Here is a 55422-nt window from a genome sequence, read left to right as displayed (position 1 = left end):
TCTCGGCTACGACCTGCTCTGATGACGGGGGCACCCGACGACGGCGCCGCGAGGTACTTCGTGTTGCAGCGTAAAGGCGTCTTGTTTCCCGCGATCGCCGCGGCGGCGTACCGGCTCGTTCATTCGCCGGTGTGGAGCGGCCGGAGCCCGGTTGATCCGGCGCCGCTGCTCGCGACGCTGGAGGACGCCGCGGTGCAAGTGGCGTTCTTCAGCGACCAGGAGCTCAACGCCGCGTTGGAACGTCTCGTCGCCGCGGGGCACCAGCTCGTGGCCGGTACTCAGGCGATCCAAGCCCGCAGCCGGCCGAGCTTCGGCGGCGCAGTCGAAGAACCCGCACGACAAGAGGACGACGCTGCGCGCCGTGCCCTGGATCGGGCGATCACGGCGTTCGTCGAGACAGCACGCGCCGACTTGGGCATCGGCGGACCGTGGTCGCCGATTCACCCGATGCCCGACCTGCTCCCCTGAATCTCAGGCGTGGATCGGCGACCGCGGGCAGTCATGATGCCGGAGGTCGATCGATGGGCGTGTCAACGAGGTTGACCGTCTTGGAGATTCGCACGGGTGCATCAGCTGGTCCTCGCCAGTGCCCCGCGATCGGAGTCAGGCGGCGAAGCTGCCTTCCCGGACCGTAAGGCTGGTTGCGGATGAATGGTGCGACCGGGAACCGGACGCTGACCGTGCGACCGCTGGGCTCTCCCGGCTTTGCCGGGCTGCGTACGCGTTTGCGGCTCACGGAGACGACGCGGACCGGCGTGGCGTTGTGGCCGGCGTGCTCCGCGCGGACGCGTTGTGTGCGGGGGAGATGTTCTTCGGTTGTCTCGGCGAGTGTGTTGGGAGTGCAGAAGATCCACGCCGCGTGCACGGTTTGCAGCCATTCCAGGGTTGTCTTCGCGGCGGCGGTCCGCTGGGGGTCGACCGCGCGCACACCGGCTCCGGGGTCCGGCACTTCCGGGCGTCCGGCGCCCCATGGCATGTAGACCTCGTTGTCCCAGGTCACTTCCGCGGCTTGGGATCGAGCCATGACGTCGGCCTCCCGCAGGTTCGCTCCCGCGGCGCGCGCGAGGCGACGGAGGCCGGTGAAGTCCGTGGCGCTCCAGAACGTGACCCACAGGCCGCCGGTCGAGCTGGAAAGCAGGTCGGTCTCGCCCCACGACACCGCCACGATGTCGATGCGCACGCCGTCGTCGCGGATGTACTCGGTCATCGGTTCGGCGAACACCATGAACCCGGTCTGCGCCGGGAGGTCGTGCGGCTGGATGCCCCACTCGTCCTTGAGGCTCGGTGCTGCCTGCCGGATGAGTGTTGTGATGTCGGCTGTCACGTAGAACAGCTGCGCGTGGCGTAGCCGTTGCCACTCGTCTGCGAGCAGGAGGGCGGCGCCGAGTTCGGGGCTGGTGTCGGGACGGATCGTTCCGCGGCCCGCCCGTAGTGCTGCTGTCGTGAGGAGGTGCGCCGGCTCCGACTGCAGGTAGTCGGTGAGGTGCTGCGCAACGTCGCCAGCTGCCGCGGGGGAGGTGGTTCCCAGACGGGTGAATCGGGTGGTCGGCTCATCGGGTGTCCTCCACAAACCTTGTGTATGAAGTACTCGCGATTTACGCTAAGCAACTGTGAGTACTAAGTCAACAAGGTTTATGTGAAGGGGGATCACCGTGAACGAGCCGAAGCACCGAACATCCAGGACGAGTTCCAGTTCGCCGATCAACGCGGAATGCCACGCTTTGAAGATCGCGGTGGACGTCGCCGGGGCCTGGCACAAAGGCAGCGGTCCTGCGCGGCTCGAGGTGCCGTTGGGAGTGGTGGCCACCATCGCGATGGCCGGGATCAACGCACCGCGCCGCCAGGAACTCGCGCAGGTACTGCGAGAGCAGTCGCCCGAGGAATTCGTGGCCACGGCCCGCTACACCTGGGCGATCACACTCCAGTCGCGACCGGACCTGGCGGCCTGGGTGTATCCGATCTTGAACTGGCTGGTCGAGGACACCGACCAACGACTGCGTGCCCGGATCAAGCGGATAGCGGACGCGGCCCTGGACGCTCGCCAGCTCGACCTGACCGCAACCGAACGCCGCGACGCCGCTGATCTGCTCGGTCCGGTCCTCGGCGCGCTACGAGCACCGGCCAACGCCAAGGTCAACGCGCAGATGTACACCCCCGGCGATGTCGCTCGGGCTCTGACCGCGCTCGCGCTGGATGACGTCCGGCCCGGGCAGTCGTTCTGCGACGACACTGTCGGCACCGGAGGTCTCTTCCGGGTGGCCGCCGAGACCATTCGCGGCCGCGGGTTGGATCCCGCAGGCATGATCTGGCTGGGCGCCGACGTCGACGAACTCGCCGTCGCCGCGGCCGCGGTCAACAGCATGATCTGGCAGCTCGGACCCCGGATCGTCCTGTATGCCGGAGACATCCTCACCCAGCCGAACTGGCCTGCCGTCGCCGAGCGGCAGCGCGCCTGCCTCCTCGACCAGGTCGATGGGCTGCGCTGCAGCCGATGCCTTGGATTTCCTCAAGCGGCTGTGAGCTGACACGCCCGAAGGACCGAAGACACCGGTCCGCTGCGGCGACCTGCTAATTTCGCTCGGTGGAGCCCGCCGAACACAAGGTCGAGGACGGTCCGCCGGCCGAGCCGAGCACGACCTACCGCTACGTCGACATGGTCGAAATCGGCACCTGGTTCGGCATCGGACACCGCGCCGTCGCCAACTGGCGCACCCGTTATGCCGACACCCACCCGTTCCCGCAGCCGGACGTCGTCATCGGCCGCACGCCAGGCTGGTCGCGCGACCGCAAGGAGGAGATCGAGCGCTGGGCGGCGGGCAGACCAGGCTCCGGAGTAGGCGGCGGCCGCCCGCGCAAGGAACGACCTACTCGCGAAGAACCCGGCGCTTGAAGCTCTCGTATGACCACTCAGCGACTTGCCCCGGGGCCGGTCGGGTCGCGCTGAGGAAACAAGATCCGCTGTCTGCTTTGTGTTGACGACGCAAGCGCGCTTGTCATGGAAGCCGGTTCCCTTGGAGAGGCGGCCGGAAGTCTCCGGCCCCAAGAATCGGCCCGAAGGGACTTTCTGTGTCGAGTGCGTACGAGGTCGATCGGCGAAGGCTGCTGCAGACCTTCGGTCTGACTGCGGCGGCGTCGGCCGCAGCGATGGCGGCAGCGGATCCGGTGCTGGGCGCTACGTTCGGCCACGACGAAGCGGTCGGCTTCCGCCCCGAGGAGTACACGCCGCCAACTGGGCTGGCGAAGGACAGCCCCGCCAAGACCGCCGCCCTCACCTGGATCACCCAGAATGCCCGCGAGGTCACCAACCTCGGCGACCGGATATGGGCTAACGCCGAACTTTCCTTGCGAGAGTGGAACTCGTCGCTGGCCGCCGCAGAGCTGCTGGCGAAGCACGGATTCTCGATTCGATGGGGCGCAGGTGGATTCCCGGCTGCCTTCGTGGCGACCACCGGCTCTGGAGGGCCGGTGCTGGGCTTCAACGCCGAATACGACGCCCTGCCGGGGTTGTCCCAGCGGGCCGGAGCGAGCGCGCACGATCCGCTGGTCTACAACTACGACGCCTATGGGCCCACCTACGGCCCCGGACACGGTGACGCGCACAACGCGCTCGGCGCGGGGTCGATCGGTGCGGCGATCGCTGTCAGCGAGGCGGTCCGCGCGGCCGGGCTGAAAGCCACGGTGAAGGTGTTCGGCTCGACCGGTGAGGAGCAGCTCGTCGGGAAGCCTTTCATGGTGAAGGCCGGAATCTTCGACGGTCTGGACGCCTATCTGGACTGGCATCCGTTCGGCGCGAACCTGGCGTTTTGGAACACCACGAGCGCGCTGGCGTCTGCGACGTTCACGTTCCTCGGCGCAGCCGGCCACGGCGCGACCCCGCTGGGGAACGAGAGCGGGCTGGACGGCGCACTTCTGCTGGCGACGATGTCGGAGTACCTGCGGGAAAAGAACGTCGCCCCCTCGGGGTCGCTTTCACTACGCAGTGATCAACGAGGGTGGTGCGCCCAACGTCACGCCTGACATGGCGTCGATCTGGTTCTTTGTCCGCGAGGGCACCCCGGCTCGAGTGCATGCCCTGTATGGCAAGATCGTCGAGAGTGCCAAAGCGGCAGCTCAAGCGAGTCAGACCAAGCTGGTGCATAGGTTTCACGCGGGAACCTGGAACTCGCTCGGCAACAAGGCCGGCGCCGAGGTCGTCTACGACAACATGGTGAAGATCGGCCCGCCCGTTTCACCGACGCGGACCAAGCGTTCGCCAAGGCTGTTCAACGCTCCCTCGGGAAGCCCGAAACCGGTGTCGCGACCACCATCGTGCCACTGGCCCCACCCCCGCCCGTTTTCGGCGGCGGGGTATCGACCGACAGTGCCGACGTGAGCTGGCACGTACCGACCCTCACCGCGCTTGCGGCGACCTTCCCCGCAGGCCTGCCGAACCACAACTGGGCGGTGACCGCCGCGGCCGCGACGAATATCGGCCACCAGGGCATGCTAGCCGCCGCCCGCTACCTCGCGGCGACGGCGATCGATCTGATTACGTCACCCGAACTACTCGAGGGGATCAAGGCCAAGTTCCGACAGCGGACTGCAGGGGTTACCTGGCAGAGCATGGTCCCGGACGGCACACAGCCACCGATGTACCAGCCGCCGGCGGACTTCCTCACGAAGACGGGCCAGCAATGGCCGCCGAAGGGCATCACCTGGCCAGTACCCCCTCTGGTGGCTGCCGAGCAACTCGGCTCGGTGGGTCCGGATCTGCCGCCGGTGACCTGATCCCCAGAACGGTGGGGGTGCTGCCGGTGCAGTATCCCACCGTTCAGTCCGCGCGGTAGTTGTCCCGGCCCCGGCATGGAGTGAATTCACGCCACTGGCGAGACAAGACGGGTTCGACTGTCGCGATAGCCGCGCCCGCCTCGACGCTGCCAGCGGTGCGTGCGGCACCACGCAAGAGTTGAACCGCTGTTTACAGGAGTACAACTGGTTCGAACGGGCGTCAGGTCGCCGTGGGCCAGGCTAAGGGCGGGTGGCGAGCCGAGGGAACAGCGCCTCCGCGGCCGCGCGGTCGATGTCGGGGAAGAGTTCGGCGCCCGGGCCGTCGTAGTCGGTGAGGCACCGGTCGAACAGCTCTCGGCCCTCCTTGAATGCAAACGGGAAGTCGCTGCCGTAGAGGACGTGGCCGGGTTTGGCGAAGGCGAACAGCGAGGGGAGTGCGGTCGGTGAGGCGGACAGAGCCGTGTCGAAGTAGAAACTACGCAGCCCGGCCATGATGCTTTCCGGGGTGGTGCCCGGGTTGACGAGTGCGGCACCAGCGAACCGCTGTGCGGCGAAAGGCAGGAAGCCGCCGGCGTGCGACAGGATGATCCGCAGGCCGGGGTGCCGGTCGAACACGCCGTGGGTCACGAGGTGAAGTGCCGTGCGGGTGGTGTCGAACGGGAAGTCCAGCAGGGGGCTGGGCAGGCCGTCCAGGCGCGGGATCGGCGGTTCGGCCGGGTGTACGAAGACCACGGTGTCGCGGGCGGCCAGTTCCGTCCACAGTGGTTCGTACGCCGGGTGTCCGAGGTAGTGGCCGTGGGCGTTGGACAGCAGGACGACGCCGTCGGCGTGCAGTTCGTCCAGGGCTCGCACGGCCTCGGCTACCGCGCCGTCGAAGTCCGGTAGCGGAAGCACGGCGAAGTGCCCGAAGCGGTCAGGAGCGTTCCTGGCCAGTTCCGCCTGGAAGTCGTTGATCTCGCGGGCCAGCGCACGGGCTGCGGCGTCGTCGCCGAAGTGGACGCCGGGCGCGCTGATGGACAGCACCCCGGTGGCGATCCCCGCTTCGTCCATCATCGCGAGCGCGTCGTCCGGGGTCCACTGAGGTGTGGGCCAGCCGCCCGCGGTCTGGCCGCTGGTCTCGAGCGCTTCCCGGTACCGAGCGGGAACCAGGTGCTGGTGGACGTCGATGCGGTCACTCATTTTATCTAGGCTCCTAATAGATAGGTAGCTAACTATTGCTTTGCTAGACTAGCTCGCATGACGACGGGGAGCAAGCGACCTGAGGCGACGGAGGTCGACGAGCTGGTGCAGGCGGCCGAGGCTGTGTTCTTCGCGATGCGGAGGGCTCGATCGGCGGGCGCGGACCGGGACGCCGGGTTGTCGCTGCCGCAGGTCACGATGCTCGAGCCGCTGGTGAGTGAGCCGGAGCTGCCGGTCGGCCGGCTCGCCGCGGCCGCTGACGTGTCCATCCCGACGGCGACCCGGATGCTTCAGCAGCTGGAAGGCGCCGGCGTGGTGGTGCGCCGACGGTCGCCCGAAGACGAGCGCAAGGTTCTGGTGACGTTGACGCCGGAGGGTCACGAGCGACTCGCCCGGCTCCTGGCCCGGCGGCGTGAACGCCAGGAGGAAGCGTTCGACGTGTTTTCCCCCGCGGAGCGTAAACAGCTCATCGGGCTGCTCCGCAGGCTCGTGCCGGTGATCGACCGCATCAGCTGAAGGCGTGGGCGAGTCGGACAGTCTCGCATGATTGTTGCTGCTTGCCGATTTTGCTGTGTACCCTCGTCCCGCCGTGGCGGTGCGGCGCTACGGACGGGCTCCGGCGGTGACAGGTCGAAGTCAAGCTGGATGGCGGGATGCGTTGCTGGCTGGACATTTTGTGCCCACGTTCTTCCCGGGCTGTGAGCTGAGGTGGAGATGGTCGCCGGCATCAGCGTCGAGACCGACACGTGCGATCCGGACGAGGCTGTCCGAAAGATCACCCCGATCTACTGCCCTCATCGACTTACCCTTGGTGAGGGTCTGAAGGCTTTCCGGGCGCGTCATGCCGTGGGTGGCACGAGTGAACTCGGTGTGCACTACCTGTCCTATGGAGCGGGCGTCACGGTGCTCGATCCGGTTCCGTTCGACGACTTCGTTCTCGTCTCGCGCCCGATTCGTGGACGGTTCGCTGTCGGGTCCGAAGACGGGGAACGGACGTTGTCGCCGGGCGACGCCGTGGCGCTGGACTCACACACCGCGTACCGCATGCGCTGGCAGGACGATTGCATGCTGCTGACTCTGCGCCTGGCACGCGAAGAATTCGAGACCAGTGCGGCAGAGATCAACGGTGCGCCCGGGCCTGCCGAGCTCCGCTTTCCCTTGGATTACCTCCCCTCGGCGACAGGGCTGGCGGCTCTTGACCAAGTGACCCGTTTCCTCACCCGCGATGCGCTGCCCAGCGGGCTCCTGGCCTCGGCTCCGCTGGTGCGCGGGCAGCTGATCCGAGTGGTGGCGGCGTGCGTCCTCGAGGCGTACGCGTCCGTCGCAGGCACCACCGAGCCGAGGACGGTCGGCGACGTCAGGCCGGGGGCTGTCCGCCGCGCGATCGCGTACATCGAGGACGCAGCGGCCGAGGACATCCGGATCGCCGACATCGCCGATGCCGCGCGGCTGAGCGCCCGCGCACTCCAGGAGGCGTTCCGCAGGCACGTGGGCACGACCCCCATGGCATACCTGAGGTCCGTCCGTCTCGCCCGGGCACACACCGACCTGAGGCAGGCGGCAGTGGGGGAAGGTGTCACCGTCGCATCCGTCGCGCACCGCTGGGGGTTTGGCAATCTGGGCAGGTTTGCAGCCGAGTACCGGCGGGAGTTCGGTCGGTCTCCGAGCGAGGTGTTGAGAACCTCTCGCTGACGACGATCGCCATGGCCGCGCTTTTCGGCCAGCGGCCGCGCCGGCCGGGTAGACCCCTGCTGACCACGTACCTAGCTTTGCTGTTCAGCTCTTAGAAAGCAGGTACCCATGTCAGTCTTCGTTCTCGTACACGGTTCCTGGCACGACGGTGCGCACTGGGCCACTGTCGTGGAGCGGCTCGAGGAACTCGGCCACACTGCTCACGCGCCCACCTTGGCGGGTCACGGGAAGGATGTCCCCAAGGACGTCAGTCACGACGATTGTGTCGCCTCTGTCGTGGACTACGTCGTTCAGTGCGAACTGACCGACGTGGTCCTGTTGGGACACAGCTTCGGCGGAACGGTGATCGCCCGCGTCGCCGAAGAGATTCCTGACCGCCTTCGCCGGCTCATCTTCTGGAACGCGTTCGTGCCGCGACCCGGTAAGGCCATGTTCGAAGACTTGCCCCCGCACTACCAGGAGATGTTTTCCACCCTCGCGGCGGCTTCGGCTGACAACACGGTCACGTTGCCGTTCGCGATCTGGCGGGAGGCGTTCATCCAGGACGCAGATCTCGAGCTGGCACGGCGCACCTACGAGTCGCTCTCCTCGGAGCCCCTCCGGCCGTTGACGGACCGGATGGACTTCTCGCGCTTCGACAAGCTTGAGATCGCGAAGTCGTACCTCAACGGCACTGAGGACACGGCTCTGCCGTTCGGTGAGTGGGGGTGGCATCCCCGGATGTCCGGCCGGCTCGGCCTACACCGCTTCGTGCAGATGCCCGGGAGCCATGAGGTCATCTTCAGCAACCCGCGAAGCCTTGCCGAGAAGATCGTCGAGGCCGGTCGTGACTGAACCGTGTCACAACGGCTGACCTCCGCGTCGGTGGGGTCGGCACGCCGCCCCACCGACGTCGGATTGTTCGTCGCGACCGGGAGTATGTCCGTCCGGGTATGGCGGAGACTCGGATCGGCATTGGACGGACATAGCTCCACCAGCGACGATAGGCGGAACATCGCCGCTGGTCATGGGGGGTGACGCGGCCGAACCGAGGAGGACGTCCTGTGGGAACACCACGTAGCACGTATGCGCCCAGTGACCCCCAGGCTCTGAAGTTCCGCAAGGCGTTGCGGCACTTCCCGAGCGGCGTTTCCGTCGTAACCGTCGTCGATGGGGACGGCGTTCACGGGATGACGGCGAGCTCGTTCGCCTCCGTGTCGCTGGACCCGGCATTGTGCGCGGTGAGCGTGAACAAGCCGGGGCGCATGCACGAGCTGCTGCGGGGGACCGACGGCCTCTTCGGACTGAGCATCATGGGCCAGGACCAAGGTGCGATCGCCGACTTCTACGCCCGGCAGCCGTGGAGCGTGGCGCTCGACGTCGGGATGGACTGGCAGCACGGTTGCCCCACCGTCGGCGGCGCCCTCGCGTGGTTCGTGTGCCGCAAGTGGGCTGCCTACGACGGTGGCGATCACACGATCTTCGTCGGTGAATCACTCGAGTACGGATCCACCGCCCGCGAGGACCTCCTGCCCCTTGTCTGGCACAAATCGCAGTACCACGACCTCGGTGAGCAGCTGGTCAGGCCGGGTTACCCGAACCGGAGCTGAGTCCACGGTTGACTTCGCCCGCTTCGGTGACGAGCTTGTCGATCAAGGCTTGTGCCGATGGGGTGGGTGTACGGGACGCGGGAAGTGTGATGCCGACGCTGTGGCCGATGGGTTCGAGCGACAGCGGCAGACGCACGATCCCGGGATCTTCCTCGGTGATCAGCCGCGGCAGAGCGACCACCATGTCGGTGTCGCGCAGCAGCTGGCGCACGGTGAGGAACGACGTCGCCTCGACCCGGTCGACCGGCATCGGGACGTCGTTGCTGTGGAAGAAGTCCTCCAGCTCCCGGCGCAACGCCGTTTCCGGGCCGGGCAGGATCCACGGGTAGCCGGCGAGCGTCGCTAGATCCACGACCTCCTCGCCGGCGAGCGGATGCGACTCTCGCACCACCAGCACCACCGACTCGTCGTAGAGCTTCCGCCGGAGAAAACCCTCGTCGGAAATCTGGGTCAGCCGCCCGACGATCAGGTCGAGGCGCCCCGCGCTGAGCTCGACCACCAGTGACTCGGGCGTGCCGTCGCGAACGGCCACGGTCAGGCGTGGTCGCTCGGCTTTCAGCGCGGCTATCGCCCGCGGCAGCAGCACGTTCGAGCCGAACAGGTGGGTGCCGACGACGACGGTGCCGCGTTCGGCGCCTGCGAGCTCGGCCACGTGGCGGGCGGCCTGGCGGGTCTGCGCGAGGATCGCGCGCGCGTGCTCGGTGAACGCCTCGCCGTAGACGGTCGGTGTGAGACCCCGCGGGCCGCGTTCGAACAGCTCGATCTCGAGGATCTCCTCCAGCTCGCGCAGGCCACGCGTGGCTACCGGCTGCGTTACGTGCAGCTCGGCGGCCGCGCCGACGATCGTGCCGCGCCGTGCGATCGCGTCGAGCAGCACGAGGTGCCGGAACTTCATCCGGCCGTCCAACAGCCGCGGCGGCTCGGTCGATGCCATTCGGCCTCCTGTACTCCGAACAGCAGCATAGCCATATGAACATATCAACTCAACGTATTGGCATTTGTCAGGCATAGCTACAGGTAGAGACGATAGGACAGACCCAGCCGGGGACCGGGAAGGCGGACATGAATGACATCGCGGTGCTCAAGAGCTTCGTCGGCGGGCAGTTCACCGCCGGCGCGGGCGACCTGTTCGACAACGTCAGCCCAGTCGACGGGACTGTCGTCGCCCGGGTCGAGGAAGCCGACCAAGCGGTGGTCGACCGGGCTGTCCGTGCCGGCCGCATGGCGCTCGACGGAGCCTGGGGTCGTACTTCGGACGCGGATCGTGTCGCCGTGCTGCGCCGGATCGCCGACCGCATCGACGAGCGGTTTGATGACCTGCTCGCCGCCGAGGTCGCCGACACCGGCAAGCCTCTCGATCTTGCCCGCCGCCTCGACGTGTCCCGTGCGGCGGCGAACTTCCGCGCCGCCGCCGACACCCTCGCCGGGGCCGGCCTCGATTCGTTCCTCTCCGAGGGCCCAGCCGGACGCGCGTTGAACTACGCGATCCGCAAGCCGCTCGGCGTCGTCGGGGTGATCGTGCCGTGGAACCTTCCGCTGCTACTCCTGACCTGGAAGGTCGCGCCCGCTCTCGCTGCCGGGAACGCGGTCGTGGTCAAGCCGTCCGAGGAGACGCCGTCGAGTGCGACGCTCCTCGCCGAGATCATCACCGAGGCCGGGGCGCCCGACGGCGTTTACAACGTCATCCACGGTTTTGGCCCTGGTTCCGCGGGGGAGTTCCTCACAGGTCATCCCGGAATCGACGCCGTCACCTTCACCGGGGAGTCCCGCACGGGTTCGGCGATCATGCAGGCGGTGGCGCCGCGTGTGCTGCCGGTGTCCTTCGAGCTCGGAGGCAAGAACGCGGCCGTGGTGTTCGACGACGCCGACCTCGGCGAAGCAGTGGACGGCCTCGCGCGTTCGACCTTCACGAACACCGGCCAAATCTGCCTGTGCACTGAGCGGATCTACGTGCAGCGCGGGGTGTTCGACGAGGTGGCCGCCGGACTGGCCGAACGTGCTGACGCCCTGCGATTCGGGAAGCCCGACGACCCGGCTACGACGACGGGACCGTTGATCTCCCGACAGCACCGGCAGAAGGTGCTTTCGCACTACGAGCTGGCGGAGCAAGAGGGTGCGAAGCTCATCGCGGGGGGCGGCATCCCCGACCTCGGACCCGAGCTCGAAGGCGGCGCATGGGTGCGCCCTGCGCTGTGGACCGGATTGGACAACTCACACCGGACGCTACGGGAAGAGATCTTCGGACCGGTCGCGGCGCTGGTGCCGTTCGACACGGAGGACGAGGCGATCCGGCTGGCCAACGACAGCGACTACGGCCTGGCCGGCGCCGTGTGGACGACGAACCTCGAACGCGGCCACCGGGTCGCAGGCGCACTGCGTGTCGGCGTGTCGTGGGTGAACACCTGGTACCTGCGCGACCTGCGCTCACCATTCGGCGGCATCGGGCTTTCGGGCATCGGTCGTGAGGGCGGAGTGCACTCGCTGCACTTCTATACAGAGCCCACCAACGTCTGCGTGGCGCTGTGAACGCGGGGATCGACATGGCGGTCGAGCGCCTGGCATGGGCGAGGGCGCGCCGGCTCGATAGCGCGACGTCGTACGACGGTGAGGCGACGACATGACCCTGATCGACGACTTCGCGGCACGGCTCGACGAAGCCGCGCGGAGCCGGACGCCCTGCGCGCAACTCTCGACTGACTGCGACGTCTCGCTCGAGGACGCTTATGCCGTGCAGCGAGCGCTGGTCGAGCTGCGGCTCGGACGAGGTGAGCGCGACTTCGGTGTGAAGCTGGGCTTCACCAGCAGGGCAAAGGCAGCTCAGATGGGTGTCGGCGACGTGATCATCGGACGGCTCACGTCGGGGATGGTGCTGGCCGACGGCGGCGAGCTCGACCTCGGCGCGTTCGTCCACCCCCGGGCCGAACCCGAGATCGCGTTCCGGCTCGGCCGCGACATCGCGGAGGGGGAAATCCCGGGAGCGGAGGCCGTCGAGGCCGTTGCACCGGCGATCGAGATCATCGATTCGCGCTACCGCGACTTCCGGTTCTCCCTTGCCGACGTCGTCGCCGACAACACGTCCGCGGCCGCTGTCGTTTTGGGGCCATGGCGTCCGCTCGACGTCGACCTGGGCAACCGAAGTGTGCTCCTGGAGGTCGACGGCCGGCTCGCGCAGACAGGCTCGACCGCCGCGATTCTCGGTGATCCGCTGCGGGCGCTGCCCGCGGCCGCGCGGATGGCGCACCAGTACGGCATCCCTCTGCCCGCCGGGACCGTGCTGCTCGCCGGAGCGGCGACGGCTGCCGTAGCCCTGCAAGCGGGCACACAGGTGAGAGCCACCGTATCCGGCCTGGGGCGGGCGTGGTTTTCCGTCGCCGATCAGGGAGGCAGTGATGACTGAAGCTGTGACCGTCGAGGGGAAAGCGACACCGCGGGGCCGGTTCCCGCACGGGAAACGGGCGGGTGACTTCGTGTTCGTGTCCGGCACAAGTAGCCGCCGGCCGGACAACACGTTCGCCGGTGCAGAGGTTGACGAGTTCGGCACGACCGCCCTCGACATCCGCGCGCAGACCGCTGCCGTTCTCGACAACATCGGCGACATCCTCGGCTCGGCCGGGGCGACCCTCGCGGATGTCGTCCAGGTCACCAGCTTCCTGGTGAACATGAACGACTTCGGCGGCTACAACGAAGTCTACGGGCGCTACTTCGAGGAAACGGGCCCGGCGCGCACCACCGTCGCCGTGCACCAGCTGCCGCACCCGCACCTGCTCATCGAAATCCAGGCCGTCGCGTACGTGCCTCGTCAAACCACCGGAGGGAACTGATCGCCATGACCGACATCAACCCCGTCTTCAACTTCGAGAAGTGGGTCGAAGACCATCAGCACCTCCTCAAGCCGCCGGTGAACAACAAGCAGATGTGGGAGACGACCGGCGACTTCATCGTGCAGGTCGTGGGTGGGCCGAACGAGCGGACCGACTTCCACGTCGACCCGTACGAGGAGTGGTTCTACCAGGTCAAAGGCGACATGCACGTGAACGTCGTGACCGACGACGGCCTCAAGACGGTCCACGTACGCGAAGGTGACATGTGGCTGTTGCCGGGCAATGTGCCGCATTCGCCGCAGCGACCGACGGCCGGCTCGATCGGCGTCGTGATCGAGCGCGTGCGTGAAGAGGGCACGTCGGAGAAGTTCCAGTGGTACTGCCTGGAGTGCGAGCACCTCGTGCACGAGGTCGAGCTCCAGGTGCGTGACATCGTCGCGGACCTGCCACCCGTGTTCGAGCAGTTCTACACCGACGAGTCCGTCCGCAAGTGCTCGAACTGCGGCGCCGTGCACCCCGGCAGGTCCGCCTGATGACTCGAGTCATCGACGTCCACACCCACTACGTCCCCCGAGGTTGGCCGCGGCTCGGCGACGACGGGACCGCGCCATGGCTGCAGCTGGAGAACGAGCGCGAAGCGACGATCATGGTCGGTTCGAGGGAGTTCCGGCGGATCCTCGCCAACTGCTGGGACGCCGAAACGCGGCTGCGCGAGATGGCCGAGGACGGGATCGACGTGCAGGTGGTCTCGCCGACGCCGGTGTTCTTCTCCTACGATCGCACGCCGGCCGAGGGTGCGCGGATCGCCGAGGTCTTCAACGACCTGGCACTGGAGATCTGCGAGCCGGCGGGTGGCCGGCTCGTGCCGTTCTGCCAGGTCCCGCTGCAGAACCCTGACCTCGCGTGCGCGGAGCTGGATCGTTGTCTCGCCGCGGGCCACCGAGGTGTGGAGATCGGGAACCACGTGGGTGACCGTGACCTCGACGACGCCGGCATCGTCACGTTCCTGCAGCACTGCGCGTCCACCGGGGTACCGGTGTTCGTGCACCCGTGGGACATGCCGAACTCGCCGCGGCTGAACCGCTGGATGGCGCAATGGCTGACCGGGATGCCGGCGGAGACGCACCTGTCCCTGCTGGCGATGATCCTGGGGGGCGCGTTCGACAAGCTGCCCGACACGCTGAAAATCTGCTTCGCGCACGGCGGCGGGTCCTTCGCCTTCTGGCTTGGACGGCTGGAGAACGCCTGGTACGAGCGACAGGACCTTGTTGGGGTTTCCGAGCGGCCGCCGTCGAGCTACCTCGGCCGGTTCTCCGTCGACTCCGTGGTGTTCGATCCCTCGGCGCTCCGGTTGCTCGTCGACGTCCTCGGAGTGGAGAACGTCCTTCTCGGGAGTGACTACCCGTACCCGCTCGGCGAGCGACCGGTCGGGCAGGTCGTGCGCAAGGCGCAGTTCCTGTCGGAGTCCGATCGTGAACTGCTGCTCGGCGGCAACGCCGCGAGGTTCCTGTCCCTCCCAGAGGAGGTCGCGAGATGAGCGCCTACAACTCCTATCTCAAGGCGGATGTCCTGCACTCCCTGCAGGAGCCGGTCACCGACACCGAGGGCGAACGATCGTTCCTCGTGGTGTGCCAGGTGCAGGAGCTCTACTTCGGCCTCGTCGTCACCGAGCTGAGGTTCGCGGCACAGCACTTGCGTGATGGCGATGTCGCAGCGGCAGTGACCGCGCTGCGCCGGGCGGCGGACCACTTCACCGGACTCAACGCATCGTGGAAGTCGCTCGAGTGGATGAGCGTCGGTGACTTCCTGCCGATCAAGGCCGGTCTTGGGGCTACGCACGGCAAGTCGTCGTCATTGCAGTCGTGGAAGTACCGCGAGCTGGTGTTTCTGCTCGGTATCCGGCCGCCCGAACTGGCCGATCCGGTGGCGACGATGCCCGCCGAGCACAAGGCGCTTCTGGACACTCTGGGGGAGCCGAGCATCTACGACGACGTGCTGGCGCTGCTGAGCCGACGTGGACTGCCCATCCCCGATGTCGTGCTGCGGCGCGACCCGCAGGTGCACCACCAGTCGCACCCCGACATCGAACGAGTGTGGACCACGGTCTTCTACGGCGGCGACCCCGTCCTGGCAGACCTGCGATCCTGCGGCGAGGCCCTGATGCGGATCGCAGAAGGCTACGCCGAGTACAAGCACCTCCACCTCGTGGCCACCCGGCGCACCTTCGGCCACCGGCCCGGCTACTACGGCACAAGCGGTCTTGGCTGGCTGGCCGAGACGGCCACCGAGGTTCCCTTCACCGAGCTCTGGGGGATGGCGCCCGAAGCCGGCTAAACCCGTTATGGGAGGCAATGTGTCGGACCTGACAATCCTCGCGCTGTCCGGAAGCCTGCGTAAGGAATCCCTGAACACCCGTCTGCTCAAGTCGGCGGCCGAAGCCGCGCCGGAGCTGACCTTCGACGAATTCCTTGACCTGGCGGCGATCCCGCCGTTCAACGAAGACACCGAACACCCGGCCCCGCCGGCAGTCGCCGACCTGCGCCGCCGGATCCGCGCTGCCGACGGTGTGCTGATCGCCACCCCGGAGTACAACGGGTCACTGCCCGGCGTGCTCAAGAACGCACTGGACTGGCTTTCCCGGCCGGCCGACGACGGTCCCGTGCTCGATCGGAAGCCGGTTGCCATGATCGGCGCTTCGCAGGGCCCGCTGGGCTCCATTCGCGCGCAGCTCAATCTACGGCAGGTGCTGCACAAGATGAACGCGAACGTGGTGGGCCAGCCCGAGTTCGTGTTGCCCCATGCACAGCAGGCTTTGGCCGGCGGTGAACTCCCGACCGGATCACCTTCTCTGGAGATCCTCACCGCCGTTGTCGAAGCTCTCGTAAACCTGATCCAGCTCCACAGCGTGATCATCTCACCCCGCAGGTGACCGCCGTCTTCCCCTCCCCGCCCGGAGCATCGGAGTCCCCATGAGCCAGCAGCCTTCACCGCCCACTTCACGGCAACTGAGGAAGAACATCTTCGTCAGCGTCGCCGGTTCCGCTATCGAGTGGTACGACTTCTTCATCTACGCGTCGGCCTCGGCGCTCGTGCTGAACAAGCTGTTCTTCCCATCCGTCGACTCCGTCGCGGGCACGCTGCTCGCGTTCACCACCTTCGCCGTGGGCTTCCTGATCAGACCCGTGGGTGCTGCCGTGTTCGGGCACTTCGGCGACAAGTTCGGCCGCAAGCCGACGCTGGTGACCGCCATGATGATCATGGGGGCTGCGACGACCGCGATCGGCCTGCTGCCGCCGTACGCCACTCTCGGCGTAGCGGCACCGATCCTGCTGGTCGTGCTGAGGCTCATTCAGGGGCTGGCTCTCGGCGGCCAGTGGGGTGGCGCGGTGCTGCTGGTCACGGAGAGCGCCCCCGAAGGTAAGCGCGGCTTCTACGGCAGCTTCGCGCAACTCGGCGTGCCGATCGCGCTGATCGTCTCCAACGTGATGTTCCTCGTACTGTCCGCCGCCGTGTCCCAGGATGCCTTCCTGGCCTGGGGTTGGCGGATTCCCTTCCTGTTCAGCGTCGTGCTCATCGGCGTCGGGCTGTACGCGCAGTCGCGCGCCTCGGAGACGAGTACGGGCGTCCCGGACCAGCCGGAACGCCGACGCGCGCCGCTGTTGGAACTGCTGCGCTCGCACCCGAAGCAGATCCTGCTGGCCGCTGGTGCGACCGTGATCAACGGTGGCGCCTATTACCTGCTCACGGTCTACATCCTGTCGTACGCCACGCAGGTGCTGGCCGTCCCGCGTGGCACGATCCTGACCGGAGTTCTGGTGTCCGCAGTCGCGTCGGGCTTGACGATCCCCGCGGCCGCGGCATTGTCCGATCGCGTCGGGCGGCGCCGCGTCTTCCTCAGCGGAGCAGCGCTGCTCGCGGTGTGGGGATTCCCGATGTTCTGGCTCGTGAACACCGGCTCGGCAGTGCTGATCACAGTGGCTCTGGTCGTTGCTCAACTGATCTTCAGTCTCACGTATGGGCCTTGCCCCGCGCTGTTCTCCGAAATGTTCGGAGCGCGGGTCCGCTACTCCGGCGTCTCAGTCGGATACCAGATCGGCGCGGTGGCCGGCGGGGCACTGGCTCCCATCATCGCGACGTCCCTGCACGCCGAGTTCCATACGACCAACGCGATCGCCCTCTACCTCGCCCTGATGGCGGCGGTGTCGTTCGTGTCGGTGTTCTTGGTCACCGAATCGTCTCGTCGTAAGGGAGCAGTTGAGCAGTCGCTGGCAGTCGTGAAAGCGGAGTAAAACCACGTGCGGTCGGTGCAGCTGTTGGGCTTCTTCTTTCGCGCCGGGCTGGTCAGGCCAGGTAGTCGTGTACCGGGACGGCAGGGGCAAGCGCGAGGTCGGTCAGCACGTGCGACGCCGACACGATTTCGAGGACCGGCAAATCGGCCAGCGGTGCCATGACGTGCGCCGCCAGCTGCAGCCTGGCCGGCCCCTGCCATGCCTGCTTGATCGTGACGTCGGTGATCTGCGTTCGCACCAGGTCGCACACGCGGAGGCCGCCCGTGTAGTCGGTGATCGTCTTGATCCCGAAGCTCGGCAGAGTGATCTGGCGCCGCGCTTCGGCGGGATCGAGCGGGAGGTGCTTGTAGGCCATCGTGGCCGTGGCGACGCGCTGGCTACCGTAGTCCAGTGTGCCGACGAGCGCACCCTCTTCGGTGAAGAGCTTAGGTGTGCCGATCGTCTTCGGGTAGGCCGACAGCTCGCGTCCGGCGAGTATCGCCCCGACGTTGTCGAGGTGCATGGAGTGCAGGTACTCGCCCTCCTCACCGTCGAGCACCACCGGGATCACCTGCCCGGCTTCGGTATAGGAGCCGAAGCCGTCGACGTCTCCCATGCACATGACCTCGAACCGCACCAGTGGTTCGCTGATCTCGAGCGGGAAGGGGACCATGGCACGTAGTGCCTTGGGGTCAGTGCGGTAGACGATGGTGAAGTATTCGCGGTCGACGAACCTGGTGACGCGCAGCGGGTACGGCGGTGCCGTGAGGGGGGTCAGGGGGCTCCGGAGGAGTTCTTCCGGTCGCATGGGTCTGGTCCTCTCAGAGGCTCGAAGGAACGTGGACGAGAGCGCAGACGCCGTCGCGATCACTGTCGGCCGTCGCTGTCGAGGCCGTCGAAAACACGATGAGGATCGCGGCCAACACGGACTTCCTGCGCACGGGATCTCCACGGAATTGCGATCACCGAGACCAATTCTCGGGTTATGTCTCAAGGATGGCACCGAATGAGCCGGTCGGCCTGCGCTGTCATCACAAGCTTCGACGTCGAGGAAGCGCTGTCGGCGCGTGGCCCGTGAACCCGCCATCTGAGATCTGCTGTGGGCCAGTATAAGGGACAACTCCTGGGCTCTTTCCTTGGTCCATTCGGCTGTTGGTCAGGTACACGATAAACTGGATCTCAAATATCCAGTTAAAGGCATGGGAGGCCTCCGTGGAGTATCCGTTCGACCCCGATCTCGCTGCCGTGGTCCCGCTGATCCCCGACATCGGCGACCTCGGCGACATCGACGCGACGCGTGAACGAGTCAAGAGGATCCTGGAGGACCTGGTCGGCGACGTCGATGACTCGGGTGTGTCGGTGCGGGACAGGTCCGTGCCGGGTCCCAAGGGAGCGCCGGACGTCCGGGTGCGCGTGTACACGCCCGACAGGATTGCGGCGCCGGGTCTGCTCTTCGACGTGCACGGTGGGGGATTCGTCATCGGCGATCTCGACTCGGATCACGTCGAAATGCTCGACACCGCGCGAGAACTCGGAGTCGTCGTCGTGTCGGTCGACTACCGGCTCGCGCCCGAGGCGCCCTACCCTGCCGGGCTCGAGGATTGCTATGCGGCGCTGGCCTGGTCGGTTGAAAACGCGCACGAGCTCGGCATCGACCCTGAGCGTGTGGTCATCCGAGGCGCGAGCGCGGGCGGCGGGCTGTGCGCAGCCCTCGCGCTGCTTGCACGCGATCGTGGCGGGCCCGCCATCGCCTTCCAGTTCCTCGCCGTTCCGGAAGTCGACGACCGGCTGACCACCGGAAGCATGCGCCGGTTCGACGACACTCCACTGTGGAAACTCCCGAATGCCCGATTCAGCTGGGACTACTATCTGGGAGAGGGTGTGCGTGGTACTGAGGACGTGCCGGTTTACGCCGCGCCGGCCCGCGCGACGGACCTGGCCGGGCTGCCGCCGGCCTACATCTCCGTAATGGAGTTCGATCCGCTGCGCGACGAAGGAATCGCCTACGCGCAAGCTCTTCTGGCCTCCCACGTGCCCACGGAGCTGCATCTCTTCCCCGGTACGTTCCACGGGTCATTGCTCGTCGACTCGGCTGTCAGCCGGAGGGAAATCGCCGAATCCCGGGCGGTGCTGGCGCGTGCGCTGGGTGCCCAGTCGAATTGAGTCGTGATCAGTCAGTGGCCTGATCCGTTGTCTGGCTCTCGTTGTGAGTTTCGTGATCTTCACGTGGACGGAAGGAATGAAGCCGCATACTGTTCCACACCACGAGTACCGAAGACAGGGACATCGCCGCTCCCGCGATAAGGGGGTTGAGCAATCCGAGCACGGCCAGGGGAAGCGCGATGACGTTGTAGGCGAAAGCCCACACCAAATTCCCGCGGATGGTCGCAAGCGTACACCGGGACAGCCGGACGGCATCGGCCACGGCACGCAGATCCTCCCTGACCAGGATGACGTCGGCCGCCTTCATCGCGAGATCCGTACCGTCGGCAAGCGCGATACCGAGGTCGGCCGACGCCAGGGCGGCAGAGTCGTTGATCCCGTCACCGACCATGGCCACACAGCGGCCGGCATCCCGCAGCTCGCGGACGATCTTCGCTTTATCCGCGGGAAGCACGCCGGCCCGGACGTCATTGATCCCGAGAATTTCCGCTACCGCACGCGCTGCGCGTTCGTGGTCGCCGGTCAGCAACACCGTCTGCAGCCCCAGCCGGTGGAGCTCTTTGACGCCCGCACGGGCCGAGCCCCGAAGTTCGTCGGTGAGCTCGATGGCACCGAGGACTTCGTGGTCACGCACGACGAAGACGGCAGTGCCCGTGGCGGCGTGAACCAGCTCTCGCGGAATGGTGAGACCGTCGAGCAGAGCAGCACGGCCGACCGTCACGGTCGATCCCGCGACGACGGCGCGTACGCCTAGGCCCGGCAACGCACGGAACTCGGTCGAGTGGGGGAGCCGTTCGCCGGCCGCGGCGACGATGGCTGCGGCGACGGCGTGCTCAGAGCCTGATTCTGCTGCCGCGGCGAGGTCAAGCACCTCCTCACGTGATGTACCGGCGATCGTGCGCACTCCGGCGACGGTCATGCGACCGGAGGTCACTGTGCCGGTCTTGTCGAGAACGACCGTGTCGATCGCGCGGCTCGCTTCCAGTGCGCCGATCCCCTTGACCAAGATCCCCAGCTGGGCCCCGCGGCCGATGCCCGCCATCAACGCCGTGGGTGTCGCCAGGCCGAGCGCGCAGGGGCACGCGACGATGAGGACCGACACCGCTGCAGCGAACCCCGTGCCGAGCCCGGAACCGAGGACGACCCAACCCGCCATCGTCAGGAGAGCGGCGGCGAGAACCAGCGGCACGAACACCGCGCACACCCGGTCGACCAGGCGCTGTACGTTCGCCTTGTCGGCTTGAGCCCGCTCCGCCAGGGCGGCCATCCGTGACACCTGAGTCGCAGCACCCACGTGGGTGGCTGAGATCACGAGCCGTCCGTCCAGCGCGGTCGTACCGCCCGCGACCCGATCACCGACGCTTGCCTCGACGGGGAGCGGCTCTCCGGTCATGGCGCTGGTGTCGACGGCGGACCGGCCGCCGACTACCACGCCGTCGGCGGCGAGCCGCTCACCCGGCTTCACGACGAACTGGTCTCCGCGGCGCAGATTTTCGACGTCCAGCAGTACTTCGGTGTCTCCCTGCACGACTCGTACCTGCTTTGCAGTTAGTGCTTCCAGCGCTGTGAGCAAGCTGGCTGCACCTCCCTTTGCGCGGGCTTCGAAGTACCGGCCCGCTAGGAGGAAGGTCGTCACGCCGGCGGCGACGTCGAAGTAGAGCGTGTCCGCGCCGCCCGTGACGATCGCCCAGGTGGACCAGCCGAAGGCCGCCAGCACGCCGAGGGAGACGAGGGTGTCCATGCTGGATGAGCCGTGCCGGAGGTTGCGCAGCGTGGCGCGGTGGAACGGCGCTGCGCACCAGAAGACCACCGGAATGGCCAGGAGGAGGCACAGCACCTGCCAGCCCGGAAACTGGAACCGCGGTACCAGCTCCAGCGTGATCGAGAGGTCGCACAGGGGGAACGTCAGAACGGTGGCGACGGTCATCCGCCGCCGCAGGTTCCGCGCACGGGTCCCGTAGCGGTCGTCGTCGAACTCGACCTCGTCTGCTTCGACGGTATAGCCCGCGGCGCCGACCGCGGACGCAAGCGTCTCGCGACTGACGTTCGGCGGCCGCAGGACGGTCGCCTTTTCGGTGGCGTAGTTGACGGTGGCCTCGACCCCGTCGATCCGATTGAGAGCCCGTTCGACCCGGACGGCGCAGGCGGCGCACGTCATGCCGCCGATCACCAGGTCCGTCCGCTGTCGCAGGGGTGCCGTAGTCGTCTTCATCGCGGGAGCTTTCTCGAAGAGGTCAGCGGGCCACTCGGCGGGCGAGTGCATCCAGCAGGGCGTCGTGGTCGTCGTCCAGGGCGGTCCGTCCCCGATGGCGCGCGAGGCGATCGTCGTGGCGGCTCCACTGCACGAGCAGGACCACCACCGTGACCAGCAGCGGCAGCTCACCGCCGCCCCAGGCGATCCCGCCTCCGAGCCGTTGGTCTCCGAGCGCGTCGGTCTGCCAGGCCAGATCCAGGTAGCGGTAGAACTTCTCGCCGATCAGTGAATCCCGGTTGAGGACCAGGATGGCGAAGTACATGTGGAACGGCGACGCGGCGAGCAGCATGCCGAGCTTGGCTGCGTGTGGCAGCGGCCGCGGCGCGGGGTCGATGCCGACCACGACCCAGTAGTACAGGTAGCCGGTGACGACAAAGTGGATGTTCATCAGCTGGTGGGCCCAGTGGTATTGCATCACTGCGGGGAACAGGCCCGTGAAATAGAGCAGGTAGTACGAGCCGATGAACACCGGGAACGCGACCAGCGGATGCGCGAGGAACCGGGTGGCTGGGGCATGGAGGGCCGCGACGACCCAGGCGCGGGCGCCCGCTGGGGCGTCGCGGCCGGTCGCCGGTAGCGCGCGGAGGGCGAGCGTCACCGGGCCCGAAATCGCGAGCAGGGCCGGTGCGAGCATGTTCAGCAGCATGTGGACGATCATGTGCAGGCTGAACGAGCCAGGAGCGTGGACCGCCAGGCCGGATGACGTCGAGACCAGGATCAGCAACCAGCCGGACGTCCAGGTCAGCACCCGGCCGGTGGGCCACGTGTCGCCGCGGTGGCGCAGGCGCCGGACACCGGCCAGGTAGGCGGCGATGGCGAGGACCGCGATGACGGCGAAGATCAGGTCGGGTCGCCAGTCGAGCAGGAGCCGGCTCAGCTCCGGTGGTGTCGGCAGTTCGTACCCGAGGATCGTGTTCTGCGCGGAAGGGGTCCTGGAGAAGAAGGTCGGCGGCGGTACGCGGGCCAGGCCGGCCGCGAGGGCCATGGTGACAGCCAGGAGCGTCAGCTCGATACCCGCGATTCGGACGACCGACGCCGTCCCCCAGCGACGGCGAGCCCAGTACGCGATCGCCAGCACAACGGCGGCGACGGCGAACTTCACGAACACGAGAATCCCGTAGCCGCTGGCGAAGCCATCCGGACCGGTCAGCACGTATCCGCTGATGCCACCGGAAAGAACAGTCACGACCGCGCAGACCAGCACGAGCCGCCGTTGCCGGCGCAGCACCAGCTCGTCACGCCCGCCGCGGCGGGCCCAGAGCACCAACGCGACGACCGAGCCGGTCCACAGTGACGCCGCCGCGACGTGCCAGACGACGCTGTTGGTCACCACATCATGCCAGGCCCCGACTTCCGGGTGCCCGACGACGACCGGCGGCAGCAGCGCCGCGACGCCGAGCAGGGCTATAAGCGCGGCCGGGCGCCAGGTCACCAGGACCCTGGCGGTGACCACGGCGATCGCGGCCAAGATCAGCGTGACCAGCCACGCCTTCGGCTCCTCGGCCGGCCCGACGAGGCCGGGGAACAGGGCCGGATCGAACGCGTCGGTCACCGGCCGTCCCGACGCCTGCGCGGCGGAGAAGAACACCATCGCGGCGGCGGCCACGGCCCAGGTCGCCGCCGCGTACCGGACCGGACGCAGCGCGGCATAGGCGGCCGGCGAGACGATCCCGGACGCCGGGCCGGGCACCACGAAGGCGGCGAACAGTGCGCCGCCGGCGGTCACCGCGCCCGCGGTGCCGGCCAGCAGCCTGAACACCGAGGCACCGACGTCGGTCCACCATCCCGGTTCGCTGTCGCCGAGGAGGCGGTGGACGTCCGGCGTCAGGACGACGATCGTGACCACGACGGTGACCGCCGAACCGCCGGCGGCGGCACCCCAAAGCCGCGCGGAACGGCTCCGCATCGTGGACCTCCTCGGATCTCGGCCCTTCCGCACACAGGTCGGATGAAACCGCGGTGGAGTTCCCGCCGACGGGAACCGGATACTGGACATCCTGGATCCTCGGCGGCGGAGTTGACCGGGGGGCCGGACAGGTTGGCCCGATCCCGGGCAGATTCGGCCGTACCGACGGTGTCCGGCCGGCGGCCGGAGCGGCACCATCGGAAACCGTGACCACATCCCCACGCCCCGTTCGGGTGGACGTCGTCCTCTTCGACGGTTGTGACGATCTCGACGTGTTCGGCCCGATGGAAGCCCTGGGCATCGCACGCAAGCGAGGCGCTCAGCTCGAAATCACCACCGTTACGCTCGCCGCACAGGAGTTCGTCGTCACCAACCACGGTGTCCGGATCGTGCCCGGCGGCGAATACCGTCCTGGTGCCGACTACCTGGTCGTGCCCGGTGGCGGCGCGGGTGGCTCGAGCGGTGTCGGGGCGCAGCTGAGCAGCGGTGACTGGTACGAACCGCTCGTGACGGCCATGGAGTCGGGAACCACGCTCGTGGCGGTGTGCACAGGTGCGCTCCTGCTCGCCGGGGCCGGTGTTCTCGGGACCCGGCCGGTATCGACTCACCACGCCTCGATGGAACGTCTGCGCGGGATGGGAGCGAACGTCGTCGCCGAGCGGGTCGTCGACGCCGGTGACGTGATCAGCGCCGGCGGCATCACCAGCGGTATCGACCTCGGTCTGTGGCTGGTGGAGCGGATCGCGGGTCGCGAAGCCGCCGACCGCGCCGCGGAAGTCTTGGAGTACGAACGGTTCCGGCCCGCGGGAACTTTCGAGCCGGTCTCTCCGACCACTGCTGACGAGCAGAAGTCGGAAGGTGACCACAGTGCTTGATACCCGTCCCCCGATCGTCCTGGCCGTCTTGGGCGCCTGCCTGCTCGCCGCCGGGTGCAGCGTGGCCCCGGCGGCCGATGCGCCGTCCACCGCGATGTCGTCGCGCGCCGCTGCTGGGCAGGGTGGATGGCCGGCTCCGACGTGTCCGCCGTTACCGGTGCTAGCTGCGCCGCAGCGGATCGTCACGATGGACGGCGGCGCGGCGGCGATCCTGGTCGAGCTCGGTCTCGGCGGCCGGATCGTCGGTACGGCCGCGACCGACTACTTCATTCCGTTCTCCGGCGAACAGCGCGTGAAACTGGACCGCATCCCGGTCCTCGACCCCGTCCGGGGAAGCACGGAGAAGGTGCTCGACGCTCATCCGGATGTCGTCGTCGGTACCTCGAACCTGAGCTTCGGCGGGTTCGACGGCACTCCGACGGTCGAGGTGCTCGAAAAGGCGGGCATCAAGGCGCTCGCGGCGTGCCAGTCGCAGCCCGCTCCGGTCCGGGACATCGGCCAGACCACGAAATTCGTCACCGACGTGGCGACCGTGCTCGGCGTCCCGGCCGCCGGTGCGAAGCTGGCCGACCGCATCCGGGTGGAGGCGGGGAATCCCGCCGCCGGTGGAGATCCGGTGCCCGTGCTGGTATTGACCGGGGTTCCGGCTGCGGGAACTCCGGTGTCAACGCGGGGCGGCGGCACGCTCATCAACGGTGTCGTGGCCCAAGCCGGTGGCCGGAACCTCGCCGAGGACATCGTCGCTGCGTTCGCGGGGCTGAGCGCCGAGTCGATCGCCGAGCGGGATCCGCGGGCGATCGTCGTCCTTTCCGGCTTCGCCAAGGCGTCCGACGCGGATCTGCTCGCGGGTGTGCGGGCCAGCCCGCTCCTGGCCGGGACGACTGCCGTTCGGGAGAACCGCGTCGCGGTTCTCCCACAGAGCATCGCGCTGACGCCGAGCGTCCTCAACGGACAAGCGGTCCGCTCGGTGACCGATCTGCTGAAGCGGCCCGCAGCATGACCGCACGGGTAGCGACGCGCGACCGTCCGCCATTGTTGCGCCGCGTGCCCCTGCCCGCGCTCGTCGTCGTCCTCGCGGCCGTGCTGGCCCTGTCCATGACGGCCGCGATCGGCATCGGTCCGGTGTCGGTTCCGGCGGGCGACGTTGTCGACGCGCTGACCCGGCACCTCGGCGACTCCGGGACGGCCGGACGCTACGACTTCATCGTGTGGGAGCTGCGGATCCCTCGCGTTCTGCAGGGCGCTTTCGTCGGTGCCGGTCTGGCGGTGGCGGGCCTGCTGACGCAGGCCATGACCGGCAACCCCCTGGGCGATCCGTACGTGCTGGGGTTGTCTTCCGGTGCCGCGGTCGGAGCGGTACTCGTCTTGACCACCGCCGGGTCGGCGGTGCTCGGTCTGCTCACCGTTCCGGTCGCCGCGTTCCTGGGAGCCCTGGCCGCGGCCGCGGTCGTCTTCGTATTGGCACGCGCCGGCACGCGGACCCCACCGGCGCGGCTGGTCATGACCGGGATCGCGCTGGCGCAGCTGCTGTCCGGCGTGGTCTCGTTCCTGCTGCTCACCACCCGCAACTCCAACGCCCAACAGCAAGTCTTGTTCTGGCTCCTCGGCAGCCTGGCCGGAACGCAGTGGGCCCTGGCCACCGTCGGCGCGGTGGCGATAGGCCTCCTGATCGTCGCCGCCGCAGCTGTTTCCAGCCGTATGAACCTACTGGTTCTCGGGGACGACGGCGCCGCCGCGCTCGGTCTGAACTCGTCACGGCTGCGCCTCGTGCTGCTGGTACTGGTGACGCTGCTGACCGGCACCGCGGTCGCGGTCGCCGGCAGCATCGGTTTCCTCGGGCTGGTGGTGCCCAACCTGGCCCGACTCTTGGTCGGCGCGGACCATCGCCGCGCCGTCCCGGTCGGCGCGTTGCTGGGTGCGTTGATCCTGGTTTGGGCGGACACAGCTGCGCGCGTGGTGCTTGCCCCGACCGAGACGCCGATCGGGATCCTCACCGCCGTCTTCGGCGTGCCGGTCTTCCTTCTGGTCCTGCGTCGCAGCGCGACCGGAACGGCCGGTCTCTCATGAAGCTTGCCTTCGCCGGAGTCAACGCCGGCTACACGGACGTTCCGGCGGTTCGCGACATCGACGTGAGCGTCTCCGAAGGCGAGTTCGTCGCGTTGGTCGGACCGAACGGCAGCGGAAAGTCCACTTTGCTCAAGACCGTCTATCGGGCCCTCAAGCCGTCGGCCGGTCAGGTGGTTCTCGGTGACGACGACCTGTGGCGCGCGCCTCGACGCGATGTCGCACGCGCGGTCGGCGTCTTGGGCCAGGAGCAGCTGGGCGGATTCGACTTCACGGTCCGGGAGGCCGTCGCCCTCGGCCGCTACCCGCACCACGGCCCGTTCGCCCGGCTCGGCCCGGCGGACGCCGACATCGTGGACGAAGCCCTCGAGCGCTGCGGCTGCGGGCACCTGGCGGACCGTTCACTGGCGACGCTGTCGGGTGGCGAGCGGCAACGGGTCCTGTTCGCACGTGCGCTCGCGCAACGGCCGCGGCTGCTTGTACTGGACGAGCCGACTAACCACCTGGATCCTCGGCATCAGATCGCCGTGCTGGAATTGGCGACGTCCCTGGGAGTCACCGTGCTGGCGGCGCTGCACTCTCTAGACCTCGCCGCGCAGTACGCGGACACGGTTCTCGTGCTGGACGCGGGGCGGGTCCACCGCTCGGGTCCGCCGCGTGACGTCTTCGAGTCGCAGGTCCTGCGCGAAGTTTTCGGTGTCGGCGGGGCGCTCGTCGACGACCCGGTGACGGGTGCGGCCAGGTTGCTGCTGCGCCCGCTGTGAGGTCGGCCAGTTCAGCGGTGACCAAACAGCCGTGCCGAGGCTTCAGCGCGAGCGGCTGGGAACTTGGTCACCCAGGAGAAACGGCAGCGGCAGTGAAGAAGCACGCGGCTCGTCGCGGCACGCGCAAACTCGACAGTTTCATGGCGTGCAGCAGAACGAGCCGCGCGCAGGGTCGCGTCTCCCTTAGCGGGCTAAACCTCTTCATGTCACGGGTGGCGGTGGCGGCACGAAGGCAACCTGCGGTGATCTTGGACGTCGTCCAAACTGGTTCGCGCAGTCCGGCTGAGCCGAGGGGGTGACGCCGAGTGTCGCCGACAATGCGGGCACACTGGCGCCGCGGTCGCAATCGAAGGTCGCGGACTGTCAGTTGGCCACAGCTGTGGCCGCGGTCGCGGTGGCCTGACGTCGGTCACGCAGCACGGCCAGCAAGATCGGAACCAGGCCGAGGACCGCGACGAAGGCGTTGGCCGCGTTCAGGATGATCGTCTGGGCCACGGTCGGAGGCTCCGTGTTGAACAGGTGGTAGAAGAAATGCGGCACCTGCCAGATCGAGAACGCCAGCGCGGCCGGCACGACGTAGTGCGTCTTCGGCTTCACCAGGGCTATCCCCAGCAGCAGAGCGATACCCAAAGTCGCGCCACCGAAGTCGTGGGCGAGGTGGTCGCTGAAGGGCGGGTTCAGGTCCACTGTGGGGAAGTTGTCGTAGAAGCTGCGGGGTGCGAGCTGGTTCCATCCGCCTACGATCAGCTGCTCGTAGAACGGGATCACCAGTGTCAGCCGGATGGCGAGGTTGTTCATCGGGGTCCTTTCGGGCTCAAGCCGGGACTGCGGTGAGGTGCCGGTGTGTGCGGCGGTACCGGGCCGGCGTCGTCCCGGTCGCGGTGGTGAAGTGGGTCCGGAACATCTCGTCGGAACCGAAGCCGACATCCCGGGCGATCAGGCCGATCGGGCGATCGCAGATTTCCAACAAGCGGCGGGCCTCGGAGATGCGCTGCCCGGTGAGCCAGGCCATCACCGTCATCCCCGTCTCGGCCTGGAAGCGACGCGTCAACGTGCGCACGCTGACCCCGGCGTGAGCGGCGATCGAACCCAGCGTGTGCGATCCCGCGAGATTCTCCTGCAGCCAGAGGCGCGTCCGATCGAGGGAGTCGCCGGCGAAGCCGACGGGACGATGGAGCACCTGCGGCTGACCGCCCTCGCGATGAGGGGCGCTGACGAGGAAGCGTGCGATCGCGTCGGCCGCGGTGGTGCCGAGGTCGGCGCGGAGGACGTGCAGGCACAAGTCGACACCGGCAAGCAACCCGGCCGAGGTGAGGATCGAGCCATCGTCGACATAGAGCCGATCCTCCTGGACATTCACGCGGGGATACCCGCGACGCAACTCTGACGCACAGCGCCAATGCGTGGTCGCCGGACGTCCGTCGAGCAGTCCGGCTGCAGCCAGCACGAAGGCGCCGATGCAGATCGACATGATCCGGGCCCCTCGGGTCGCCGCGGCCCGTAGAGCCGTGAGCACCTCGACGGGCAATGGCTCGCCCAGCGGGTGCCGTCCCGGGACGATCACGGTGTCGGCCTCGGCCATCATCGACAGCGGTTCGACTTTCGTCGCCACGAGCCCGGCGCCGACCGGCGGTTCGGGATCGGGGCCGACCAGCGCCACCGAGTACGGGTTGCGCAACCGCGGCGCCTCGGCGGTGATGAAGGACGGCCACGGGCCGAAGACTTCGAGGGGAACCGCCAGGTCCACCCCGACTGTGCCGGGAAGGACGAGGATCGCCACCCGGTGGGGGTTGGTCGCGTTCATCGATTCAGGCCCGTTCGGCGTTGCGCTCGACTTGCCGCACGTACTCGGCGAACTTGCGGGTGCCTTCGCGGTGCTCGCCGACCGGCAGGAGGCCGCCGCTGGTCATCGCCTTGCCGACCGCGCCCGGCATCTTGACGGGGATGACGATCTTCCGTGTACCGCGCGCCTTGACCAGTCGCCTGGCCATGTCGACCATCTGCAGCTTCTCAGGTCCGGCGAGTGGTGGCAGGTAGCCGGCCGGGCTCTTCCCGACCTGCGCGACGAGGGCACGGGCGACGTCGATCGCGGCGACCGGTTGGGACAGTTGACGCGGAACCGGCACGAACGGGCCGTAGGCGTCGTCGATCAGGGGATCGGGGAACTCCTGGAACTGGGTGGCCCGCAGGATGGTCCACGGCACCCGGCCGTTCCGAACGCGTTCCTCCTGCGCGCGCTTGCCCACGTAGTAACCGAGCTCGACATCGTCGATCCCGACGATGGACAGCGTGATGATCTGGCGAATGGCCGCCCTGGCGCCCTCTTCGACCAGGTTGCCGGCAGCTTTGCCGAAGAACTCCACGGCCGCCTTCTTCCGCACGGTGGAGATGTTGCTGACGTCGATGATCTCGTCGCAACCGGCGAGGGCGGCGGCCAACCCGGTCCCGGCGACGAGGTCGACGCCCAGCGAACGCGCCAAGACGACCGGCTCGTGGCCGGCCTCGGTCAGCTCGCGGACCACCAGCTTGCCCATCAGGCCGGTTCCGCCGGCTACTGCCACTCGCATCGATCTCCCTTTCGCCCGGTGTCGGTCTTACCCACCAGACTGGGTGGCCCGGTGGAACGTGACAGCCTGCGTCGGCCGTCACACGGGATGGTGTCGTCGGAAGCGGCTCTTGGTGAGTTGGGCCACCCAGACGGGTAAGGCCCCGCCGGACTTGTCCACGTTTTGCCTGCGTTTCTCGGTCGTATCGCTGGTCCACTGCGAAACTGTGTCCGCGAGGAGTGCCGACGTTTTCCCTGGTCGTGTGACATCGATGTCACACGAGCAGAGTCTTGTCCACTTTGTCGCCTTGACCTGCCGCCGAGTGACATCGATTCTTCGTGGCAACGTTGTCATCCACCGTCACCGTCGACGCCGGCCGCGCGCGTCCGATGACGGCCTGCAGAGCGGAGTCATCATGGCCCAGGACGTCACCGGCAGACCTGACGATTCGACGGTTTCACGGCGGCACCTGTTGACGACCGGAACCGGTCTGCTGGCCGGCTTCGGCTTGGCCGCACTGGTTCCGGGCGTCGCATCGGCGGCTCTTGCGGATCCGGTAGCCGCCGAAACGCCGCGGGCGAACGACCTCGCCTTGTTCAGGCCCGTGCAGGTCTCCTCCACCGACTACGCCGCCACTCCTGCCGAATTCGCCGTCGACGGCCTCGCCCGGATCGGTGCCCAAGGGTCGGGCTGGCGAGCGGCGGCGGGCGACGGTCAGTGGATCATCGTGGATCTCCAAGGCCGCTGCCAGGTCAGCTCGGTGGTGTTGACGTTCGAGGCTCGGCCGGGCGACCCCGCCTTCGACGCGGGCGCGTCCCGGAGCCACACCACCGGAACCGAAGTCCTGTCCAGCTATGCGACGGTGTTCGACCTCGACGTCTCACAGGACGGCCGCTCGTGGCGAACCGTGTACTCGACGGACGCCGGTCCCGGCGGTGTGGTCACGATCCCGCTGGCCGGCGGCGTGACCGCGCGCTGGGTGAGGTTCTCGGCTTCGCAGCGTTCGACGACCAACCCGCTCGGCCTGAACGGGTTCCAGGTCTACGGGACCACCAAGGAGAACCGGCCCCCGGCGCGGGGCTGGACCAGCTTCTCATTGCGCGACCACGACCGGCCGCCCGCGCTGTCCGTGTCCGTCGACGGCACCGTTCCGCTCGAGTCCGGCTGGGCTCTGACGATGCAGGACTGGGCGCCCAGCACGGATGGCGCAGTGCTCTCCGGTGCGAACGTCGACACGCGTGGCTGGCTGCCGGCGACCGTGCCGGGCACCGTACTGGCCTCCCTGGTCGAGCAGGGGCAATTGCCGGACCCCGTCTTCGGGATGAACAACATGCACATCCCGGAGGCGCTGTCCCGGCACAGCTGGTGGTACCGCCGGGCGTTCGGACTCCCGCGCGGTCTCGACGCCTCGCCGGGCCGGCACGTCTGGCTGGAGTTCGACGGGATCAACCACGAGGCTCAGGTCTGGCTCAACAGTGCGAACCTGGGCACGTTGAGCCATCCGTTCGGACGCGGGGTTTTCGACGTCACAGCGGCTCTGCGCCGCTCCGGTGACCAAACGCTCGCTGTGAAGATCTCGCCCATGCCTCTGCCTGGCAGCCCCGGGGACAAGAGTGTTGCGGGCTACGGCTTCGTCGCCGCGGACAGCACCATGTTCCAGAACTCGCCGACCTACCTCGCGGTGTCCGGATGGGACTGGATGCCTGCGGTCCGTGACCGCGCGTCGGGAATCTGGGACCACGTGCGGCTGCGGTCCACCGGCGCCGTCGTGCTCGGCGACGTCCGCGTGGACACCAGGCTGCCGAAGCTGCCCGACACCAGGATCGCGGAGGTCACCGTGACGGTGCCCGTCCGCAACGCAGCCGCCACCGCCCAGCGGGTCAAGGTCTCCACGGGATTCGAGAATGTGGACGTCTCGACGACGGTGACCGTGCCTGCTGGGCAGACGACCGACGTCGTGTTCGCACCGTCAGCGTTTCCGCAGCTGAGGATGAACAACCCGAAGTTGTGGTGGCCCAACGGCTATGGTGACCCGGCCCTCCACGACCTGACGGTGACCGCGGCGATCGGGGCGTCGGTCAGCGACAAGCGGACCGTCAAGATCGGGCTGAGGCAGATGGGGTACCAGTACGACCTGCCGATCGTAATCCGTGCCAACCGCGCCACGCAGACGGTCGACCTCGCGCCCCAAACCGCGCGGTACGTCCGGATGCAGGGCCTCCAGCGGGCCACGAGCTGGGGCTTCTCGCTTTGGACGATGTCGGTGGTCGACAGCAAGGCGCCGGACACGGACCTGGCCGAGGGCAAGACGGCGACGTCGTCCTCGGTGTCTGACGGCAACCCGCCGGAGCGGGCCTTCGACGGCGACCCGAACACCCGCTGGACGTCGGCTTACGAAGACAACCAGTGGCTGCAGGTCGACCTCGGTGCCGCGACCGCGTTCGACCGGGTCGTGCTGACCTGGGAGACAGCGTACGCCCGGACGTTCAAGATCCAGGTGTCGCAGGACGGCGACACCTGGACCGACGCCGCGTCGGTGGACAACAGCCCGAAACCGCTGACCTTCCTCGTCAACGGCGTCAAGGTGTTCGCCCGCGGCGGCAGCTGGGGCTGGGACGAACTGCTGCGCCGGATGCCGGCCGAGCGAGCCGACGCTGTCGTCGCGATGCACCGCGACATGAACTTCACCCTGATCCGCAACTGGGTCGGCTCGTCCTACCGGCAGGAGCTGTTCGACGCCTGCGACAAGTACGGCATCCTGCTGTGGAACGAGTTCTGGGACGGCTGGTCGGGCGATCCAGCCAATCATGACATCTTCCTGGCGCAGGCGAAGGACACCGTGCTGCGCTACCGACACCACGCGTGCGCGACGGTCTGGTTCGGCTGCAACGAGGGCAGCCCGCCGGCCGAAATCGACGACGCGCTCAGGGAGATCGTCACCACGAACACCGATCTCCTTTACCAGAGCAACTCCGCCGGAGGCGTGATCACGGGCGATGGCCCGTACCGCTGGCTGGATCCGAAGCAGTACTTCACGGGCGAGGCGACCGGCGGCAAGTACGGGTTCTGGAGCGAGATCGGCTTGCCGGGTGTGTCGGTGGTGGAAAGCATGCGCAACCTGGTCGGCAAGGACGACCCGGGCTGGCCGATCGGTGCTTCCTGGTTCTTGCACGACTGGTCGACGAAGGGGAACCAGTCGCCGCAGGGGTATCTGGCGGCGATCGACGCGCGGCTCGCGCCGTCGACGAGCCTCGCGGAGTTCTGCCGCAAGGCGCAGTTCGTCAACTACGAGAGCATGCGCGCGATCTTCGAGGGCTGGAACACCAGGTTGTGGGCGGATGCCACGGGCGTGCTGCTGTGGATGTCGCACCCCGCGTGGCACAGCACGGTCTGGCAGACCTACGACTACGACCTCGACGTCAACGGCAGCTACTACGGCGCGCGCAAGGGCTGCGAGCACCACCACGTCCAAGCTGATTTGTCGACCTGGCAGGTGACGGTGGTCAACCACACACCGAACGCGGTCGGCGGGGTCGTGGTCAGGGCGGAGCTGCTCGGCTTGGACGGAAAGAGCCTCGCGGCTCCGCAGCGGCAGACCGTCGACGTGGCACCGGTCGCGGCGACGAAGGCGTTCTCGGTACCGTTCGTCGACGGTCTGCCCGCTCTCCACCTGCTGCGGCTGACTCTGACCGACGCGCGCGGTGCCGTGTTGTCCGAGAACACCTATTGGCGGTACCGGACCGACACCGCCATGCGCGAGCTCAATCAGCTCGCTCGTACGCAGCTTTCGGCCGACCTGCGCTCATCCGGAAAGGACGGTTACGTCGCTACGATCCGCAACACCGGCCGGACCGTGGCCGCCATGGTCAGGCTGTCCCTGAGGGAGCGAAACGGAGCTGACCGCGTGCTGCCGACGTTGTACGGCGACAACTACTTCTGGCTGCTGCCGGGCGAGAGCCGCACCGTCACGGTCAACCCGCGCCGGACGGTGAAACAGCCGCGGCTGTCGGTCGAGGCATACAACGTACCGGCGAAGCTGACCTGACACTTCGGCTGATCTGTCCGGGTTCGTGAGGTCAAGATGACGTGGTGCCCGCGCCGACGGTGCAGGTCGCTTCGCAGGATTTGTGACGCGGGTGCAAGCGCCGAGGCGCGGGCCATGTGACGGTGGAGTCGAGCCATCCGCCGCGAACCCGGAACAAGGTGACACGACGTGCTGGTACACGAATGTCTGTACATCGGCGGCGAATGGCGCCATGCGGCGGGCAACCCTTCTATCGAAGTCCGCTCCCCGAGCACGGAAGAACTCGTGGGTGCGGTCCCGGAGGCGACACCGGCGGACGTCGAAGCAGCGGTCGCCGCCGCGAGCAGAGCCCTGAAGTCAGCTGATTGGGCCGGAATCGGCCCAGGACGTCGAGCAGACCTGTTGGGCCGGTTCGGCCTACCAGCAGCTGAAGTCCATTTATCTGCCTCTGTAGGCGCAGCGTCCGGTGAGTGGGATCAGGTGGTCCGCAAAAAACGGCCGACGAGCATTCAATTCTTGGTCCAGTAAGCGGGGGAGGGTGCGCGGATACAATCGATCACGTGAATTTCCCAGCCGATCGTTCGTGGCTTCGCGCACTGCGTCCGGACGACCAGAACATCCTCGAGAGCGCCGCAAGTCGGCCGGAGCTGGTTGCCGAGCTCTCCGAGATGATCGGCGAAGGAGCGGTAGGCTGGGCGGTCGAGCGCAGCGAGACCCTCTTCGAGCGGGTGGGCTGGACCGCGCCGTTCGGCGACTACCGCATGGCCCGCTCGGTGCCGGAGACGATCGTGCTCAGCGCCGTGCTGTGCCTGTGCACCGGGCGCCCGGTGACGGAGACTTTGCTTTCCGAGGCGACCAACGCGATCCGGCACGCCGTGCCGCGAGGCCTCAGCATCGAGCAGATCATGCAGGGGCTGCAGCGGACGGTGAGCAACCTGACTGCGGAGCTGTTCGCCTTCGCCGATCGGACGCTTCCCAGCAACCGGATCACGCCGGCGGGCCGGCAGGCCGTTACCGACCTGATGGCCTGGCTGGACAGGGTCACCGAGGTCCTGGTGGAGAACTTTTCGGTGCAACGCCAGCGCTGGCTGGACAGCGCCGCCTATGCCCGTCGAGATCTCGTCGAGTCGGTGCTCGACGGCACCGTCGACCGCGAGCCGATGCTGGAGCGCTTGGGGTATGACCTCTTACAACAGCACGTCGCTCTCATCATGTGGGCTGCTGACGGAAGCGAGCAGGATCCGCAACTGCTGGAGCGGTCTGCGGTCCAGCTGCTCGAGCAAGCGGGCTGCACCGGGCGGCTGGTGGTGTTCGTCGGGCCGGCGAAGTTGTGGGGTTGGGGTAGCCGGGCTCGCCAGTCTCCTCGGCGGCCGGCGGCCGCGCCCGATGTGACGGGCTTCCGGGTGGCTGTGGGACTGCCGGCCGGCGGGGTCGCCGGGTTCCGGGAGAGCCACCGTCAGGCAGCCCTGGCCGAGCGGATGTCACGGCTGCTGCCCCGGGAACGACGGCTGTTCGACTTCGACGACTTGGACCTGCCGCTGCTGTTGTCGGACGATTTGGGCCGGGCGCGCGACTTCGTGCTGCGGCACCTGGGTCCGCTTTCCTCGCCCGACGAGGCCTCAGCCGAGCTGAGGTCCACCGTGCAGGCGTACCTCGAATACGCTCGTGGGGTCGGTGCCGCCGCCGAGCAGTTGCACGTCGCGAAGAACACGGTCCTCTACCGGGTGCGCAAGGCGGAGCAGTTGCTGGGCCGGTCGCTGAAGGAGGACCACCTCAAGCTGCAGGTGGCGCTGCACCTGGCGGCAGCGATCGGCGCCCCGGTTCTCGAACCGGCCGACGTCCGCTGATCGTCAGCGGCGGCGGCCGCGCTCGCCAGGGCCGCCAGGTGACTGGAAAGTGGACCAAGAATCATCCGTCGATCAGCGGAGACTTCGGATCCAGATTCATCTCCGTCGTTATTTGCCTTACGTGGCAAGGACTTGGTGATCGTCGGCACAAAGGGGTATTCGATATACCTCTTTGACTTACGGTGTTCTTCATGCACCTCAACCGGGCGACCGACATCGCTCTGCGTGTCTTGATGTTCGCGGGGGCGCGCAGAGGTCAGGTCACCATCGACGAGCTCGCCGCGGCCATGGTCCTACCGCGTAACCACGTCGCCAAGGTCGTGCAGCGACTGCATCACCACGGGTTCATCGTCACGACGAGAGGTCGAGGTGGCGGTGCCCGGCTCGCCGACGGTGTGCTGAAGACCTCGGCGGGGCGCGTGATTCGGCTCTTCGAAGGCGATGCCGAAGTCGTCGACTGCGACGAGTCGCCGTGTCCGCTGCGCGATGCCTGCAGCCTGCGACGAGCTCTCCGCGTCGCTCTAGAGGCGTTCTTCGCGTCGCTCGACGAGGTGCCGCTTTCGGCTTTGGTCGCGCCACCGACCGGGCCCGTTCTGCTCTCCCTCACCTAGGAGGCCTTCCTTGCTCTCCCGAAAGTCTGCCGAAGTCGTTCGTGCCACGTTGCCAGCGGTCAGGCAGCACATTGTCGTTATCGCGGGCGTCTTCTACGACACGATGTTCGCCGATCACCCGGAGTTGCTCGATCTCTTCAACATGGGAAACCAGGCCATCGGTGACCAACGGCGGGCGCTGGCGGGTTCCGTCGTCGCCTACGCCGAGAGCCTCACCGGGACGGGTGCCGTGCCGATGGGCCCCGTCGTCGGCCGGATCGCACACAAGCACGCTTCGCTCGGCATCCGGCCGAGCCAGTATCCACTCGTGGGTCGGTACTTGCTGACTGCTGTCGCGAATGTGCTGGGCAGCGCCGTCACGCCGGCTGTCGCGGCGGCATGGGACGAGGTCTACTGGCTGATGGCCGTCCGGTTGATCGAAGCCGAAGCCAGACTCTACCGAGAGGCGGGCGTCGACCCCGCTGACCCGGCTTGCCGGTGGCGCGTAGTCGATCGTCGCGAGGAGGGCGGCGATGTCGTCTCCCTGTACCTGGCCCCGGCGGACGGGACGATCCCCACACACCTGCCGGGGCAATTCGTGACCGTCGAGGTCGACCTTCCCGGAGGGAGGCGCCAGGCCAGGCAGTACACGGTGTCGCGCGGCGCGGGCCATCCGGAACTGCGGATCTCGGTTCGGCGGGTCCGCGGCAACGGCGGAGCGCCGGATGGTGTCGTGTCGACGGTGCTGACCCGCGACCTGCGCATCGGCGACGAAGTCCGGGTGAGCCGCCCGTTCGGTGATGCGGTGCTCGGCGACGGCGATGGCCCGCTGCTGCTGGCCAGTGCGGGCATCGGTATCACGCAGACAGCTGCATTGCTGGAGCACGTTGCCGGTCACCAGCCGAGGCGGCCGGTGACCGTTGTCCACGCCGAGCGTCAGCCGGACCGGTACGCCTTGTTCCACGACATCGAGTTCCACGGTGCGCGTCTGACCTCGTTCCGGCACCTGGCCTTCTACGACACCGACGCGCCGACGGACGTCACGAGAGGTCCCGTGCGGCTCGACCTGGCGGATATACCCGATGGGGTGACTGCCCACCTGTGCGGTCCGGTTCCGTTCATGCGGAACATCCGTGCCGCGTTGCTTGCCCGCGGTGTTTGCGGGGAGAATGTCCACATCGAGGTCTTCGGACCCGACCTGTGGACGACCGGTGCCGATCGGCTACCGGGCGTGGCGGCTGCCGTCTGACCAGGACGCGACCGGGAACGCAGGCCCCGTTCATCGACAACAGATATCCAGGATGTCTCATGTCCGAGTTGGCGGCCGAACCGGGAAGCGGGGCCGACCTGCACCTCGAGGTGCGGGGCCCCCGCGTCTTGGCCGGCTTGAAGGACGCCTTGCGCGAGGCCGTGCGGTCGGGCCGGCTGACGCCGGGCGCGCGGCTTCCGTCGACGAGGTCGCTGGCCGCCGACCTCGGGGTCGCGCGAAACACGGTCGTGGCCGCGTACGCCGAGCTGGTCGCGGAAGGCTGGCTCAGCTCGCGTCAGGGAGCCGCGACGCGGGTGGCGACCGCGCGCGGCGCCGCTCCGCCTGACCGCACTTGCGCCGTCCCAGGCCCGGCCAAGCCACTTCACGACCTGCGGCCCGGCACCCCCGATGTGGCCGCGTTCCCCCGGGCCGAATGGCTCCGGGCTGCGCGGCGGGTCTTCGATCGGGCACCGGACCGAGTGTTCAGCTATCCCGACGTCCGCGGGGCCGAAGAACTACGGACAGCCCTGGCCGCCTACCTCGCCCGGGCGCGGGGGGTACGGGCCGACCCGGACCGGATCGTGGTCTGCGCGGGGGCGGCGCACGGGCTCCGCCTGGTGGCCACAGCCCTCCGCGCCCGCGGCACCGACTCCGTGTTCACCGAGGGGTACGGCCTCGATCTACACCGTCGCCTGCTGACCGAAACCGGCTTGAGAACTCCATGCTTGCCGCTGGACGGGCACGGCGCACGGACAGATCTGCTGGTGAAGACCTCGGGTGCGGGTGCGGTCGTGCTCACCCCCGCTCACCAGTTCCCGACGGGCGAGGTGCTCTCCGGCGAGCGGCGAGCGGCGGTGATCCGGTGGGCGCGGAACACGGACGTGGTCGTCGTCGAGGACGACTACGACGGCGAGTTCCGGTATGAGAGCCCGCCGGTAGGGTCGCTGCAGGCACTCGATCCGGGTCGTGTCGCGTACCTCGGCACGGCCAGCAAGTCGCTCGCACCCGGGCTTCGACTGGGCTGGCTGGTCGTGCCCGAGATCCTCGCCGACCAGCTGTCACGCGCGCTCGGTGACTTCGGGATGTGCGGCACGCTGGACCAGCTGGTGCTTGCGGAGCTCCTGGAGTCGGGAGCTTATGACCGGCACGTCCGTGCGATGCGGGGGCGGTACCGCCGCAGACGTGAACAGCTTTCCGAGATGGTGACCGGGCGCGCCGGCTCCTGGCTGTCCGGGGCGTCGGCAGGCCTGCACGCGATCGTCAACGTCCCGACCGGCCGCGAAGCCGCTGTCGTCAAGGCTGCGGAGACGGGCGGACTGGCCCTGTGCGGGATCTCCCGGTTCCGTCATCCGCACGGGCAGGATGAGCGCGACGCGATCGTCGTCGGCTACGCCACCCCGTCCTCCAGTGCGTGGGCGGGTGCCCTGGCCGCTTTGGAGGCAGTGCTGCCGTGACGTGTGCAAGTTGACGTTCGATGTCCAGGTTGCCTAGCATCGCGGCGTGCGGATGAACCAGGGCGTCGAGTGGGCTATGCACGTTCTGCTCTCCCTCGCGTGGGCTGGTGACGAGCGTCCGGTACCCACGGCGCAGCTCGCGGCCAGCTACGATCTCCCGCAGGCGTACCTGCACAAGCAGATGCAGGCACTGGCTCGCGCTGGGATCGTCGAGTCCCTCCCGGGTGCGCACGGCGGATTCCTGCTCGCTCGGCCGCCGGAGAAGATCACCCTGATGGACGTGGTCGCCGCGATCGAAGGCAAGGAGCCGGCCTTCGTCTGCCTGGAGATCCGTCGGCAGGGTATGGGGGAGAACGCTCCCAAGAGTGCCTTTCGCCATACCTGCGCGGTGAACGCGGCGATGCAGCGTGCGGAATTGCAGTGGCGGAAGTCCCTGGCCGGCCAGACGATCGCTGACGTCAAGGCGGCGGCGGAGGCCCATGCGCCGTCCGCCGCGCGCCTCGCCCGGCAGGCCTACGGGCGGGACTGACCGATCACCGCCGCCAGCGCGGCCAGCTTCGCTGGATTCGTCACCAGGCAGATCCGGTCGATGCCGGCCGAGGTGGCGTCGATCCAGCAGGCCGCGACGGGTGCTCCCGAACGGTGCACCACGGCGATCGGCTGTCCGTTCGCTTCGACGATCTCGACCTCGGCGTCCTTGCCGTGGATGTCGACGGTGCGCAGGAGGAACTCGGCTACGCGGTCACGACCCACGATCGGCTTCCGCGCGGAGGTCACGACACCGCCGCCGTCGGAGCAGGACATCGCGCCTTCGACCAGCATGCTCCGCAACCCACCGAGGTCTCCTCGTTGCGCCGCGGCCAAGAAGGCGTTCAGCAGCCGGTCCCGTTCCGCCGGGGCGACCCGGCCACCGCGCTCGCGGGCGACGTGGGCGCGAGCACGGTGGCCCTTCTGGCGCGCGAGTTCCTCGGAGACGCCGAGGAACTCGCCGATCTCCCGGTACGGATAGTCGAATGCCTCGCGCAAGACGTAGACGGCGCGTTCGATCGGGCTGAGCCGTTCCATGAGAAGCAGGAGGCCCAGTTCGAGCGCCTCTCCTCGCTCCACAGTCGCCACGGCGTCATCGGCCGTGGGAATCGGCTCGGGCAGCCAGGGGCCGACGTAGAGCTCTCGGCGGGCGCGCGCCGTCCCGGCGGCCGTCAAGGCCAGCCTGCTCGCCGTGGTCACGAGGAACGCCTCGACGTTGCGGATCTCGCTACGGTCGGTGCCCTGCCACCTGATCCATGTGTCCTGTACCACGTCCTCGGCGTCGGCGGACGTCCCGAGCAGCCGATAAGCGATCCCGAACAACCGGGCCCGCGTCGCTTCGAACGCTGCGACCGCTTCGTCGAGTTCGACGGCGACTTGTTCGGGCATCGCGTGACGCTCCCTCCTGACGGTTGGGATCCAATCATACTGGACATTCGATGTCGAGATTACAGTCAAGTGGTCCAGTGGTACAGCGGGAAATCGGACCAGTATCCAAGGTGCTGGCGCAGTTAGAGTCGGTGGGTCTTGCCTTTCCGGAGCGAGGGAGTCCACCCCGAGATGCACGAGCTCACCTCGGTGGCGTGGTCTTGGTCGCTTCGTCCACAAGTGATTCGACGCCCGGGGGGAGACTTGCCCGGCGCGCCGGGTCGGCCACGAAACCGACGATCGCGGAACGCAGGGCGCGGACCGCCCGGGTCGGTTCGACGTCCGCCCGGTAGGCCAGCTGCACGATGCGTGTCATACCCGCGTCCCGAGCGAAACGTGTCATCCGGAAGCGATCACCCGCTACAGTGCTCGGCACCACGGCCGCGCCCACGCCGGCCCGCACCAGTTCCAGGACCGCGTCCATCTCGCCGCCCTCGATCGCGAACGACGGGTCGAACCCGGCGGCGCGGCAGGCGTTCACCGTCGCCTCTCGCACGTCGTAGCCGCGGCGGAACATCACGAGCGGAACGTCCGCGAGGTCGCGGACGTCCAGGCGTGAGCCTGCCGGCCTCGGTGACACGTCGCTGTGGGAGATCACGACGAGTTCCTCGAGGAACAGTGGCGTCAACGACAGTTGATCTCCAGGGTTGCGGGATCCCGCGAGGAGGGCAAGATCCAGAGCTCCCTCGGATAGCCGTTCTCGCAGGTCGCCAGAGCCGCTTTCGTGCAGTTTCAGCTGGATGCCCGGGTACCGGCGCCGGAACGCCGAGAGCATCGTGGGCAGCAGGCCGGTGCACAGGCTGGGCGGTGCGCCGAGCCGGACGCGTCCACGGTCGAGCTCGTCCAGTTCCCGGATGGCCCGGTGAGCGCTCTCGACGTCCGCGAGGATTCGCCGGGCGATCGGAAGCAGTGTCTCGCCCGCCTCGGTGAGGGTCACGTTGCCCCGGATGCGGTGGAACAGCGGGGCGCCGAGGTCGTGCTCCAGGGCGCGGATCTGCTGGGACAACGAGGGCTGCGCCACTCGAACCTGCTCGGCGGCGCGGGTGAAGTGCCGGTGCTCAACCACGGCAACGAAGTAGGAGAGCTGCTGCAACTGCATATACCTACGATAGTCTATGCCTATTGAACCTAGAGTTTAGATGTCTTTGACCTCTGATATCTGTGGTCCTAGCGTCAGTTTTGTGGTAAATGACCTTGCAAACCGACCCGCAGTGCGCCGACGCCGCACGGCCGTTCGGCAGTTCTGGGACTCGACGATCGGCAAGAAGATCGTCATGGCGATCAGCGGCGCGATCCTGCTGTCGTACGTGGTCGCGCACATGATCGGGAATCTCAAGATTTTCTTCGGCGCCGAGGATCTCAACGGGTACGCCCACTGGCTGCGCACGATCGGCGAGCCGGTGCTCCACTACGCCTGGTTTCTGTGGATCCTGCGGGCCGGCTTGATCGTCGCAGTCGTCCTGCACATAACGGCCACGGTGCAGCTGGTCCGGCGCGACCTGCGGGCGCGGCCGGTGGCCTACGTCCACCGGCGGCCGGTGCGCGCGACCTTCGTGACGCGCACCATGCGCTGGGGCGGCGCGACACTGGCCCTCTTCGTCGTCTGGCACCTCCTCGATCTGACCGTTGGCACGGTGAACCAGGATTTCGTGCCGGACGACCCGTACCACAACCTCGTGGCGGACTTCCAGGTCTGGTGGGTCAACGTGATCTACCTCGTCGCGCTCGCGATGCTCGGCCTGCACATCCACCACGGTTTCGCCAGCGCCGCGCGCACGCTGGGCGTCACCAGCGCGCGCCGGGAACGGGCGATCAAGATCCTCGGCAGCGGGCTGGCTGTGGTGATCACTGCCGGATTCGCGATCGTGCCGATCAGCATCATGACGGGACTGGTGGACTGACCATGGCCGACTACGTGACCGGCGACCCGATCGCCGACACCAAAGCACCGGCGGTTCCGCTGGAGAACCGGTGGGACGAACGGAAGTTCACCGCGAAGCTGGTGAACCCGGCGAACCGGCGCAAGCACCGCGTGATCGTGGTGGGCACCGGGCTGGCCGGCGGGTCGGCCGGGGCGACGCTGGCCGAGCAGGGCTACCACGTGGTGCAGTTCTGCTTCCAGGACTCGCCGCGGCGGGCGCACTCGGTGGCCGCGCAGGGCGGCATCAACGCGGCGAAGAACTACCGCAACGACGGTGACTCCGTGTACCGCCTCTTCTACGACACGGTGAAGGGCGGCGACTTCCGGTCTCGGGAGTCCAATGTGTACCGGCTGGCCCAGGTCTCGGCGCAGATCATCGACCAGGCCGTCGCCCAGGGCGTGCCGTTCGCGCGGGAGTACGGCGGCCTGCTCGACACGCGGTCGTTCGGGGGCGTGCAGGTGCAGCGGACGTTCTACGCCCGCGGCCAGACCGGGCAGCAGCTGCTGATCGGCGCCTACCAGGCGTTGTCCCGGCAGATCGACGCCGGGAACGTCGAGCTGCACCCGCGGACGGAGATGCTCGACCTGGTCGTCGTCGACGGCCGGGCGCGCGGCATCGTCGCGCGGGACCTGGTGACCGGGGAGATCGAGACGCACCTCGCGGACGCCGTCGTGCTCGCGACCGGCGGCTACGGCAACGTCTTCTACCTGTCCACCAACGCCAAGGGGTCGAACGCGACCGCGATCTGGCGGGCCCACAAGCGCGGTGCCTACTTCGCGAACCCGTGCTTCACCCAGATCCACCCGACGTGCATCCCGCGGTCGGGGGAGCACCAGTCGAAGCTGACGCTGATGAGCGAGTCGCTGCGCAACGACGGCCGCATCTGGGTGCCGAAGGTGAAGGGCGACACCCGGCCACCGGAAGAGATCCCCGAGGACGAGCGCGACTACTACCTCGAGCGGCTCTACCCGAGCTTCGGCAACCTGGTGCCACGCGACATCGCGTCGCGCGCGGCGAAGAATCAATGCGATGCGGGATACGGCGTCGGGCCGGGAGGCCTAGGTGTCTACCTGGACTTCGCCGACGCGATCGCTCGGATGGGTCGCAGCGCCGTGGAGGCCAAGTACGGGAACCTCTTCGACATGTACGAGCGGATCACGGCGGAGAACCCGTACGAGGTGCCGATGCGCATCTATCCCGCGATCCACTACACCATGGGTGGTCTGTGGGTGGACTACGACCTGCAGAGCACCGTCCCCGGGCTGTTCGTCATCGGAGAGGCCAACTTCTCTGACCACGGCGCCAACCGGCTCGGCGCGTCGGCGTTGATGCAGGGCCTCGCGGACGGCTACTTCGTACTACCGGCGACCCTCAACGACTACCTCGGCCAGGGTGGCCTCGACGGGGTCTCGGCCGAAAACCCCGCCGTCGCTCACACCGAGAACGCCGTGCGAGACCGCATCGACCGGCTGTTGGCGGTCAAGGGAACGCGAAGCGTGGACTCCTTCCACCGCGAGCTTGGGCTGTTGATGTGGGACCACTGCGGGATGTCCCGGAGTCGCGAAGGTCTACGCAAGGCGCTGGACCGCGTTCCCGGGCTACGCGCGGAATTCTGGCGCGACGTTCGCATCCCCGGAACCGGCGACGATCTGAACCAGGAGCTGGAAAAGGCGGGCCGAGTGGCCGACTTCCTGGAGCTCGCCGAGCTTCTCCTGATCGACGCGCTCGCTCGCGAAGAGTCCTGCGGAGGGCACTTCCGCGAGGAGTACCAGACCTCCGAAGGTGAGGCACAACGCGACGACGAGAACTTCTCGTACGTTGCGGCGTGGGAGTACGGCGGGCCGGACGGCGTGCCGGTGCTGCACCGCGAAGACCTCGCCTTCGATCACGTCCACCCGACCCAGCGGAGCTACAAGTGAAAATCACCGTTCGCATCTGGCGCCAAGCCGGTCCGGCGGCCGAAGGCCGGCTCGTCTCCTACCCGGTCGACGACGTCAGTCCGGACATGTCCTTCCTCGAAATGCTGGACGTGCTGAACCAGCAGCTCATCGGGAACGGCGAAGAGCCAGTCGCCTTCGATCACGACTGCCGCGAGGGCATCTGCGGATCCTGCGGCGTGGTGATCAACGGGCAGGCGCATGGGCCGGAGCGCACGACCTCGTGCCAGCTGCACATGCGCTCGTTCACCGATAGTCAAGTCATCGACGTCGAACCATGGCGGGCCAAGGGGTTCCCGGTCGTCAAGGACCTGGTGGTCGACCGCTCGGCGCTGGACCGGATCGTCCAGGCCGGCGGTTACGTCAGCGCCCCTACCGGCAGTGCTCCCGACGCCCACGCCACACCCGTGCCGAAGCCGGACGCGGACCTGGCGTTCGACAACGCGACGTGCATCGGCTGCGGCGCCTGCGTGGCGGCCTGCCCGAACGGCTCGGCGATGCTCTTCACCGCGGCCAAGGTGACCCACCTGTCCCTGTTGCCGCAGGGACAGCCGGAACGCGCTCAACGGGTGCTCGACATGGTCGACACGATGGACGCCGAAGGGTTCGGCGGCTGTACCAACACCGGCGAGTGCGTCGCATCATGCCCGAAGGGCATCCCCTTCGCGAGTATCGCCACGCTCAACGGCGAATACCTGAAAGCCGCTCGTTCCGGACGTCGCTGAGGTTCGTTGGGGCGCCGGCTCAGGCGATCCGCAGCTCTCTGTGCCGGTGGCGCACGAACGGAGGAAGGCTCCCTGATTGACTGGGAACCAGCGGCGGAGGGTTCGTCGCGAAAGTCCGGCGACACGCGTGATCGAGGTTCGGGGCCTGGCACGCACGACGGGCGACTGTGGTTCTCGGCGGGGAACCGGGTACCGCAGGTGACGGACGCGCTGGGGAGCGCGTCCAGGGGAAGCGGCGTGGCGCCCGGTGGGGACCTGGGCGCCGCGCCCAGCCTCCGCGGCCGACGCCGCGGGCCGGTGGGCGGTGCTGGGGGTTCACCACCCACCGGCGCGGGACCTCTCCGGCGCCGAAGGAAGCCGAGCGCGCCCCGGAGAGGACGAGCCGCCGGACTATTGTGCGGTTCTTCATCAGCGCGCTCGACGAACGGTACCGGAGCTCCTCACCGCGAATCTGGTCCAGTCCACTGTAGATTCAGTGGGCCACTTCGCCCGACCTGAACGCCTCTCGTGCTCGACCGTCGAACTGGTCCAGCCCAGCAGCCCGAAAATGGATCAAGATCGTCGTCCCCGGCACGTTTAGTGTGATTCCCGGCCGAAAGCGGATCTCGTCCGTCTGGAAGGGGATTGCCATGGCTGTGCACCTGCCGACCGGCATGCGGACCGCGGTCGCCGTCTCGGTCGACTTCGACACCGACGCGCTGCGGCCTGGAACCATCGCAGGAGCCGGGCCTCATGCGTCGTCCACCCGCCGCTTCGCCGTCGAGGTCGGAATACCTCGCTTGCTCACGCTCTTCCGGGACCTCGACATCCTCACGACTTGGTCGACGTCCGACCATGACCTCATCGCCTTTCCCGGCCTCGTCGACGAGGTTCTTGACGACGGGCACGAGGTTGCCCTGCACGGCTGCAACCACGAGGCGGCCATGCCGGATCCGAAGCATGAGCGGGAACTCATGGACATCTGGCTACGCAACCACGATCGGGTGGTCGGCCGTGCTCCATCCGGTTTCCGTGCGCCGGCGAGGACGTTCACCGATGAGACGCTGGGAATTCTCAGCGAATCGGGGTTCGCCTGGGACAGCTCCTTGGACGGGACGGAGTTCGAGCCTTACCGTCCGAGCGGCGACGCCTCTGGCGTGCTGGAGATTCCCGTCTCGCCCTACCTGGACGACTGGTCGTGCATAGCAGACCACCGTGGCGCGTTCGGGCGGTGGCGGGAGATCTTCGACTACGCGCATCTCCGCGTCCAGGACAGCGTCTACACGATCACGGTGCATCCGCAGGTGATCGGCCGGGCACACCACATGGCTGCGCTCGAGGATTTCCTGCGCTACCTTCGAGGCTTCGGCGACGTCTGGTGCGCGACTCTGTCCGAGATCCACCGTGCATGGTCCGATCTGCCGGAAGAATCGGTCCACCGGGATGGCCGGAAAGTGGACTACCCCCTCACCCGCTGACTTACCTAGCGTGAAGACATGACCGAAACACAACCCAAGACCAACTCCGTGCTCTCGATGCTCGCTTCGCAGACGCCGGAGATCCCGGCGGGCTCGCACGTGATGACCGCGACGATCGAGCTCCCGCCCGGTGACTCGGGCACCCCGCCGCACCGGCACTCCGGTCCCGTCTTCGGCTACATGCTCGAGGGCGAGATGCTTTTCGAGCTGGAGGGTGAACCCGAGCGCGTGGTGAAGGCCGGGGAAGCTTTCTGGGAGCCGGGCGGCGATGTGATCCACTACCAGGCGGCGAACAACCTGCCCGACTCCTGGAGCCGGTTCGTCGTGGTGATGATCTGTGCCCCGGGGAAGGACATGCTGACCTTCGTCAGCCCCGCGGAGATGGCAGAACGTGCTGACCGGCGAGCGCCGCGGCCGGACGCGCAGAACTGAACAGGAGAAGACGATGCGGATCTTCCTCGCCGGCGCGTCGGGCGCGATCGGCCGCCGGGTGGTGCCGAAGCTCCTCGACCAGGGCCACGAAGTAGTCGGGCTGACGCGTGACAAGGACTCGGCAGGAAAGATCGAGTCCCTCGGCGCCGATGCCGTCGTCGGTGATGTCTACGATGCTGATGGCCTCGCCCGAGCGGTGGCCGGTGTCCGGCCGGACGTGGTGATGCACCAGTTGACCGACCTCGGTTCCGGAGACCGTTCGGCCAACGCGAAGGTGCGCGTGGTCGGTACCCGGAACCTGGTGGATGCGGCGAAGGCAGCCGGTGTGCGACGGATCATCGCCCAGAGCATCGCGTGGGCCTACGAGCCCGGCGACGGGCCGGCCGTCGAAGAGACACCGCTCGACCTGCAAGGCGCAGCGGACCGGGTGGCGACAGTCGGAGGCATCGCGTCCCTGGAGACGGCCGTTGCCGAGCTGCCTGAGTGGGTGGTCCTGCGCTACGGCACGCTCTACGGGCCAGGTACCTGGTATGAGCAAGGCGCACTGATGGCGCAGCTGGCCCAGTCGGGCCACCTGCCGGCCAACGCCGACGTGTCCAGTTTCGTCCACGTCGACGACGCTGCCTCAGCCGCCGTGGCCGCACTGGGCTGGCCGTCGGGACCGGTCAACGTGTGCGACGACGAGCCGGCGCCCGGACACGACTGGGTCCCGGTGTTCTCCGCCGCGGTCGGAGCGCCGGAGCCTGCACGTGCCGAGGGCGAGCGAACGGGGTGGGCGCGCGGCGCCGACAACGGCTACGCGCGCAAGGAGCTCGATTGGGTTCCCGGTTACCCGTCGTGGCGGGAAGGGTTCACCAAGGCGTGATGGCCGCGCCGTGAAGCACTCGGGTGAGCGCGTCGAGAGCCGGGCGCCACGAGTGCTGCGGTGGGGTGGCGTACCCGACGATGAGTCCCGGTTTCCCGTGTTCGGCGGAGTGCCAGTAGCCGCCGGTGTGCACGCCCATGAGGTGGATTCCGGCCGCGAGGCCAGCGTCGACCAAGCGCTTCTCCTCCTGCCGTGACGCCAGGGGGAGAAGTGCGTGCAGCCCGGCCGGGACACCGTCCAGCGGCACCGCCGTGACGTCGGTGAGCCGTTCGGCCAATTCGACCCGGCGTTTCTGGTACGCCAGACGCGCCCGTCGAACGTGCCGGTCGTAGTCTCCGCGGTCGAGCAGGTCGGCGACGGCCAGCTGGTCCGGTGCACCGACCGTGGCACCGGTGATCGTGAGCGCATCCACCACGGGGATGCGGAGTCGTTCGGGCAGGACCAGCCAGCCGATCCGCAGCCCGGGCGCCAGTGCTTTGCTGGTGCTCCCTGCGAAGATCACCCGATCGGGGTCGAGAGCCTGCATCGCACCGACCGGCTGTTTGTCGTAACGGAACTCACCGTCGTAGTCGTCTTCGATGACGAACCCGTCGTGGGCGATTGCCCATTCAAGAAACTCCCGACGCGCCTCACTGCTCAACACGACACCGCGTGGGTGCTGATGGGCCGGGGTCAGGAGGACGGCGCCGGCCTCCGCCGGGATTCCTCGCGGGTCGGCGCCGCCTGATCCGACTCGTAGCGGAGCAGTTCGCAGGCCGGCACCGTTGATGATTCGCCGGTGGTGGACCAGGCCGGGTTCCTCGGAGGCGATCATCGTGACTCCGGCGTCGCGTAGCGCGCGAGACACCACGGCGAGGGCATGACTGAAGCCGCTGGTGACGATCACAGCTTCGGCTCTGGCATGCACGCCTCGCGCCCGGGCGACGTAGGTGGCAACAGCCTCGCGGAGCGCCTGCAAACCGGCAGGGTCCCCGTAGTCCATGCTGCCGACTCCCGCGGTCGCCAAGGCTCGTTTGATGCTGGCAGACCACAGAGTGTGCGGAAAGAGACTCAGATCTGGCCGGCCGGGCCGAAGGTCTATGACGCCGCGCGTCTGCGTCGGTGGCGCAGTCGGCTGTGAGAAGGATCCCGAGGGCGGAAGGTGGACATCCGCGACCCGGGTGCCGGAACCGGTCGCACTGACCAGCCACCCTTCGGCGGACAGCTGTGCGTATGCCGCGACGACCGTCCCCCGTGCGATTCCGAGGTCGTCGGCAAGAGCTCGGGTGCTGGGCAGGCGCATTCCGACGGGCAGCCGACCAGAGGAAATCGCCTGCCGCAGCGCGTTCTCGATCGACCGCGCCCGCGACTCGCCGCCGACGCCGACGTCGATGTGGAGGTCGATACCCAGTGGGCTGTTGCGCAGGTCGTCTTCCACGGCTTTCCTTTTCCGGACGGATCAATGGCACCCTCGGCGTGGAGGTCATTCTCCCCGCCGCTGTACTTTCCGCCCCCGGTGCCAGCCAATCGGGTGCTGTGACACCGGGTCCTGCTGTCTCCGGCCAGCGGCGAACCGGAGACAGCAGGAGACTGGGCGTCGCGGTGGCGACTCAGTCCGAAGTCGCCTGGCGGGCGGATGGGTGGCGGAGGTGGTCCCGCTCGCGGATTTCGTTTTCCTCGAGGAACGTCAGCATGGGGACTTCGGGTGCGCAGACCATGCACACGACGAACTTGCTCGCGATGTCCTCTCGCAAGTTGCCCGCCTGGTAGTGCACGACTTCGCCGCCGGGCTCCCAGAACGCTTCACCGGCCTTGATCGGGTAAGGCTTCTCCCCTTCGAGCTCGAAGAGGATCTCCCCTTCGAGCACGTAACCGAACACGGGTCCTGAATGGCGGTGCGGGCCTGCGCCGGGATCACCGGGTGGCACGGTGACGACCCCCACCATGAAGTGGGCGCCTTCCGGCACGAACGGCGGCGTCTGGGTGAGCAGGTTCTCGTAGCTGTTACCTGTACCCGGTTTGAGAATCATCAGCAGAGGCTACCCCGTTGCCGCTGTATTGTGGATATCTGCCATCCAGATTCACTCGTGGATCACCTGCCCGCTCGGCCCGACGGACTCCGGTGCCGAGCTTTGGGCACGAGTGCGGTCCGGAGTCGGATCGCGTTCTCCTGGAATCCGATGCCGTCGACTTCGACCTCCAGTACGGAACCGTCGTGGGGTTCCGTCGAACCTCCCTCCCGGCATGTCTCACCTCCGGTCGCGAGCGCGACGACGTCCCCCGGTTCGAGCTGTACGAGCTCTGAGACGTGCCGGACGGCGGTGACCGGATCGAAGGGCACGGCGGCCACGCTGGCGTTCCGGACCAGGTGGCCTTCGAGGTAGCTCCGCAGTGACACTTGCGGCCGGAGACCTCCGGGCAATTCGTCCGGCGTTACGAGCGTCGGTCCGAACGAGGACACCCTCCACCGTGAGTCGCCGCGGGTGCTGCACGGGGTGTGCGCGTTGACATCGGTCAGCAGTGAGAAACCGGCGATCGCCGCTTCGGCCTCGGCTTGCGTGGCCGACCGTGGTCGAGTTCCGATCACTACGGCGAGCCGCGCGTTCCACCCGGCCGCAGTCGATCCGGACGTGAGGACGATGTCGTCCTTGGGGCCGATGAGCGTGTTCCGGCGCGTGGTGGAAGTTGCTACCCCGCAAGGTCCGAAGTCGACGCGAACTACCCTCCTCGGCCTGGAAATGACGGGGGCTCGATCGCTGAGCATGGCCTCATGGCGAGCTTCGCCGAGTGAGTTCGCGACGGCGCGCCACTGGGGGAGCCTGATCAACGCGCCCACGTCCGGCGAGGCCAGCTGGACGAGCGTCCCGTCGGGCTCGACGCGAGCCGCACGCGTGCTGGTCCCGATGCGGATCGTAGTCAACTTCATGGCACGCTCTCTTCTGTGAGCCTGATCGATTCAGGCTTCTGTCACCTTGTCGGACGACTCGTAAACCTTGACATCAAATATCCAGGTTCATAGTGTTCCAGCTCGTCGGCCGTGAATCCAGGGCCGACCTGGAAGGAGAACCTGGATGTCAAATATCCTGATTATCGGTGGCGGGTTCGCCGGAGTGTGGAGTGCCGCCAGCGCAGCGAAGCTGCGCCAGGAGCGAGGACTGACCGAACAAGACCTGCAGATCACCGTGATCAGCGCAGGTGATGACATGGTCATCCGGCCGCGGCTCTACGAAGCGGATCCGGACCGGATGCGGGTGCCGCTCGATCGCGTGCTGGGGCCCATCGGAGTCCGCCGCGTCGCGGGGACGGTAACCGGCATCGACACGGCCTCCCGTTCCGTCACCGCGGTCCGCCGCGACGGCACGACGGACCGGATCACCTACGACCGGCTGGTGCTCGCGTCGGGCAGCCAGGTCGTCCGCCCGACGTTCCCAGGGGCGGAGCATCTGTTCGACATCGACACGATGACCGGTGCGGCTACGCTGGAAGCTCACCTGCGCCGCTTGCCGGAACGGGCGGACGAACGCGGCCGGTACACCGCGGTGGTGGTCGGGGCGGGATTCACCGGCCTCGAGATCGCGACTGAGCTCGTGGGCCGTCTCGAGGAGCTCGCGCCCCGGGAGCAGATCCGGGTTGTGCTCGTCGAGCGGCTGGACGCCGTCGGCCCCGAACTCGGCGAAGGACCCCGACCCGCGATCGAGAAGGCCCTTGCCGACCTTGGAGTCGAGGTACGGCTCGGCGTCAGCGTCGAGGAGGTCGCCCGTGACCAGGTCCGCCTTTCGGACGGCATGGTCCTCCCCGCAGCGACCGTTGTTTGGACGGCGGGCATGACGGCCAGCCCGCTCACGTCGGCGATCCCCGGGCAGCGGGACCGGCTCGGCCGGCTGGATGTCGACGAGTACCTCCGGGTGCGTGGCCTCCCGGAGGTGTATGCGGCCGGAGACACGGCGGCGGCCGTTTCGCCCGCCGAAGGTCGCGTCGTCATGCAGAGCTGCCAGCACGCACTCCCGCAGGGCAAGTTCGCCGGGCACAACGTGGCGGCGGACCTCCTCGGCGAGCAGCTCGTCACGTTCCAGCCGGCGCCGTACGTCACCTGCCTCGCGCTCGGGCCGGCGGGCGCTGTGGTGACCTCCGGCTGGGACCGGGAGGTGCAGATGACCGAGAAGCAGGCCAAGCACCTCAAGCACACCATCAACACGGAGTGGATCTACCCGCCGGTCGACGACCCGGTGGAACTGCTGAACCAGGCGGGTCCCAAGGCGGAGTTCCCGGAGTATCACCCGGAAGAGCAGCTCGCGAGCTCATCGGCCTGAGTTCGATGGAGCTGCGGCATCTGCGGTACTTCGTCGCCGTCGCCGAGGAGTGCCACTTCGGGCGGGCGGCGGATCGGCTCCACATGGCGCAGCCTCCTCTGTCCCACCAGATCAAGCAGCTGGAGACCGAACTCGGCGTCGAGCTGCTGATCCGCACCACCCGCCGGGTGCAGCTCACCCCGGCGGGCCGGCAGTACCTCGAACGTGCCCGTGCCGTCCTCGCCTCGGTGGAGGCGGCCGGGGTCGAGGCCGGCCGGATCGCGAACGGAGACGTCGGCCGGGTGGCGATCGGGTTCACCGGTTCGGCCACCTACGAGCTGCTGCCGTCCCTGGCCAGGGTGCTGCGCGAAGAGCTGCCGGGTATCGAGCTGGACCTGAAGGGCGAGATGCTCACCCCGCTCCAGGTCGGGATGCTGGTGGAGGAAACTCTCGACATCGGTTTCCTTCGGCCACCGGTCCGCGAACCGGGGCTGGTGGTTCGGGTGCTGCGCCGCGAGCCGCTGATCGCGGCTCTGCCGGCGCGGCACCCCCTGGCCCAGCACGCCACGGTCCGGCTCGCGGACCTCCGCGACGAGCCGTTCGTCTGCTATCCCTCCCAGCATCGGTCCGTCGTGTACGACGCCGTGTTCGACGCCTGCCAGCACGCCGGCTTCGTGCCCTCGGCGGTGCAGGAGGTGGGCGAGACCGCCACGCTCGTTTCCTTCGTGGCGGCGGGCCTGGGTGTCGCGCTCGTGCCGGCGTCCGTGCAGCACTTGCAGATCACCGGGGCCCAGTACCGGCCGCTGGCCGGCACGACCCGTGAGGTCGAGTTGGCCGTGGCAGTGCGCGGGGGGGATTCTTCACCGCACGTCGCGAAGGTCCTCTCGCGTACTCACTCGCTCGTCGGCGGGCCCCGCTGACTCATACGTCTCGCGTATCGATTCTGCCGATCCCGGTATTTCCGCATTCGCAATCCGTCGGCTTGAATCGATGAACAGTGAATTCACTCGTTCCCGGACTCAAGGAGGAGCCGTGACCCCGTTCATGCTCGAGGTCCAGTCGTTGCTGGACGGGGAGGAAGCTCCCGAGCCGACCACAGAGCCGGCCACCGCACGTTCGGTGGCCGAAGCCACCGACGAACAGGTCATCATCCGTTCCCTCGCCGAGCAGATGGTCTCCGAGGCGAACGCGATCCTCCGCGAGCGGGGTGAGGTCTTCAGCCTCGTCGACGACAGCGGCGACGGCGAGCTCGCATTCACTGTCGGCTTCGAAGATCGTCGCGCGCGCATCCGGACCGCGATCGCCGGGCGCGAGGGCGTCGCCCAGCTGATGATCGGCGACCGGCTCGATCCCGAGCCGAAGCGGCTGGCCGGCGAAGAAGAACTCCGGGCGCTCCTGCTGAGCCTGCTGACTGCTCCTGCGCACCACTGACCCGGAAGAGGGAACATGCAATACGAACTCCGCTATCAGGTCATCGAGCCGAAGCGGCAGACCTACCAGAACGTGATCGACCGGCTGGGGGACCAGCCGGCCAGCCGGTACCTGGAAGCCACCCTCGATGTCCAGCCGAGGGAGAACTTCCACTATCGGCCCACCTGGGACCCGACCCGCGAGATCTACGACGCCGACTACAGCGTTCTGAAGCTGAGCGATCCCTACAGCTACACCGACCCGCGGCAGTTCTACTACACGCCGTACGTCACCAACCGCGCGGCGCTCCACGACGAGTTCACCAAGCAGCTGGGCTACCTCGAAGAGCGTGAGCTGCTCGCAAAGCTTCCGTCGGCGTGGCGCACGGTGCTGTCGTCGGTGGTCCTGCCGTTGCGGCACTTCGAATCGGGCGCGCAGATGGTGAGCGTGGGCGGGGCGCGGTTCGCCTACGGAACCTCGCTTGAGCAGTGCTGCACCTTCGCCGCGTTCGACCGCATCGGCAACGCGCAGATGCTCTCGCGAGTCGGGATCGCCCTGTCGGCGGGAACCGTTGACCTGCTGCAGGTCGCGAAACGGGAGTGGCTGGAAAGCGATCCGCTGCAGCCCCTGCGCCGGTTCACCGAAGAAGCGATGGTGACGGCGGACTGGGCCGAGGGACTGGTCGCGGTCGATCTCGTCGACTCGCTGGTGTACCCGGTGCTTTACCGGGAGCTGGACGAGGTCGCGCTCGCCGGTGGCGCCGGCGCGTACAGCCTCTTCACCCAGTACTTCCACACTTGGTTCAAGGACCAGCGGAAGTGGCTCGACGCGCTGATCTCGGCGTGGGCGAGCGACGAGCAGTACGGCGAGGCGAACCGTGAGCACCTCGCTCGCATCGTGGGCACCTGGAACCCGCTCGCCCACGAAGCCGCCACCGAGCTGGCCCGCGTGGTGGACAACCAGCTGCCGAAGGCCGGCACGGTCGCCGCACTCGCCCGGACGACCACCGCGGCCGAGCAGCGCTGGGCCCAGGTCACTGGAGGTGCGGCGTGAGCCAGACCCTGCGCCAAGTCGGCATCGACATCCAGGAGTCCGAGGAGAACCGGGCCCTCGTCGCGGCCATCCGATCGGACAACCCGGAGCTGACCGTCCGGCACCTGCCGGGACTGGTCAAGATCCAGGCCGCCGGACAGATCGTCATCAACCGCGAGACCGTCGAGCGGGAGCTCGGCCGGGAATGGGAGACCGGCGAGTTCCAGCTGGCCATCGTGTCCTTCGCCGGGAACCTCTCGGAATGGGACGACGACCGGATCATCGTGAAGTGGGAGCACTAGGAAATGACTCAGACTGCACCGCGCCGCAAGCTGCCGCTCAAGGAACGCTACTCGCTGCTCACCCGTGACCTGGACTGGGAACCGAGCTACGTCACGAAGGATGAGCTCTTCCCGCACACCAGCTACGAGGGCATCAAGGTCCACGACTGGGACGGCTGGGAAGACCCGTTCCGGCTCACGGTGGACGCCTACTACAAGTACCAGGCCGAAAAGGACAAGCGGCTCTATGCCGTGATGGACGGTTTCGCCCAAAGCCAGGGTCACCTGGGGCTTGCCGACGCGAGCTACCTCAACGCCATTCGGCTGTTCATCCAGGGAGTGACCCCGCTGGAGTACGCCGCGCACCGGCACTTCGCCTACCTCGCGCGCTTCCTCGAAGGCCCGGCTCCGCGCTTCGCCGCGCTGTGCCAGAGCGTGGACGAGCTCCGGCACTGCCAGACGCAGATCCACACGATCAGCAACTACAACAAGTACTACGGCGGGTTCCACAGCTGGTCGAAGATGCACGACCGGGTCTGGTACCTGTCGGTGCCCAAGTCGCTGTTCGACGACGCGATCACGGCGG

At 67.8% G+C, this 55422-nt stretch carries 57 protein-coding genes (2 of these 57 running past the window's edge); 43 read left to right on the top strand and 14 right to left on the bottom strand.

Annotated features, from left to right (window positions below; all coding sequences use genetic code 11):
- Window positions 1–22, top strand: partial view of a hypothetical protein gene (locus ACZ4TR_RS18990; protein ID WP_465288244.1) — the 3' portion only. Its footprint begins 212 nt before the window's first position; 22 of the gene's 234 nt are visible here — the last part of the coding sequence; its start codon lies beyond the left edge, outside the window; the stop codon is at window positions 20–22.
- On the top strand, window positions 22–468 hold the full coding sequence (locus ACZ4TR_RS18985; RefSeq protein ID WP_465288243.1) for a hypothetical protein: 447 nt from the start codon (window positions 22–24) through the stop codon (window positions 466–468). The genes ACZ4TR_RS18990 and ACZ4TR_RS18985 overlap by 1 nt, the downstream gene beginning before the upstream one ends.
- Before the next feature lie 31 nt (window positions 469–499).
- On the opposite strand, the gene ACZ4TR_RS18980 is transcribed toward ACZ4TR_RS18985, so the two are convergent.
- Window positions 500–1570 carry a hypothetical protein gene (locus ACZ4TR_RS18980; RefSeq protein WP_465288242.1) on the bottom strand — a complete coding sequence of 357 codons (1071 nt, stop codon included), beginning with the start codon at window positions 1568–1570 and terminating at the stop codon, window positions 500–502.
- Between the two features lie 82 nt (window positions 1571–1652).
- Here ACZ4TR_RS18980 and ACZ4TR_RS18975 point away from each other — a divergent pair, with 82 nt between their 5' ends.
- From ACZ4TR_RS18975 to ACZ4TR_RS18955, 5 genes are all read left to right on the top strand, one after another.
- Complete coding sequence (locus ACZ4TR_RS18975; protein WP_465288241.1) at window positions 1653–2525, top strand: N-6 DNA methylase; 873 nt, start codon at window positions 1653–1655, stop codon at window positions 2523–2525.
- Between the two features lie 56 nt (window positions 2526–2581).
- Entirely contained in the window at window positions 2582–2890 is a 309-nt protein-coding gene (locus tag ACZ4TR_RS18970; RefSeq protein ID WP_465288240.1) for a hypothetical protein, read from the top strand.
- Between the two features lie 176 nt (window positions 2891–3066).
- Complete coding sequence (locus ACZ4TR_RS18965; RefSeq protein ID WP_465288239.1) at window positions 3067–4017, top strand: zinc-binding metallopeptidase family protein; 951 nt, start codon at window positions 3067–3069, stop codon at window positions 4015–4017.
- On the top strand, window positions 3980–4372 hold the full coding sequence (locus ACZ4TR_RS18960) for a hypothetical protein (RefSeq protein ID WP_465288238.1): 393 nt from the start codon (window positions 3980–3982) through the stop codon (window positions 4370–4372). The genes ACZ4TR_RS18965 and ACZ4TR_RS18960 overlap by 38 nt, the downstream gene beginning before the upstream one ends.
- The gene (locus tag ACZ4TR_RS18955; RefSeq protein ID WP_465288237.1) at window positions 4369–4767 is read left to right on the top strand and encodes a hypothetical protein; all 399 of its coding nucleotides are present in this window, start codon (window positions 4369–4371) and stop codon (window positions 4765–4767) included. The genes ACZ4TR_RS18960 and ACZ4TR_RS18955 overlap by 4 nt, the downstream gene beginning before the upstream one ends.
- Before the next feature lie 240 nt (window positions 4768–5007).
- Here ACZ4TR_RS18955 and ACZ4TR_RS18950 read toward each other — a convergent pair whose 3' ends face one another.
- Complete coding sequence (locus ACZ4TR_RS18950) at window positions 5008–5946, bottom strand: amidohydrolase family protein (protein ID WP_465288236.1); 939 nt, start codon at window positions 5944–5946, stop codon at window positions 5008–5010.
- A gap of 57 nt (window positions 5947–6003) precedes the next feature.
- On the opposite strand from ACZ4TR_RS18950, the gene ACZ4TR_RS18945 reads away from it, so the two are divergent.
- The 4 genes from ACZ4TR_RS18945 to ACZ4TR_RS18930 all read left to right on the top strand — a co-directional run bounded on the left by ACZ4TR_RS18945 (window position 6004) and on the right by ACZ4TR_RS18930 (window position 9227).
- Entirely contained in the window at window positions 6004–6462 is a 459-nt protein-coding gene (locus ACZ4TR_RS18945) for a MarR family winged helix-turn-helix transcriptional regulator (protein ID WP_465288235.1), read from the top strand.
- A gap of 198 nt (window positions 6463–6660) precedes the next feature.
- Complete coding sequence (locus tag ACZ4TR_RS18940; RefSeq protein WP_465288950.1) at window positions 6661–7638, top strand: AraC family transcriptional regulator; 978 nt, start codon at window positions 6661–6663, stop codon at window positions 7636–7638.
- A 108-nt stretch (window positions 7639–7746) separates the two neighbouring features.
- On the top strand, window positions 7747–8472 hold the full coding sequence (locus tag ACZ4TR_RS18935) for an alpha/beta fold hydrolase (RefSeq protein ID WP_465288234.1): 726 nt from the start codon (window positions 7747–7749) through the stop codon (window positions 8470–8472).
- Window positions 8473–8681: 209 nt separating this feature from the next.
- On the top strand, window positions 8682–9227 hold the full coding sequence (locus tag ACZ4TR_RS18930) for a flavin reductase family protein (protein WP_465288233.1): 546 nt from the start codon (window positions 8682–8684) through the stop codon (window positions 9225–9227).
- On the opposite strand, the gene ACZ4TR_RS18925 is transcribed toward ACZ4TR_RS18930, so the two are convergent.
- The gene (locus ACZ4TR_RS18925; protein WP_465288232.1) at window positions 9199–10161 is read right to left on the bottom strand and encodes a LysR substrate-binding domain-containing protein; all 963 of its coding nucleotides are present in this window, start codon (window positions 10159–10161) and stop codon (window positions 9199–9201) included. The genes ACZ4TR_RS18930 and ACZ4TR_RS18925 overlap by 29 nt on opposite strands.
- A 128-nt stretch (window positions 10162–10289) precedes the next feature.
- On the opposite strand from ACZ4TR_RS18925, the gene ACZ4TR_RS18920 reads away from it, so the two are divergent.
- The 8 genes from ACZ4TR_RS18920 (at window position 10290) to ACZ4TR_RS18885 (ending at window position 17337) form a co-directional block, all read left to right on the top strand.
- A complete protein-coding gene (locus tag ACZ4TR_RS18920) occupies window positions 10290–11753 on the top strand; it encodes a 2-hydroxymuconic semialdehyde dehydrogenase (RefSeq protein ID WP_465288231.1) in 1464 nt (487 codons plus the stop codon).
- Between the two features lie 91 nt (window positions 11754–11844).
- Window positions 11845–12624: a 2-keto-4-pentenoate hydratase gene (locus ACZ4TR_RS18915; protein ID WP_465288230.1), complete on the top strand. Its 780-nt coding sequence runs from the start codon at window positions 11845–11847 to the stop codon at window positions 12622–12624.
- A complete protein-coding gene (locus ACZ4TR_RS18910; RefSeq protein WP_465288229.1) occupies window positions 12617–13048 on the top strand; it encodes a RidA family protein in 432 nt (143 codons plus the stop codon). The genes ACZ4TR_RS18915 and ACZ4TR_RS18910 overlap by 8 nt, the downstream gene beginning before the upstream one ends.
- 5 nt (window positions 13049–13053) lie before the next feature.
- Entirely contained in the window at window positions 13054–13581 is a 528-nt protein-coding gene (locus ACZ4TR_RS18905) for a 3-hydroxyanthranilate 3,4-dioxygenase (RefSeq protein WP_465288228.1), read from the top strand.
- Window positions 13581–14585: an amidohydrolase family protein gene (locus ACZ4TR_RS18900; protein WP_465288227.1), complete on the top strand. Its 1005-nt coding sequence runs from the start codon at window positions 13581–13583 to the stop codon at window positions 14583–14585. Before ACZ4TR_RS18905 ends, ACZ4TR_RS18900 begins: the two co-directional genes overlap by 1 nt.
- A complete protein-coding gene (locus ACZ4TR_RS18895) occupies window positions 14582–15382 on the top strand; it encodes a tryptophan 2,3-dioxygenase (protein ID WP_465288226.1) in 801 nt (266 codons plus the stop codon). Before ACZ4TR_RS18900 ends, ACZ4TR_RS18895 begins: the two co-directional genes overlap by 4 nt.
- Before the next feature lie 19 nt (window positions 15383–15401).
- Window positions 15402–15977 (top strand): NADPH-dependent FMN reductase, encoded by a 576-nt coding sequence (locus ACZ4TR_RS18890; protein ID WP_465288225.1) that lies wholly within the window; start codon window positions 15402–15404, stop codon window positions 15975–15977.
- A gap of 40 nt (window positions 15978–16017) precedes the next feature.
- The gene (locus tag ACZ4TR_RS18885) at window positions 16018–17337 is read left to right on the top strand and encodes an MFS transporter (RefSeq protein ID WP_465288224.1); all 1320 of its coding nucleotides are present in this window, start codon (window positions 16018–16020) and stop codon (window positions 17335–17337) included.
- A 52-nt stretch (window positions 17338–17389) separates the two neighbouring features.
- On the opposite strand, the gene ACZ4TR_RS18880 is transcribed toward ACZ4TR_RS18885, so the two are convergent.
- Complete coding sequence (locus ACZ4TR_RS18880; protein ID WP_465288223.1) at window positions 17390–18124, bottom strand: acetoacetate decarboxylase; 735 nt, start codon at window positions 18122–18124, stop codon at window positions 17390–17392.
- Window positions 18125–18528: 404 nt separating this feature from the next.
- Here ACZ4TR_RS18880 and ACZ4TR_RS18875 point away from each other — a divergent pair, with 404 nt between their 5' ends.
- Window positions 18529–19479 carry an alpha/beta hydrolase gene (locus ACZ4TR_RS18875; RefSeq protein WP_465288222.1) on the top strand — a complete coding sequence of 317 codons (951 nt, stop codon included), beginning with the start codon at window positions 18529–18531 and terminating at the stop codon, window positions 19477–19479.
- Between the two features lie 7 nt (window positions 19480–19486).
- Here the strand turns inward: ACZ4TR_RS18875 and ACZ4TR_RS18870 are convergent, their stop codons facing one another.
- Window positions 19487–21691 (bottom strand): heavy metal translocating P-type ATPase, encoded by a 2205-nt coding sequence (locus ACZ4TR_RS18870; protein WP_465288221.1) that lies wholly within the window; start codon window positions 21689–21691, stop codon window positions 19487–19489.
- 22 nt (window positions 21692–21713) lie between these two features.
- On the bottom strand, window positions 21714–23639 hold the full coding sequence (locus ACZ4TR_RS18865) for a bifunctional copper resistance protein CopD/cytochrome c oxidase assembly protein (protein WP_465288220.1): 1926 nt from the start codon (window positions 23637–23639) through the stop codon (window positions 21714–21716).
- A 53-nt stretch (window positions 23640–23692) separates the two neighbouring features.
- Here ACZ4TR_RS18865 and ACZ4TR_RS18860 point away from each other — a divergent pair, with 53 nt between their 5' ends.
- From ACZ4TR_RS18860 to ACZ4TR_RS18845, 4 genes are all read left to right on the top strand, one after another.
- Complete coding sequence (locus ACZ4TR_RS18860; RefSeq protein WP_465288219.1) at window positions 23693–24514, top strand: DJ-1/PfpI family protein; 822 nt, start codon at window positions 23693–23695, stop codon at window positions 24512–24514.
- Window positions 24515–24671: 157 nt separating this feature from the next.
- Entirely contained in the window at window positions 24672–25514 is an 843-nt protein-coding gene (locus ACZ4TR_RS18855; protein ID WP_465288218.1) for an ABC transporter substrate-binding protein, read from the top strand.
- A gap of 80 nt (window positions 25515–25594) precedes the next feature.
- Window positions 25595–26581 carry a FecCD family ABC transporter permease gene (locus ACZ4TR_RS18850; RefSeq protein ID WP_465288217.1) on the top strand — a complete coding sequence of 329 codons (987 nt, stop codon included), beginning with the start codon at window positions 25595–25597 and terminating at the stop codon, window positions 26579–26581.
- Window positions 26578–27342: an ABC transporter ATP-binding protein gene (locus ACZ4TR_RS18845; RefSeq protein ID WP_465288216.1), complete on the top strand. Its 765-nt coding sequence runs from the start codon at window positions 26578–26580 to the stop codon at window positions 27340–27342. The genes ACZ4TR_RS18850 and ACZ4TR_RS18845 overlap by 4 nt, the downstream gene beginning before the upstream one ends.
- A 363-nt stretch (window positions 27343–27705) precedes the next feature.
- Here ACZ4TR_RS18845 and ACZ4TR_RS18840 read toward each other — a convergent pair whose 3' ends face one another.
- Genes ACZ4TR_RS18840 through ACZ4TR_RS18830 form a run of 3 tightly spaced genes read right to left on the bottom strand, consistent with a single transcriptional unit; the run spans window position 27706 to window position 29909 of the window.
- A complete protein-coding gene (locus ACZ4TR_RS18840) occupies window positions 27706–28140 on the bottom strand; it encodes a hypothetical protein (protein WP_465288215.1) in 435 nt (144 codons plus the stop codon).
- A gap of 16 nt (window positions 28141–28156) precedes the next feature.
- The gene (locus ACZ4TR_RS18835) at window positions 28157–29146 is read right to left on the bottom strand and encodes a GlxA family transcriptional regulator (RefSeq protein WP_465288214.1); all 990 of its coding nucleotides are present in this window, start codon (window positions 29144–29146) and stop codon (window positions 28157–28159) included.
- A 4-nt stretch (window positions 29147–29150) separates the two neighbouring features.
- On the bottom strand, window positions 29151–29909 hold the full coding sequence (locus ACZ4TR_RS18830; RefSeq protein ID WP_465288213.1) for an SDR family oxidoreductase: 759 nt from the start codon (window positions 29907–29909) through the stop codon (window positions 29151–29153).
- A gap of 394 nt (window positions 29910–30303) precedes the next feature.
- Here ACZ4TR_RS18830 and ACZ4TR_RS18825 point away from each other — a divergent pair, with 394 nt between their 5' ends.
- The 7 genes from ACZ4TR_RS18825 to ACZ4TR_RS18795 all read left to right on the top strand — a co-directional run bounded on the left by ACZ4TR_RS18825 (window position 30304) and on the right by ACZ4TR_RS18795 (window position 39581).
- Window positions 30304–33933 carry a discoidin domain-containing protein gene (locus ACZ4TR_RS18825; RefSeq protein ID WP_465288212.1) on the top strand — a complete coding sequence of 1210 codons (3630 nt, stop codon included), beginning with the start codon at window positions 30304–30306 and terminating at the stop codon, window positions 33931–33933.
- Between the two features lie 168 nt (window positions 33934–34101).
- On the top strand, window positions 34102–34440 hold the full coding sequence (locus tag ACZ4TR_RS18820) for an aldehyde dehydrogenase family protein (RefSeq protein WP_465288211.1): 339 nt from the start codon (window positions 34102–34104) through the stop codon (window positions 34438–34440).
- A gap of 32 nt (window positions 34441–34472) precedes the next feature.
- Window positions 34473–35759 (top strand): PucR family transcriptional regulator, encoded by a 1287-nt coding sequence (locus ACZ4TR_RS18815; protein ID WP_465288210.1) that lies wholly within the window; start codon window positions 34473–34475, stop codon window positions 35757–35759.
- Window positions 35760–35950: 191 nt separating this feature from the next.
- Window positions 35951–36370: an RrF2 family transcriptional regulator gene (locus tag ACZ4TR_RS18810; RefSeq protein WP_465288209.1), complete on the top strand. Its 420-nt coding sequence runs from the start codon at window positions 35951–35953 to the stop codon at window positions 36368–36370.
- Window positions 36371–36380: 10 nt separating this feature from the next.
- Window positions 36381–37598 (top strand): globin domain-containing protein, encoded by a 1218-nt coding sequence (locus ACZ4TR_RS18805; protein ID WP_465288208.1) that lies wholly within the window; start codon window positions 36381–36383, stop codon window positions 37596–37598.
- A 59-nt stretch (window positions 37599–37657) separates the two neighbouring features.
- Entirely contained in the window at window positions 37658–39052 is a 1395-nt protein-coding gene (gene pdxR, locus ACZ4TR_RS18800) for a MocR-like pyridoxine biosynthesis transcription factor PdxR (protein WP_465288207.1), read from the top strand.
- Between the two features lie 52 nt (window positions 39053–39104).
- The gene (locus ACZ4TR_RS18795; RefSeq protein WP_465288949.1) at window positions 39105–39581 is read left to right on the top strand and encodes an RrF2 family transcriptional regulator; all 477 of its coding nucleotides are present in this window, start codon (window positions 39105–39107) and stop codon (window positions 39579–39581) included.
- Here ACZ4TR_RS18795 and ACZ4TR_RS18790 read toward each other — a convergent pair.
- Window positions 39566–40468 (bottom strand): sigma-70 family RNA polymerase sigma factor, encoded by a 903-nt coding sequence (locus ACZ4TR_RS18790; protein WP_465288206.1) that lies wholly within the window; start codon window positions 40466–40468, stop codon window positions 39566–39568. The genes ACZ4TR_RS18795 and ACZ4TR_RS18790 overlap by 16 nt on opposite strands.
- A gap of 181 nt (window positions 40469–40649) precedes the next feature.
- Window positions 40650–41606 (bottom strand): LysR family transcriptional regulator, encoded by a 957-nt coding sequence (locus ACZ4TR_RS18785; RefSeq protein WP_465288205.1) that lies wholly within the window; start codon window positions 41604–41606, stop codon window positions 40650–40652.
- Window positions 41607–41646: 40 nt separating this feature from the next.
- Between ACZ4TR_RS18785 and ACZ4TR_RS18780 the strand changes: the two genes are divergently transcribed.
- The 6 genes from ACZ4TR_RS18780 (at window position 41647) to ACZ4TR_RS18755 (ending at window position 47845) form a co-directional block, all read left to right on the top strand.
- Window positions 41647–42408, top strand: a complete 762-nt coding sequence (locus ACZ4TR_RS18780; RefSeq protein ID WP_465288204.1) for a succinate dehydrogenase cytochrome b subunit — start codon at window positions 41647–41649, stop codon at window positions 42406–42408.
- Window positions 42409–42410: 2 nt separating this feature from the next.
- Complete coding sequence (locus ACZ4TR_RS18775) at window positions 42411–44348, top strand: fumarate reductase/succinate dehydrogenase flavoprotein subunit (RefSeq protein ID WP_465288203.1); 1938 nt, start codon at window positions 42411–42413, stop codon at window positions 44346–44348.
- Window positions 44345–45091: a succinate dehydrogenase/fumarate reductase iron-sulfur subunit gene (locus ACZ4TR_RS18770; protein ID WP_465288202.1), complete on the top strand. Its 747-nt coding sequence runs from the start codon at window positions 44345–44347 to the stop codon at window positions 45089–45091. Before ACZ4TR_RS18775 ends, ACZ4TR_RS18770 begins: the two co-directional genes overlap by 4 nt.
- Before the next feature lie 629 nt (window positions 45092–45720).
- Window positions 45721–46548: a polysaccharide deacetylase family protein gene (locus tag ACZ4TR_RS18765; RefSeq protein WP_465288201.1), complete on the top strand. Its 828-nt coding sequence runs from the start codon at window positions 45721–45723 to the stop codon at window positions 46546–46548.
- Between the two features lie 18 nt (window positions 46549–46566).
- The gene (locus ACZ4TR_RS18760; RefSeq protein ID WP_465288200.1) at window positions 46567–46980 is read left to right on the top strand and encodes a cupin domain-containing protein; all 414 of its coding nucleotides are present in this window, start codon (window positions 46567–46569) and stop codon (window positions 46978–46980) included.
- 13 nt (window positions 46981–46993) lie between these two features.
- Window positions 46994–47845: an NAD-dependent epimerase/dehydratase family protein gene (locus ACZ4TR_RS18755; RefSeq protein ID WP_465288199.1), complete on the top strand. Its 852-nt coding sequence runs from the start codon at window positions 46994–46996 to the stop codon at window positions 47843–47845.
- Here the strand turns inward: ACZ4TR_RS18755 and pdxR (ACZ4TR_RS18750) are convergent.
- The 3 genes from pdxR (ACZ4TR_RS18750) to ACZ4TR_RS18740 all read right to left on the bottom strand — a co-directional run bounded on the left by pdxR (ACZ4TR_RS18750) (window position 47832) and on the right by ACZ4TR_RS18740 (window position 50750).
- The gene (pdxR, locus tag ACZ4TR_RS18750) at window positions 47832–49262 is read right to left on the bottom strand and encodes a MocR-like pyridoxine biosynthesis transcription factor PdxR (RefSeq protein ID WP_465288198.1); all 1431 of its coding nucleotides are present in this window, start codon (window positions 49260–49262) and stop codon (window positions 47832–47834) included. The two genes, ACZ4TR_RS18755 and pdxR (ACZ4TR_RS18750), sit on opposite strands and share 14 nt — an antisense overlap.
- Before the next feature lie 172 nt (window positions 49263–49434).
- Window positions 49435–49854, bottom strand: coding sequence for a cupin domain-containing protein (locus tag ACZ4TR_RS18745; protein WP_465288197.1), 420 nt, complete (start codon window positions 49852–49854; stop codon window positions 49435–49437).
- A 62-nt stretch (window positions 49855–49916) separates the two neighbouring features.
- Window positions 49917–50750, bottom strand: a complete 834-nt coding sequence (locus ACZ4TR_RS18740) for a fumarylacetoacetate hydrolase family protein (RefSeq protein ID WP_465288196.1) — start codon at window positions 50748–50750, stop codon at window positions 49917–49919.
- A 145-nt stretch (window positions 50751–50895) separates the two neighbouring features.
- On the opposite strand from ACZ4TR_RS18740, the gene ACZ4TR_RS18735 reads away from it, so the two are divergent.
- The 6 genes from ACZ4TR_RS18735 to ACZ4TR_RS18710 form a co-directional block, all read left to right on the top strand.
- Window positions 50896–52134, top strand: a complete 1239-nt coding sequence (locus ACZ4TR_RS18735; protein ID WP_465288195.1) for an NAD(P)/FAD-dependent oxidoreductase — start codon at window positions 50896–50898, stop codon at window positions 52132–52134.
- Between the two features lie 5 nt (window positions 52135–52139).
- Window positions 52140–53033, top strand: coding sequence for a LysR family transcriptional regulator (locus tag ACZ4TR_RS18730; protein ID WP_465288194.1), 894 nt, complete (start codon window positions 52140–52142; stop codon window positions 53031–53033).
- Between the two features lie 112 nt (window positions 53034–53145).
- Window positions 53146–53544, top strand: a complete 399-nt coding sequence (locus ACZ4TR_RS18725) for a hypothetical protein (protein WP_465288193.1) — start codon at window positions 53146–53148, stop codon at window positions 53542–53544.
- A 15-nt stretch (window positions 53545–53559) separates the two neighbouring features.
- Complete coding sequence (locus ACZ4TR_RS18720) at window positions 53560–54576, top strand: ferritin family protein (RefSeq protein ID WP_465288192.1); 1017 nt, start codon at window positions 53560–53562, stop codon at window positions 54574–54576.
- The gene (locus ACZ4TR_RS18715) at window positions 54573–54857 is read left to right on the top strand and encodes an MmoB/DmpM family protein (RefSeq protein WP_465288191.1); all 285 of its coding nucleotides are present in this window, start codon (window positions 54573–54575) and stop codon (window positions 54855–54857) included. The genes ACZ4TR_RS18720 and ACZ4TR_RS18715 overlap by 4 nt, the downstream gene beginning before the upstream one ends.
- A gap of 3 nt (window positions 54858–54860) precedes the next feature.
- Window positions 54861–55422: the beginning of a YHS domain-containing protein gene (locus ACZ4TR_RS18710; protein WP_465288190.1), read on the top strand. The gene runs 965 nt beyond the window's last position; the window shows 562 of its 1527 coding nt (coding positions 1–562); the start codon lies at window positions 54861–54863; the stop codon falls past the right edge of the window.

The organism is Amycolatopsis sp. NPDC028719, assembly GCF_055565395.1.
This window is presented reverse-complemented; position numbering and strand designations above follow the sequence as displayed.

What these genes read in the sequence shown, in the direction of transcription:
- ACZ4TR_RS18985 (WP_465288243.1), top strand. Translation starts at nt 22, where the DNA reads ATGACGGGGGCACCCGACGACGGCGCCGCGAGGTACTTCGTGTTGCAG.
- ACZ4TR_RS18950 (WP_465288236.1), bottom strand. Translation starts at nt 5,946, where the DNA reads ATGAGTGACCGCATCGACGTCCACCAGCACCTGGTTCCCGCTCGGTAC.
- ACZ4TR_RS18945 (WP_465288235.1), top strand. Translation starts at nt 6,004, where the DNA reads ATGACGACGGGGAGCAAGCGACCTGAGGCGACGGAGGTCGACGAGCTG.
- ACZ4TR_RS18940 (WP_465288950.1), top strand. Translation starts at nt 6,661, where the DNA reads ATGGTCGCCGGCATCAGCGTCGAGACCGACACGTGCGATCCGGACGAG.
- ACZ4TR_RS18935 (WP_465288234.1), top strand. Translation starts at nt 7,747, where the DNA reads ATGTCAGTCTTCGTTCTCGTACACGGTTCCTGGCACGACGGTGCGCAC.
- ACZ4TR_RS18925 (WP_465288232.1), bottom strand. Translation starts at nt 10,161, where the DNA reads ATGGCATCGACCGAGCCGCCGCGGCTGTTGGACGGCCGGATGAAGTTC.
- ACZ4TR_RS18920 (WP_465288231.1), top strand. Translation starts at nt 10,290, where the DNA reads ATGAATGACATCGCGGTGCTCAAGAGCTTCGTCGGCGGGCAGTTCACC.
- ACZ4TR_RS18915 (WP_465288230.1), top strand. Translation starts at nt 11,845, where the DNA reads ATGACCCTGATCGACGACTTCGCGGCACGGCTCGACGAAGCCGCGCGG.
- ACZ4TR_RS18910 (WP_465288229.1), top strand. Translation starts at nt 12,617, where the DNA reads ATGACTGAAGCTGTGACCGTCGAGGGGAAAGCGACACCGCGGGGCCGG.
- ACZ4TR_RS18905 (WP_465288228.1), top strand. Translation starts at nt 13,054, where the DNA reads ATGACCGACATCAACCCCGTCTTCAACTTCGAGAAGTGGGTCGAAGAC.
- ACZ4TR_RS18900 (WP_465288227.1), top strand. Translation starts at nt 13,581, where the DNA reads ATGACTCGAGTCATCGACGTCCACACCCACTACGTCCCCCGAGGTTGG.
- ACZ4TR_RS18895 (WP_465288226.1), top strand. Translation starts at nt 14,582, where the DNA reads ATGAGCGCCTACAACTCCTATCTCAAGGCGGATGTCCTGCACTCCCTG.
- ACZ4TR_RS18885 (WP_465288224.1), top strand. Translation starts at nt 16,018, where the DNA reads ATGAGCCAGCAGCCTTCACCGCCCACTTCACGGCAACTGAGGAAGAAC.
- ACZ4TR_RS18880 (WP_465288223.1), bottom strand. Translation starts at nt 18,124, where the DNA reads ATGCGACCGGAAGAACTCCTCCGGAGCCCCCTGACCCCCCTCACGGCA.
- ACZ4TR_RS18870 (WP_465288221.1), bottom strand. Translation starts at nt 21,691, where the DNA reads ATGAAGACGACTACGGCACCCCTGCGACAGCGGACGGACCTGGTGATC.
- ACZ4TR_RS18865 (WP_465288220.1), bottom strand. Translation starts at nt 23,639, where the DNA reads ATGCGGAGCCGTTCCGCGCGGCTTTGGGGTGCCGCCGCCGGCGGTTCG.
- ACZ4TR_RS18845 (WP_465288216.1), top strand. Translation starts at nt 26,578, where the DNA reads ATGAAGCTTGCCTTCGCCGGAGTCAACGCCGGCTACACGGACGTTCCG.
- ACZ4TR_RS18840 (WP_465288215.1), bottom strand. Translation starts at nt 28,140, where the DNA reads ATGAACAACCTCGCCATCCGGCTGACACTGGTGATCCCGTTCTACGAG.
- ACZ4TR_RS18835 (WP_465288214.1), bottom strand. Translation starts at nt 29,146, where the DNA reads ATGAACGCGACCAACCCCCACCGGGTGGCGATCCTCGTCCTTCCCGGC.
- ACZ4TR_RS18830 (WP_465288213.1), bottom strand. Translation starts at nt 29,909, where the DNA reads ATGCGAGTGGCAGTAGCCGGCGGAACCGGCCTGATGGGCAAGCTGGTG.
- ACZ4TR_RS18825 (WP_465288212.1), top strand. Translation starts at nt 30,304, where the DNA reads ATGGCCCAGGACGTCACCGGCAGACCTGACGATTCGACGGTTTCACGG.
- ACZ4TR_RS18810 (WP_465288209.1), top strand. Translation starts at nt 35,951, where the DNA reads ATGCACCTCAACCGGGCGACCGACATCGCTCTGCGTGTCTTGATGTTC.
- pdxR (WP_465288207.1), top strand. Translation starts at nt 37,658, where the DNA reads ATGTCCGAGTTGGCGGCCGAACCGGGAAGCGGGGCCGACCTGCACCTC.
- ACZ4TR_RS18795 (WP_465288949.1), top strand. Translation starts at nt 39,105, where the DNA reads ATGAACCAGGGCGTCGAGTGGGCTATGCACGTTCTGCTCTCCCTCGCG.
- ACZ4TR_RS18790 (WP_465288206.1), bottom strand. Translation starts at nt 40,468, where the DNA reads ATGCCCGAACAAGTCGCCGTCGAACTCGACGAAGCGGTCGCAGCGTTC.
- ACZ4TR_RS18785 (WP_465288205.1), bottom strand. Translation starts at nt 41,606, where the DNA reads ATGCAGTTGCAGCAGCTCTCCTACTTCGTTGCCGTGGTTGAGCACCGG.
- ACZ4TR_RS18780 (WP_465288204.1), top strand. Translation starts at nt 41,647, where the DNA reads ATGTCTTTGACCTCTGATATCTGTGGTCCTAGCGTCAGTTTTGTGGTA.
- ACZ4TR_RS18775 (WP_465288203.1), top strand. Translation starts at nt 42,411, where the DNA reads ATGGCCGACTACGTGACCGGCGACCCGATCGCCGACACCAAAGCACCG.
- ACZ4TR_RS18765 (WP_465288201.1), top strand. Translation starts at nt 45,721, where the DNA reads ATGGCTGTGCACCTGCCGACCGGCATGCGGACCGCGGTCGCCGTCTCG.
- ACZ4TR_RS18760 (WP_465288200.1), top strand. Translation starts at nt 46,567, where the DNA reads ATGACCGAAACACAACCCAAGACCAACTCCGTGCTCTCGATGCTCGCT.
- ACZ4TR_RS18755 (WP_465288199.1), top strand. Translation starts at nt 46,994, where the DNA reads ATGCGGATCTTCCTCGCCGGCGCGTCGGGCGCGATCGGCCGCCGGGTG.
- ACZ4TR_RS18745 (WP_465288197.1), bottom strand. Translation starts at nt 49,854, where the DNA reads ATGATTCTCAAACCGGGTACAGGTAACAGCTACGAGAACCTGCTCACC.
- ACZ4TR_RS18740 (WP_465288196.1), bottom strand. Translation starts at nt 50,750, where the DNA reads ATGAAGTTGACTACGATCCGCATCGGGACCAGCACGCGTGCGGCTCGC.
- ACZ4TR_RS18735 (WP_465288195.1), top strand. Translation starts at nt 50,896, where the DNA reads ATGTCAAATATCCTGATTATCGGTGGCGGGTTCGCCGGAGTGTGGAGT.
- ACZ4TR_RS18730 (WP_465288194.1), top strand. Translation starts at nt 52,140, where the DNA reads ATGGAGCTGCGGCATCTGCGGTACTTCGTCGCCGTCGCCGAGGAGTGC.
- ACZ4TR_RS18720 (WP_465288192.1), top strand. Translation starts at nt 53,560, where the DNA reads ATGCAATACGAACTCCGCTATCAGGTCATCGAGCCGAAGCGGCAGACC.